52 protein-coding genes and 1 pseudogene (1 of these 53 cut by a window edge) are annotated in these 56,725 nt (G+C 70.3%); 20 read left to right on the top strand and 33 right to left on the bottom strand.

Annotated features, from left to right (window positions below):
• From GPA04_RS19400 to GPA04_RS19365, 8 genes are all read right to left on the bottom strand, one after another.
• A protein-coding gene (locus tag GPA04_RS19400) for an RtcB family protein (RefSeq protein ID WP_156225871.1) crosses the window boundary here: on the bottom strand, nt 1-800 show its 5' portion. It extends 373 nt beyond the left edge of the window; only the first 800 of its 1,173 coding nucleotides appear in the window; it begins with the start codon at nt 798-800; the stop codon falls past the left edge of the window.
• A 74-nt stretch (nt 801-874) separates the two neighbouring features.
• Complete coding sequence (gene lpdA / locus GPA04_RS19395; protein WP_156225870.1) at nt 875-2,269, bottom strand: dihydrolipoyl dehydrogenase; 1,395 nt, start codon at nt 2,267-2,269, stop codon at nt 875-877.
• 98 nt (nt 2,270-2,367) lie between these two features.
• A complete protein-coding gene (locus tag GPA04_RS19390; protein ID WP_156225869.1) occupies nt 2,368-2,724 on the bottom strand; it encodes a TFIIB-type zinc ribbon-containing protein in 357 nt (118 codons plus the stop codon).
• A 65-nt stretch (nt 2,725-2,789) separates the two neighbouring features.
• Entirely contained in the window at nt 2,790-3,272 is a 483-nt protein-coding gene (locus GPA04_RS19385) for a SufE family protein (RefSeq protein WP_156225868.1), read from the bottom strand.
• Nucleotides 3,273-3,291: 19 nt separating this feature from the next.
• Nucleotides 3,292-4,203 carry a sulfurtransferase gene (locus tag GPA04_RS19380; protein WP_156225867.1) on the bottom strand — a complete coding sequence of 304 codons (912 nt, stop codon included), beginning with the start codon at nt 4,201-4,203 and terminating at the stop codon, nt 3,292-3,294.
• A 95-nt stretch (nt 4,204-4,298) separates the two neighbouring features.
• A complete protein-coding gene (locus GPA04_RS19375; protein ID WP_156225866.1) occupies nt 4,299-5,069 on the bottom strand; it encodes an amino acid ABC transporter ATP-binding protein in 771 nt (256 codons plus the stop codon).
• Nucleotides 5,066-5,857 carry an amino acid ABC transporter permease gene (locus GPA04_RS19370; RefSeq protein WP_156225865.1) on the bottom strand — a complete coding sequence of 264 codons (792 nt, stop codon included), beginning with the start codon at nt 5,855-5,857 and terminating at the stop codon, nt 5,066-5,068. Before GPA04_RS19370 ends, GPA04_RS19375 begins: the two co-directional genes overlap by 4 nt.
• A 10-nt stretch (nt 5,858-5,867) precedes the next feature.
• On the bottom strand, nt 5,868-6,695 hold the full coding sequence (locus GPA04_RS19365) for an ABC transporter substrate-binding protein (RefSeq protein WP_156225864.1): 828 nt from the start codon (nt 6,693-6,695) through the stop codon (nt 5,868-5,870).
• Nucleotides 6,696-6,837: 142 nt separating this feature from the next.
• Here GPA04_RS19365 and GPA04_RS19360 point away from each other — a divergent pair, with 142 nt between their 5' ends.
• The 3 genes from GPA04_RS19360 (at nt 6,838) to GPA04_RS19350 (ending at nt 10,663) form a co-directional block, all read left to right on the top strand.
• Nucleotides 6,838-8,541, top strand: coding sequence for a cation:proton antiporter (locus GPA04_RS19360; protein WP_156225863.1), 1,704 nt, complete (start codon nt 6,838-6,840; stop codon nt 8,539-8,541).
• 55 nt (nt 8,542-8,596) lie between these two features.
• Complete coding sequence (locus tag GPA04_RS19355) at nt 8,597-9,601, top strand: LacI family DNA-binding transcriptional regulator (RefSeq protein ID WP_156225862.1); 1,005 nt, start codon at nt 8,597-8,599, stop codon at nt 9,599-9,601.
• A gap of 96 nt (nt 9,602-9,697) precedes the next feature.
• Nucleotides 9,698-10,663, top strand: coding sequence for an IS481 family transposase (locus tag GPA04_RS19350; protein WP_156225861.1), 966 nt, complete (start codon nt 9,698-9,700; stop codon nt 10,661-10,663).
• On the opposite strand, the gene GPA04_RS19345 is transcribed toward GPA04_RS19350, so the two are convergent.
• Genes GPA04_RS19345 through GPA04_RS19330 form a run of 4 tightly spaced genes read right to left on the bottom strand, consistent with a single transcriptional unit; the run spans nt 10,660 to nt 18,135 of the window.
• Complete coding sequence (locus GPA04_RS19345; RefSeq protein WP_156225860.1) at nt 10,660-14,727, bottom strand: glycoside hydrolase family 2 TIM barrel-domain containing protein; 4,068 nt, start codon at nt 14,725-14,727, stop codon at nt 10,660-10,662. The genes GPA04_RS19350 and GPA04_RS19345 overlap by 4 nt on opposite strands.
• Nucleotides 14,728-14,778: 51 nt before the next feature.
• A complete protein-coding gene (locus GPA04_RS19340) occupies nt 14,779-15,654 on the bottom strand; it encodes a carbohydrate ABC transporter permease (protein ID WP_241680929.1) in 876 nt (291 codons plus the stop codon).
• A complete protein-coding gene (locus GPA04_RS19335) occupies nt 15,651-16,610 on the bottom strand; it encodes a carbohydrate ABC transporter permease (protein WP_162458670.1) in 960 nt (319 codons plus the stop codon). Before GPA04_RS19335 ends, GPA04_RS19340 begins: the two co-directional genes overlap by 4 nt.
• A gap of 22 nt (nt 16,611-16,632) precedes the next feature.
• Entirely contained in the window at nt 16,633-18,135 is a 1,503-nt protein-coding gene (locus GPA04_RS19330; RefSeq protein ID WP_162458674.1) for an ABC transporter substrate-binding protein, read from the bottom strand.
• A 449-nt stretch (nt 18,136-18,584) separates the two neighbouring features.
• Between GPA04_RS19330 and GPA04_RS19325 the strand changes: the two genes are divergently transcribed.
• Nucleotides 18,585-20,390, top strand: a complete 1,806-nt coding sequence (locus GPA04_RS19325) for a glycoside hydrolase family 2 protein (RefSeq protein ID WP_156225857.1) — start codon at nt 18,585-18,587, stop codon at nt 20,388-20,390.
• A 116-nt stretch (nt 20,391-20,506) separates the two neighbouring features.
• On the opposite strand, the gene GPA04_RS19320 is transcribed toward GPA04_RS19325, so the two are convergent.
• The 8 genes from GPA04_RS19320 to GPA04_RS19285 form a co-directional block, all read right to left on the bottom strand.
• Nucleotides 20,507-20,830, bottom strand: a complete 324-nt coding sequence (locus GPA04_RS19320) for an L-rhamnose mutarotase (RefSeq protein WP_156225856.1) — start codon at nt 20,828-20,830, stop codon at nt 20,507-20,509.
• Nucleotides 20,827-21,585 (bottom strand): SDR family NAD(P)-dependent oxidoreductase, encoded by a 759-nt coding sequence (locus tag GPA04_RS19315; protein ID WP_156225855.1) that lies wholly within the window; start codon nt 21,583-21,585, stop codon nt 20,827-20,829. The genes GPA04_RS19320 and GPA04_RS19315 overlap by 4 nt, the downstream gene beginning before the upstream one ends.
• Entirely contained in the window at nt 21,582-22,922 is a 1,341-nt protein-coding gene (locus tag GPA04_RS19310) for an enolase C-terminal domain-like protein (RefSeq protein WP_241680928.1), read from the bottom strand. The genes GPA04_RS19315 and GPA04_RS19310 overlap by 4 nt, the downstream gene beginning before the upstream one ends.
• A gap of 10 nt (nt 22,923-22,932) precedes the next feature.
• Entirely contained in the window at nt 22,933-23,637 is a 705-nt protein-coding gene (locus GPA04_RS19305) for a GntR family transcriptional regulator (RefSeq protein WP_156225854.1), read from the bottom strand.
• Between the two features lie 73 nt (nt 23,638-23,710).
• Nucleotides 23,711-24,586, bottom strand: coding sequence for a carbohydrate ABC transporter permease (locus GPA04_RS19300; RefSeq protein WP_156225853.1), 876 nt, complete (start codon nt 24,584-24,586; stop codon nt 23,711-23,713).
• Nucleotides 24,587-24,644: 58 nt separating this feature from the next.
• Nucleotides 24,645-25,607 carry a carbohydrate ABC transporter permease gene (locus GPA04_RS19295; protein ID WP_156225852.1) on the bottom strand — a complete coding sequence of 321 codons (963 nt, stop codon included), beginning with the start codon at nt 25,605-25,607 and terminating at the stop codon, nt 24,645-24,647.
• Between the two features lie 79 nt (nt 25,608-25,686).
• A complete protein-coding gene (locus GPA04_RS19290; RefSeq protein WP_156225851.1) occupies nt 25,687-27,006 on the bottom strand; it encodes an ABC transporter substrate-binding protein in 1,320 nt (439 codons plus the stop codon).
• A gap of 89 nt (nt 27,007-27,095) precedes the next feature.
• Nucleotides 27,096-28,160: a LacI family DNA-binding transcriptional regulator gene (locus tag GPA04_RS19285; protein WP_156225850.1), complete on the bottom strand. Its 1,065-nt coding sequence runs from the start codon at nt 28,158-28,160 to the stop codon at nt 27,096-27,098.
• Between the two features lie 262 nt (nt 28,161-28,422).
• Here GPA04_RS19285 and GPA04_RS19280 point away from each other — a divergent pair, with 262 nt between their 5' ends.
• Nucleotides 28,423-28,893, top strand: coding sequence for a nucleotidyltransferase domain-containing protein (locus tag GPA04_RS19280; protein WP_156225849.1), 471 nt, complete (start codon nt 28,423-28,425; stop codon nt 28,891-28,893).
• A gap of 30 nt (nt 28,894-28,923) precedes the next feature.
• On the opposite strand, the gene GPA04_RS19275 is transcribed toward GPA04_RS19280, so the two are convergent.
• Nucleotides 28,924-29,607 (bottom strand): endonuclease III domain-containing protein, encoded by a 684-nt coding sequence (locus tag GPA04_RS19275; RefSeq protein WP_156225848.1) that lies wholly within the window; start codon nt 29,605-29,607, stop codon nt 28,924-28,926.
• Between the two features lie 48 nt (nt 29,608-29,655).
• Between GPA04_RS19275 and GPA04_RS19270 the strand changes: the two genes are divergently transcribed.
• The gene (locus tag GPA04_RS19270) at nt 29,656-30,435 is read left to right on the top strand and encodes an SDR family NAD(P)-dependent oxidoreductase (RefSeq protein ID WP_162458669.1); all 780 of its coding nucleotides are present in this window, start codon (nt 29,656-29,658) and stop codon (nt 30,433-30,435) included.
• A 24-nt stretch (nt 30,436-30,459) separates the two neighbouring features.
• Here GPA04_RS19270 and GPA04_RS19265 read toward each other — a convergent pair whose 3' ends face one another.
• Nucleotides 30,460-31,176 carry an alpha/beta hydrolase gene (locus GPA04_RS19265; RefSeq protein ID WP_162458668.1) on the bottom strand — a complete coding sequence of 239 codons (717 nt, stop codon included), beginning with the start codon at nt 31,174-31,176 and terminating at the stop codon, nt 30,460-30,462.
• 263 nt (nt 31,177-31,439) lie between these two features.
• On the opposite strand from GPA04_RS19265, the gene GPA04_RS19260 reads away from it, so the two are divergent.
• On the top strand, nt 31,440-32,588 hold the full coding sequence (locus tag GPA04_RS19260) for an FUSC family protein (RefSeq protein ID WP_156225845.1): 1,149 nt from the start codon (nt 31,440-31,442) through the stop codon (nt 32,586-32,588).
• A 46-nt stretch (nt 32,589-32,634) separates the two neighbouring features.
• Entirely contained in the window at nt 32,635-32,994 is a 360-nt protein-coding gene (locus tag GPA04_RS19255) for a VOC family protein (protein ID WP_156225844.1), read from the top strand.
• 8 nt (nt 32,995-33,002) lie between these two features.
• On the opposite strand, the gene GPA04_RS19250 is transcribed toward GPA04_RS19255, so the two are convergent.
• Nucleotides 33,003-33,356, bottom strand: coding sequence for a RidA family protein (locus tag GPA04_RS19250; RefSeq protein WP_156225962.1), 354 nt, complete (start codon nt 33,354-33,356; stop codon nt 33,003-33,005).
• Between the two features lie 145 nt (nt 33,357-33,501).
• Here GPA04_RS19250 and GPA04_RS19245 point away from each other — a divergent pair, with 145 nt between their 5' ends.
• Nucleotides 33,502-34,473 (top strand): helix-turn-helix transcriptional regulator, encoded by a 972-nt coding sequence (locus tag GPA04_RS19245; protein WP_156225843.1) that lies wholly within the window; start codon nt 33,502-33,504, stop codon nt 34,471-34,473.
• A gap of 1 nt (nt 34,474) precedes the next feature.
• Here the strand turns inward: GPA04_RS19245 and GPA04_RS19240 are convergent, their stop codons facing one another.
• Together GPA04_RS19240 and GPA04_RS19235 are read right to left on the bottom strand one after the other, a co-directional pair.
• Nucleotides 34,475-35,335, bottom strand: coding sequence for a class I SAM-dependent methyltransferase (locus GPA04_RS19240; RefSeq protein WP_156225842.1), 861 nt, complete (start codon nt 35,333-35,335; stop codon nt 34,475-34,477).
• The gene (locus GPA04_RS19235) at nt 35,332-35,628 is read right to left on the bottom strand and encodes a cupin domain-containing protein (protein WP_156225841.1); all 297 of its coding nucleotides are present in this window, start codon (nt 35,626-35,628) and stop codon (nt 35,332-35,334) included. The genes GPA04_RS19240 and GPA04_RS19235 overlap by 4 nt, the downstream gene beginning before the upstream one ends.
• 306 nt (nt 35,629-35,934) lie before the next feature.
• Here GPA04_RS19235 and GPA04_RS19230 point away from each other — a divergent pair, with 306 nt between their 5' ends.
• On the top strand, nt 35,935-36,561 hold the full coding sequence (locus GPA04_RS19230) for a hypothetical protein (protein WP_156225840.1): 627 nt from the start codon (nt 35,935-35,937) through the stop codon (nt 36,559-36,561).
• Nucleotides 36,562-36,865: 304 nt separating this feature from the next.
• On the opposite strand, the gene GPA04_RS19225 is transcribed toward GPA04_RS19230, so the two are convergent.
• The gene (locus GPA04_RS19225; RefSeq protein WP_241680940.1) at nt 36,866-37,999 is read right to left on the bottom strand and encodes a XylR family transcriptional regulator; all 1,134 of its coding nucleotides are present in this window, start codon (nt 37,997-37,999) and stop codon (nt 36,866-36,868) included.
• Nucleotides 38,000-38,124: 125 nt separating this feature from the next.
• On the opposite strand from GPA04_RS19225, the gene GPA04_RS19220 reads away from it, so the two are divergent.
• Genes GPA04_RS19220 through GPA04_RS19185 form a run of 8 tightly spaced genes read left to right on the top strand, consistent with a single transcriptional unit; the run spans nt 38,125 to nt 46,064 of the window.
• A complete protein-coding gene (locus tag GPA04_RS19220) occupies nt 38,125-39,237 on the top strand; it encodes a Gfo/Idh/MocA family protein (protein WP_156225838.1) in 1,113 nt (370 codons plus the stop codon).
• On the top strand, nt 39,234-40,055 hold the full coding sequence (locus tag GPA04_RS19215; protein WP_162458667.1) for a sugar phosphate isomerase/epimerase family protein: 822 nt from the start codon (nt 39,234-39,236) through the stop codon (nt 40,053-40,055). The genes GPA04_RS19220 and GPA04_RS19215 overlap by 4 nt, the downstream gene beginning before the upstream one ends.
• A gap of 8 nt (nt 40,056-40,063) precedes the next feature.
• Nucleotides 40,064-41,416, top strand: coding sequence for an ABC transporter substrate-binding protein (locus GPA04_RS19210; protein ID WP_156225836.1), 1,353 nt, complete (start codon nt 40,064-40,066; stop codon nt 41,414-41,416).
• 56 nt (nt 41,417-41,472) lie between these two features.
• Nucleotides 41,473-42,486 carry a carbohydrate ABC transporter permease gene (locus GPA04_RS19205; protein ID WP_156225835.1) on the top strand — a complete coding sequence of 338 codons (1,014 nt, stop codon included), beginning with the start codon at nt 41,473-41,475 and terminating at the stop codon, nt 42,484-42,486.
• Entirely contained in the window at nt 42,483-43,355 is an 873-nt protein-coding gene (locus tag GPA04_RS19200) for a carbohydrate ABC transporter permease (protein ID WP_241680927.1), read from the top strand. Before GPA04_RS19205 ends, GPA04_RS19200 begins: the two co-directional genes overlap by 4 nt.
• A complete protein-coding gene (locus GPA04_RS19195; protein ID WP_156225833.1) occupies nt 43,352-44,149 on the top strand; it encodes an SDR family NAD(P)-dependent oxidoreductase in 798 nt (265 codons plus the stop codon). The genes GPA04_RS19200 and GPA04_RS19195 overlap by 4 nt, the downstream gene beginning before the upstream one ends.
• Nucleotides 44,146-45,045 carry an NAD(P)-dependent oxidoreductase gene (locus GPA04_RS19190; RefSeq protein ID WP_156225832.1) on the top strand — a complete coding sequence of 300 codons (900 nt, stop codon included), beginning with the start codon at nt 44,146-44,148 and terminating at the stop codon, nt 45,043-45,045. Before GPA04_RS19195 ends, GPA04_RS19190 begins: the two co-directional genes overlap by 4 nt.
• Nucleotides 45,042-46,064 (top strand): Gfo/Idh/MocA family protein, encoded by a 1,023-nt coding sequence (locus tag GPA04_RS19185; RefSeq protein ID WP_156225831.1) that lies wholly within the window; start codon nt 45,042-45,044, stop codon nt 46,062-46,064. The genes GPA04_RS19190 and GPA04_RS19185 overlap by 4 nt, the downstream gene beginning before the upstream one ends.
• A 102-nt stretch (nt 46,065-46,166) precedes the next feature.
• Here the strand turns inward: GPA04_RS19185 and GPA04_RS19180 are convergent, their stop codons facing one another.
• Together GPA04_RS19180 and GPA04_RS19175 are read right to left on the bottom strand one after the other, a co-directional pair.
• A complete protein-coding gene (locus GPA04_RS19180; protein WP_206674285.1) occupies nt 46,167-46,619 on the bottom strand; it encodes a hypothetical protein in 453 nt (150 codons plus the stop codon).
• 93 nt (nt 46,620-46,712) lie between these two features.
• Nucleotides 46,713-49,169 (bottom strand): MMPL family transporter, encoded by a 2,457-nt coding sequence (locus GPA04_RS19175; RefSeq protein ID WP_156225830.1) that lies wholly within the window; start codon nt 49,167-49,169, stop codon nt 46,713-46,715.
• 112 nt (nt 49,170-49,281) lie between these two features.
• Here GPA04_RS19175 and GPA04_RS19170 point away from each other — a divergent pair, with 112 nt between their 5' ends.
• Nucleotides 49,282-49,845 carry a TetR/AcrR family transcriptional regulator gene (locus GPA04_RS19170; RefSeq protein WP_162458666.1) on the top strand — a complete coding sequence of 188 codons (564 nt, stop codon included), beginning with the start codon at nt 49,282-49,284 and terminating at the stop codon, nt 49,843-49,845.
• Between the two features lie 27 nt (nt 49,846-49,872).
• Here the strand turns inward: GPA04_RS19170 and GPA04_RS19165 are convergent.
• The 4 genes and pseudogenes from GPA04_RS19165 to GPA04_RS19150 form a co-directional block, all read right to left on the bottom strand.
• A pseudogene (locus tag GPA04_RS19165) lies at nt 49,873-50,535 on the bottom strand (NADPH-dependent F420 reductase); the annotation flags it as partial.
• 87 nt (nt 50,536-50,622) lie between these two features.
• Nucleotides 50,623-51,237 carry a hypothetical protein gene (locus tag GPA04_RS19160; RefSeq protein ID WP_156225827.1) on the bottom strand — a complete coding sequence of 205 codons (615 nt, stop codon included), beginning with the start codon at nt 51,235-51,237 and terminating at the stop codon, nt 50,623-50,625.
• 177 nt (nt 51,238-51,414) lie between these two features.
• Entirely contained in the window at nt 51,415-53,178 is a 1,764-nt protein-coding gene (locus GPA04_RS19155; protein WP_156225826.1) for a heparinase II/III domain-containing protein, read from the bottom strand.
• 13 nt (nt 53,179-53,191) lie between these two features.
• The gene (locus GPA04_RS19150; protein WP_156225825.1) at nt 53,192-54,934 is read right to left on the bottom strand and encodes an acyltransferase; all 1,743 of its coding nucleotides are present in this window, start codon (nt 54,932-54,934) and stop codon (nt 53,192-53,194) included.
• Between the two features lie 227 nt (nt 54,935-55,161).
• Between GPA04_RS19150 and GPA04_RS19145 the strand changes: the two genes are divergently transcribed.
• Nucleotides 55,162-56,172, top strand: a complete 1,011-nt coding sequence (locus GPA04_RS19145) for a hydroxyacid dehydrogenase (RefSeq protein WP_156225824.1) — start codon at nt 55,162-55,164, stop codon at nt 56,170-56,172.
• 38 nt (nt 56,173-56,210) lie between these two features.
• Here GPA04_RS19145 and GPA04_RS19140 read toward each other — a convergent pair.
• The coding region (locus GPA04_RS19140) for a GNAT family N-acetyltransferase (protein ID WP_156225823.1) at nt 56,211-56,725 on the bottom strand (515 nt) is incomplete at its 5' end.

The following is a 56,725-nucleotide window of genomic DNA, read 5'->3' as shown; positions in this document are numbered from 1 at the left end:
TGCTCGGTGTAGTTGTGGTGGCAGTTGATCCGCTCCGCCTCGGCCACCTGCTCGAGCCCCACCCACCTCCGCAGGTCCTCGGCGACCCGGTCCATCATCTCCTCGCGGTTGAGGAGCGCGAAGTGCTGCGCCCACCGCAGCTGCCGGATGTAGGTCGAGAACTCGTCGGTCCCCTCGACCAGGTAGGCGAGATCCCTGTCCGGCAGCGAGACACCCGACCGCTCGCACAGCTGCCGGGCGACCGTGATGTGGTGCTGGGCGATCTTGTTGCCCACACCCCGCGAACCGGAGTGCAGGAACAGCCAGACCCGATCCCGCTCGTCCAGGCCCACCTCGATGAAGTGGTTGCCCGAGCCGAGCGTCCCGAGCTGCAGCTCCCAGGTCCGCGCGTACGACGCCGGATGGAAGCCGGCCTCCTCAGCCGACGCCCGCAGCTCCTCGATCCGCCGCTGCGTGTGGTCTCGGGTGATCCGCCGGTTGTACGCCCCGGCCGACACCGGCACCGACCGCTCGATCTGCTGCCGCAGGGCGGCCCGGTCGTCGGGGAGGTCACCGACACCGAGCTCGGTCCGGACCGCGATCATGCCGCACCCGATGTCGACGCCGACGGCGGCCGGCATCACCGCACCCAGTGTCGGGATGACCGAACCCACCGTCGCGCCGAGACCGAGGTGCGCGTCCGGCATCAACGCCACGTGCGGGTGGATGAACGGCATCGTCGCAGTCCGCTCGGCCTGCTCCCGGGTGGCGGGCTCGAGCAGGCTCGCCCAGCTGAGGAGCTTGTCGTTGATCGTGTCCATGCGAGATCCTCCACCTCCACCGGAGACGACAGCGCCGCCCACCCGCCGAGGGTGGACGGCGCGATCGGGCAGGCTCAGAAGTTGATCATGTGGCCCGAGATGCCGTGGAAGGCCTCCTTGACCGCCTCGCCCAGGGTCGGGTGGGCGAAGATGACGCGGGAGACCTCATCAGCGGTCAGGTCCCAGGTCTGGGCGACGTTGATCGCCGGCAGCAGCTCGGTGACGTCGGGACCGATCATGTGGGCGCCGAGGATCTCGTTGTACTGGGCGTCGGCGACGATCTTGACGAACCCGACGCCATCGCCGAGACCCTGCGCCTTGCCGTTCGCGCTGAACGGGAAGCTCGCGACCTTGACCTCGTGGCCGGCGTCCTTGGCCTGCTGCTCGGTCAGACCCATCGAGCCGATCTGCGGGTGGCAGTAGGTGGCGCGCGGGATGAACCGGTAGTCGATCGCCATCGTCTCGGCGCCCGCGATCGTCTCCGCGGCCACGATGCCCTGCGCCTCGGCCACGTGGGCGAGCATGAGCTTCGCGGTGACGTCACCGATCGCGTACACGTGAGGGACGTTCGTGCGCATGAAGTCGTCGATCTCGATGGCGCCGCGCTCGGTGAGCTTGACGCCGACGGCATCCAGGCCGAAACCCTCGGTGCGCGGCGCGAACCCGATCGCCGAGAGCAGCCGGTCCGCCTCGAGCACCTGCTGGTTCTCGCCCGCGGTCACGGTCACCTTGACGCCCGACCCCGTGTCCTCGACCGTCTCGACCTTGGTGCCGGTGAGGACCTTCACACCGAGCTTCTTGTAGTGCTTGGCGAGCTCCTTGGACACGTCGGCGTCCTCGGTCGGCACCATCCGGTCGAGGAACTCGACGATCGTGACGTCCACACCGAAGTTGGCCATCACGTAGGCGAACTCGACGCCGATCGCGCCGGATCCGGCGATGATGATCGAGCCCGGCAGCTCCGGGTCGAGGATCTGCTCCTCGTAGGTGACCACGTTCTTGCTCACCTCGACGCCCGGGAGCATCCGCGTCACGGAGCCGGTCGCGATGATGAGGTCGTCGAAGGTCAGCTGGGTCGTGGCGCCGTCATCGGCGGCGACGTCCATCGAGGTCGCGCTGGTCAGCGTGCCCCAGCCGTCGATCTCGGTGATCTTGTTCTTCTTCATCAAGAAGTGGACGCCCTTGACGATGCCGGCCGAGACCTGGCGGCTGCGGGCGTGCGTGGGTGCGTAAGACATCGTGGCGTCGCCCTCGATGCCGTACTTCGCCTTGTCGTGGATCAGCGTGTGCGCCAGCTCGGCGTTCTTCAGCAGCGCCTTGCTGGGGATGCAACCGACGTTGAGGCAGACACCGCCCCAGTACTTCTTCTCGACCACAGCGACGGACTTGCCGAGCTGGGCTGCGCGGATGGCGGCGACGTAGCCACCGGGGCCCGCGCCGAGGACGACGACGTCATAGTGTTCGGTCACGTCTCCGAGCCTATCGCCGCAGCGTTGAGGTGACAGCGTGGCTTGGGACACATCGACGACGGCGCCGGGCCGGCGCCGTCCTCACCTCACCCGGCTCGTCAGTCGAACAGCTCGCTGAGCCAGTTCTCCCTGCGACGGCCACCGCGGCGCTGACCGTAGTAGCGCGAGTCGTCCGGCGAGGGCGCCGAGGGAGCCGAGAACGCCTCGTAGCGCCGGTCCCGGCCGTAGCCGGCGCGCGGGTCCTGGACGTACTGGACCGGCGCGGGCTGGTCCTGCGGCGGCGGTGTGCCGTACGCGGGCTGCGGACCGGGCGGCGGTTGCTGCAACGAGCGCTCGATGATCTTGTCGAGCTCACCGCGGTCGAGCCACACGCCCCGGCACTGCGGGCAGTAGTCGATCTCGATACCGCTCCGCTCGCTCATCACCAGGGTGGTGCCGTCGGTGGGGCACTGCATGGGTCATCGCCTCCTTGTCCGGTGCCGGTACAACGCGTCCGCCGCGGCGAGGGTTCCGCCGGGCGTCACGCCGCCCGGGTCTGCTCGCGCACCTGGCGCTTGATGCGGCCGAGCATGCCCGCCATGCCGCGCAGGCGGAGCGGGCTGACGGCGCGGTCGAGGCCGAGCCGGTGGGAGACGTCGTCCGGGACCGCGAGCACCTCGGCCGCGGTCAGCCCCGCCAGGCCGTCGGAGAGGATCGCTGCGAAGCCGCGCGTCGTGGGGGACTCGCGGGGAGCGGTGAGCAGCACGCGGACGGGAGAGTCAGGCCCGGGCGAGGCGCCGCCGTCGGCCGAGCCCTGCTCGCCGACCTCCACGGTGAGGAACACCGGTGACTGGCACTCGGGCACCGGCTCGAGCAGGTCGGGGTGGTCGGCGTACCTCTCCGGCAGCTCCGGCAGGCTCTCCGCGAACTCGAGCAGCAGCTGCAGCCGGTCGGGCTCGGTGAGTGCCTGGAAGTCGTCGACGATCGCGGCGAACGCGCTCGGCAGGTCGGCTCCGGAAGTCATGACGGGAAGCCTACGGCGGTCAGCGCTGCGACGCCGTCCCGGGCACGGTGCCGGGCTCGTTGCCGGTCGCGATCGGGACGCGCACGGCGTTGCCCCACTCGGTCCAGGAGCCGTCGTAGTTCTTGACGTCGCCGAACCCGAGCAGGTGCTGGAGCACGAACCACGTGTGCGAGGACCGCTCGCCGATGCGGCAGTAGGCGATGACCGGCTGGCTGGGGTACAGCCCCTTCTCCTCCTGGTAGATCGCCTCCAGCTCGGCGCGCGAGCGGAAGGTGCCGTCCTCGTTCGCGGCGCGTGCCCAGGGCACCGACTGCGCACCGGGGATGTGGCCGCCCCGCAGCGCCCCCTCCTCGGGGTAGTCCGGCATCGTGGTGCGCTCCCCCGAATACTCGGGGGCGGACCGCACGTCCACGAGCTGACCGCCGAGGAAGTCGAGGACCTCGTCCTTGAAGGCGCGGATCGCGGCGTCGTCCCGCTCCACCACGGGGTAGTCCGTGGGCACCGGCGTCGGGACCTCGGTGGTGATCTCACGGCCCTCGGCGATCCAGGCCGCCCGACCGCCGTCGAGCAGTCGCACGTCCTCGTGGCCGAAGAGGGTAAGCACCCAGAGCGCGTACGCGGCCCACCAGTTGTTCTTGTCGCCGTACAGCACCACGGTGCTCTCGCGCGCGACGCCGCGCGAGCCCAGCACGGTGGCGAGCGTCGCGCCGTCGACGTAGTCGCGGCTGACCGGGTCGTTGAGGTCGGTGTGCCAGTCCAGGTGGACGGCGCCGGGGATGTGCCCGGTGGAGTACAGCAGCACGTCCTCGTTGGACTCGACCACGACCAGGCCCGGGTCGCCGAGGTGCTCGGCCAGCCAGGTGGTGGAGACGAGGCGCTCCGGGTGGGCGTACTCGGCGAACTTGGCGGAGGAATCGACAGGAAGACCCATGCGCCCAGTCTGACACCGCCCACCACCACCGCCCGTTCGAGGTGATCGGGTACCACCTGCTGGTCCTCGATCACCTCCACCCGGGGTAGGTGTGGCTAGAGCACCTTCGACAGGAAGGCCTGGGTGCGGGGCTCCTGAGGGTTGGCGAGCACCTCGCGGGGGTCGCCCTCCTCGACGACGAGGCCGTCGTCCATGAAGATCAACCGGCTGCCGACCTCGCGCGCGAACCCCATCTCGTGGGTGACGACCATCATCGTCATGCCCTCGTGGGCGAGGGTGCGCATCACCTCGAGGACGTCGCCCACGAGCTCGGGGTCGAGCGCCGAGGTCGGCTCGTCGAACAGCATCATGTCGGGGTTCATCGACAGCGAGCGAGCGATCGCGACCCGCTGCTGCTGACCTCCGGACAGGTGCGCGGGGTAGGCGTCCTCGCGGTCGGCGAGACCGACCTTCACCAGGTTGTCGCGGGCCACCTGCTCCGCCTCGGCGCGGCTGCGACCGAGGACGCGCTGCTGCGCGAGGCACAGGTTGCCGAGCACGGTCATGTGCGGGAACAGGTTGAACTGCTGGAAGACCATGCCGATGCGGGTGCGCACCCGGTCGACGTCGACCTCGGGGTCGAGGATGTCGATGCCCTCGATGAGGATCTGCCCGCTCGTGGGCTCCTCGAGGAGGTTGACCGAGCGCAGCAGCGTGGACTTGCCCGAGCCCGACGGGCCGATCACGCACACCACCTCACCGGGGCGGACGGTCAGCGAGATGCCCTTGAGGACCTCGTGGTCGCCGAAGCTCTTGTGGAGGTCACGGATCTCGATCGCCGGCGCGTCCGGATGGACGCGCTCGCGCGGTGTCTCGTCGGTGCTCATCGGGACCTCGCCAGTCGTCGTTCCAGGTAGGCGGCGAACCGTGTCAGCGGGATCGTCACCACCAGGTACAGCATCGCCGCCATCAGCAGCACGGTGCTGTTCCCCGTCCGCGACGCCTCGTCGCGCGCGAAGACGGTCAGCTCCTTGAGGAACGGGGTGGTCCCGACGATGAACAGCAGCGAGGTGTCCTTCAGCAGCAGCACGAACTCGTTGGTCATCGGTGGGATCGTGATGCGGAAGCCTTGCGGCAGCACCACGAACATCATGGTGCGGAACGAGGACATCCCCAGCGAGCGGGAGGCCTCGGTCTGACCCTTGGGCACCGCCTGGATGCCGGCACGGATCACCTCGGCCATGTAGGCGCCCGCCACCAGGATGAGTCCGAGCAGCCCGGAGCCCACCGGTCGGAACGGCACCTGAATGCCCAGCGCGATCGGGAGCATGTAGCCGATCGCGAAGATCGTCAGCAGCGCGGGTACGCCACGAAACAGCTCGATGTACCCGGTCGCGAACCACCGGTAGGGGCCGATGCTCGAGAGCTTCATCAGGGCCAGCAGGATGCCGAGGAACAACCCCCCGGCGAACGCGATGAGCGTGAACAGCAGCGTGTTGCGCAGCGCGATCGTGACGATCTCGGGGAACTGATCGGCCGCGATGTCCCAGCGCAGGAACTGGCTCTCGACGCGCTGCCAGTCCGTCGTCAGCAGCGCGACCGCGATGACCGCGACGAACAGCGCGTACAGCGCGAGCCGCACCACGCGACGGCGGGTGCTGCGACGCATCGCCATGAGATGCCGCTCAGCCCTCGGTGGAGAAGTAGGAGTCGTACAGCTCCTGGTAGCTGCCGTCGTCGCGCATCGTCTGCAGGGACTCGTTCACAGCGGCGAGCAGGTTCGGGTTGCTGTCCTTGCCGAACGCGAACCCGTAGCTCTCCTCGGTGTCGTACTCCTCGACGATCACGTACGCCGGGTCGTCCTGGGCGTGGGTGACGTTGACGGGCAGGTCCTGCAGGATCGCGACGACCTGGCCCGCCTGCAGCGCCGGCCACATCTCGGCGTCGCCCGGGAAGCTGATGAGCTCGGCCTCCGGCGCGTTCTCCTGCGCGTAGGCCTCACCGGTGGTCGTGGCCTGCACGGCGACCGGCTGACCCGCGAGGTCGTCGATCCCCTGGATCCCGGAGTCGGCGGCGACCAGCAGCGACTGCAGCGAGTCGTAGTAGGGGTCGGAGAAGTCGAGGTTCGCCTGCCGCTCCTCGGTGATCGTGATCGCCGAGGCCCCCATGTCGCACTGCCCGGAGGCGTACGCGGTGCCGGACTGGATGCCGTCGAAGGAGACGTCCTGCACGGACAGCTCCAAGCCCAGGTCCTCGGCGATGGCCTGCGCGAGGTCGATGTCGAACCCGCTGTACCCGCTGGGCGCGGAGCTGTCCTCGATCTCGAACGGCGGGTACGGGACCTCCGAGCACACGGTCAGGGTGCCTGCCGTGACGAGCTCAAGCTCGTCGGTCGCGGCTCCCTCGTCACCGGTGCCGCCCTCGCCCCCCTCGGACCCGCCGCAGGCGGTGACAGCGAGCGATGCGGTGGCCGCGATGACGGCGACCTGGATGAAGCGACCGGTACGGGACATGGATTCCTCCTCGACGCAGCAGACGGAAGTATCCCGTCCGCGTTGGGGCGATCGTAGGGCACCGCGTGTTACCTCGAGATTGCCCCGCCAGGCCGAGACCGGGTTGTGACCCAAGCCAAGCGGTCGGGCGTAGGTTTTCGTCGTGGAGCCGCTCACCCTCGCGATCGGAGCCCTCGCCGCGATCGTCGTCGCCTCCGTCTTCTCGCGCCGCACCGGCATCGCGACCCCGCTGGTGCTGCTCGTCATCGGCATCGTCGTCGGGTTGATCCCGGTCGTGCCCGACATCGAGCTGGAGCCCGACTGGATCCTCGTGGGCGTTCTGCCGCCGCTGCTCTACGCCTCCGCCGTCCGGGTCCCGGTGATCGACCTGCGCCGCAACGTCGCGATGATCGGGTGGCTGTCGGTGCTGCTGGTGATCGCCTCCGCCCTGGCCATCGGCGGCCTGGTCCACTGGCTGGTCCCGGAGATCCCGTTCGCCGCCGGGGTGGCGCTCGGCGCCGTGATCAGCCCCACCGACGCCGTGGCCGCGACCTCGATCGGCAAGCGGCTCGGCCTGCCGCCGCGGCTGATGACCGTGCTCGAGGGCGAGAGCCTTCTCAACGACGCCTCCGCGCTCGTGCTGCTGCGCACCGCCGTCGTGGCCGTGACGGCGGCGTCCTTCAGCCTGGGCGACGCAGTCTGGGAGTTCGCCACGGCGGTGGCGATCGCCGTCGCCGTCGGTCTCGTCGTCGGGTACGCGAGCGTGTGGCTCCGTTCGCGCTTGCAGGACCCTGTGCTGACGACGGCGGTCAGCTTCGTGGTTCCCTTCCTCGCCTTCCTGCCCGCCGAGGAGGCGGAGGCCTCCGGCGTGGTGGCCGTGGTCGTGGCGGGCCTGGTCACCGGGCACCTGGGTGCGAGGAAGTTCACGGCGCGCGAGCGCACGACCGAGCACACCAACTGGAACACGCTGCAGTTCCTCATCGAGAACGGTGTGTTCCTCCTGATGGGGCTCGAGCTGCACGTGCTGCTCCTCGACCTCGAGTCCTCGGGCGCCGACGCCGGCACGGTGATCCTTCTCGCCGTGGTGGCGCTGCTGACCCTGCTGGTGCTGCGCACGGCCTTCGTCGCCGTGCAGGTGCTGGCCGAGCGACGCCGCCGGCCACAGCTCGCCGAGCGGCGCGAGCAGATCGACGACCTCGCCGAACGCATCGAGAGCTTCCCCACCCAGGACGAGCGTGGCGAGCGCCGGGTCTCGATGTTCCGCCGCAGGGTCGCCCGCGGCCAGGCGGACCTCGACTTCTACGCCCGCGAGCCGATCACCGCCCGGGGCGGCGTGGTGATCTCGTGGGCCGGGATGCGCGGTGTGGTCACGCTGGCGGCGGCGCTGAGCATCAGCGCCGAGGTGCCGCAGCGCACGCTGCTGGTGTGCGTCGCGTTCACGGTGGCCGTGGTCTCGCTGCTGCTCTACGGCGGCACCCTGCCCTGGGTGATCCGCGCGCTGCGCGTGCGCGGCTCCGACCCCGGCGCGGCGCGCACCGAGCTCGAGTCCCTCATGACCGATCTGAGCGAGGCGGCGGTCGCCTCGGTCGGTGGCCCCGACCAGCTGGTGCTCGACGGCAAGACGCTCGACCCCGAGCTGCTCAGCGAGGTCACCACCCGCTTCCGAAAGCTGCGTGAGGGACGCCTCGGCACGGGCGGCTCGCGCGACCTCACCCGACGCCAGCAGCTGCAGCTCGTCCGACGGGCCTACGTCGACGCCATGCGCGAGGCCCTGCACGAGGAGCGCGCCATCGGCGCCTACACCACGGCCGCGCTCACCGAGGCCGAGCGGCTGCTGGACTCCGAGGAGCTCAGGCTGGAGCGCTGATCGAGTTCGTGCGGCGGTACTGTGACCGGGATCCGGTGACCGAAGGGAAGCGTCTGTGGCCGTCACCATTCGCGATGTCGCGAAGCTGGCGGGTGTCTCCTTCAAGACGGTCTCCAACGTCGTCAACGACTTCCCTCATGTGGCACCAGCCACCCGGGAGCGGGTTCTCGCCGCCATCGACGAGCTCGGGTACCGCCCCAACCAGGCTGCGCGTCACCTGCGGCACGGCACGTCAGGCTTTCTCGGTCTGGTGCTGCCCGACGTCGTCAACCCCTACTTCTCGACCCTGGCCTCGCTCGTGGGGCAGAGCGCGAAGAAGCGTGGCTGGGCGGTGGTCATCGAGGAGACCGGCGGTGAGACCGAGCGGGAGCAGGAGGCGGTCGACGAGCTGAGCTCGCGCCTGGTCGACGGCGTCATCCTCTCCCCGATCTCCACGCCGAGCGAGGCGATCGAGGCGCGTCTCGGGTCCACCCCGATCGTGCTGCTGGGAGAGCGCGCCGAAGATGTCGCGACCGATCACGTCGGGATCGACAACGCCCGCGCGGGCCGGCTGCTGACCGAGCACCTGATCGCCGCCGGCGCCCGACGCATCGCCGCGATCGGCTATCGCGACGACGGAGTCGGCACCGGTGGGCAGCGCTGGGTCGGGCACGTGCAGGCCCTGCAGGCTGCCGGACTCCCCGTGCGGCCCGGCCTCGCCGTGCAGGTGCCCGCGTACGACCGGCCGCAGGGGGCACGGGCGATGCGGGAGCTGCTGGACCGGGACCCTGACATCGACGGTGTGATCGGCATGAACGACCTCCTCGCGCTCGGCGCGCTCCGTGCGCTGCACGACCACGGAGCAGCCGTCCCGGAGCAGGTGATGGTCGCCGGCTTCGACGACTCCGAGGACGGGCGGTTCGCCCACCCGAGGCTGACGTCGGTCTCCCCCGATCTCACGTTGCTCGCGCACGAGTCGGTGACCACGCTGCTGCGGCGCATCAAGGAGCCGACGGCTGAGCCGCGTCACGTCAGGATTCCCTTCACCATCGCCGCTCGCGAGAGCACGGCGCGGCGCTAGGTGTTTTTCCCGACACCTTGTGAACGGCTGAGGTGAGCGAAAACCTCCGGGAACGATGTGGGTAACCACACTCACGTTCGTTCCACGGAGGTCTTCGTGACTCACGCTAACGCGCCTTTCACCCCCGAGGGCCGGGCTCGCCTGGCCCGCTTGATCGTCGAGGAGGGTTGGAGCGTGCGCCGGGCTGCGGAACGGTTCCAGTGCTCACCGGCGACGGCTTCGAAGTGGGCTCGTCGTTATCGAGCAGGGCTGCCGCTGACGGATCGGCCCTGCCGGCCCCGGACCTCGCCTGCGCGTTCCTCGCAGCATCTGGATCGGCGGATCATCGCGTTGCGGTTCACCAGGCGGTGGGGACCGCACCGCATCGGTTACCACCTGCACGTGCCGCGCTCCACGGTCGGGCGGGTGCTGGCCCGCTACCGGATGCCGCTGCTGCACCACCTCGACCAGGCCACCGGTCTGCCGGTCCGCAAGGCCAAGGCAGTGCGCTACCAGAAGGCCGTGCCCGGTGAGCTGGTGCATGTCGACATCAAGAAGCTGGGCCGGATCCCCGATGGAGGCGGGCACCGCAAGCTCGGACGCACCCTCGGCAACCGCAACAACAAGAAGCGCGGACTGGGCTACGCGTTCCTGCACCACGCCGTCGATGACGCCACCCGACTGGCCTACTCCGAACAGCTGGGCGATGAGCGCAAGGAGACCGCTGCCGGATTCTGGATCCGAGCCCGCGCTTTCTTTGCCGAACACGGCATCACCATCACCGCGGTGATGACCGACAACGGCTCCTGCTACCGCTCAGGCACCTTCGCCCAAGCCTTGGGCGAGGAGGTCAAGCATTACCGCATCCGGCCCTACCGCCCGCAGACCAACGGCAAGGTCGAGCGGTTCAACCGAACCCTGGCATCGGAGTGGGCCTACGCCGCCACCTACGCCTCCGACGCAGCCCGAGCCGCCACCTACCAAGACTGGCTCCATCACTACAATCACCACCGCCCCCACATCGGCATCGAAGGCTCAACCCCCGCCGACCGCGTTCACAACCTCACGGGGAAGAACGGCTAGTCGTCCACGCTCCGGCCCTCGAGGTGGCCGATGCTCTGCACCCCGCCGCTGCGGAGGCCGACGGCGTAGTGCCAGCCGTCGAGCGCGCCCGGTGCCGTGAGGTCGATGCGCCCCTGCGTGGTGGCCGTGAACACGCGCGACCATCCGAGGCCGCGATCGACCCAGACCGCGATGGCGTTCCCGTCGAGCGCGAGCGCCCACCGGTCACCGGGCTGCAGCCGTCCGTTGCCGCAGCAGGCGTTGGTGAGCTGGCCGTCGATCATCAGGTCGACCCCGTGCTGGCCACCGATGCCGGTCCAGGCCATCACGTAGTTCTCCTCGTCCTTCACGAGGCCGACGAACTGCGAGTCCGGCGTGATGCCGTTCTCGCCGAACCTCCCGTGCTCGACGACGACGACCGCCTGGTCGCTGAGCGGACCGGACCCGTGCGCGACCAGACCGAAGTACGGGCTGGGCGCCTGCGCCTGCAGCGACCCGCCCCCGAGCGTGAGCTGCGGCAGCACCCGGTTGTCCAGGGGCTGGTGCAGCGAGTACTCGGCGATGCTGTCCTCGGAGAAGTCGTCCGCGACCCCGATCGCGGGGTAGGCGGCGGGGTCGAACGCCACGATCGAGGCGCTGCTCGCCTGGATCGCGTGCCCGGCCCAGCTCGCCGTCGCGGTGAAGGTCGCCGACTCCCCGGGGGACACCTCGCCCTGCGCCGCGACCGTGAACGCGACGTGCCTCGCCTCGCCGGGTGCCAGCGACGCGACGGTCGCCGACTCGGCTGCGGACGCCGTCCACCCTGCGGCCGGGGCCAGCCCGAGCTCGACGCCCTCGACGACCTCGGCGGTGTCGTTCACGACCGAGACCAGAACGGTGCCGGTGCCCGTGGCCGGCGAGATCGATGCCGCCGACTGGTACACCGAGACGCGGTGGTCTACCGCCGCGAAGGCGGGCCGCTCGTCGTCCACCGTGACGGTGCCGCCCACCAGCGTCGGAGCGAGGCCGTGCCGCCCGGAGCGCACGCCGAACACCGAGAGGCCGCCGCCGTCGCTGGCCAGGCGGAGCGTCGCGGTCTCACCCTCGCCGAGGGTGGCTGCGTCGATCGGCACGGCGATGCGGAAGCCGTACCGGTTCCCGAAGTCCGGCCCCAGCGAGCCGCGGGTGCGCCCCGCGAGCGCGAGCGGACCGTGAGGGTCGTCGGAGAGGAGGACGGCCGGCAGCTCGTGACCGTTGACGGTGACCGTCAGCTCGGCTGGATACCGCCGCGCGCTCGTGACGTGGTTGCGGTCGTAGACGCCCGCCGTCTGTGCCGAGGCGACCTCGAGCAGCAGGGTCGCCTCGGTCGCCTCGCCGCTGCGGATCACCTCGGGCACCGGCACCTCGTACTCGAAGTAGCCGCGGCCGTAGCCGCTCACCCAGTCCGCGGTCCCGTGGGAGGCGACCCCTCCGGTCCACTCGTGCGCGACGACGTCGGAGGGCGAGAAGCCCGTCTCGCCCTCGCGGGGTGGGGTGTCGTACGTGAGGTACTGCTCGGCGACGGTCTCGCCGTCGACCTCGAGCCAGAACCAGATGAACCCGTTCCGCACCCGCTCAGGTGCGGTGAGCGAGATCGTGCCCGCGTCCGAGACCGTGTACCGATCCGGGGCGATCGGCTGCGAGCCGCTGTCTGCCTCGGCGACCCACTCGCCGTCGTCGTCGTAACCACCGATCCGCCACCGCAGCTGCGCGTGAGCGAGGTCGAGGTCGCTGAAGTGACTGACCCGCACGGGCACATCGATCCGCTCGCCGCGCTCCAGGGTGTGCGCCGAGGGTGCCATGAGGGAGAGGGCGTCGTCACCCTGGAACATCTCGATCGTCCGCAGCGTCCCGGTGTGGTCCATGAACTCGGGCGAGTTCGGCTGCCTGTCGTACCGGAACGGGCTGTGGATCTCCTGCTCGGTCTCGGCGATCTGCACCCCGACATACCCGCTCAACGCCGGGTAGGCGCGGAACAGGCCCACCTCGTGCATGAACTGGCCGCCCTTGGTGGAGAACTCGGAGTTCAGCCAGGGCTGGCCCTCCTGCACGCCGTCGTTGAAGTTCCACGTGGAGCCGGGATGGATCTGCGGCTCGATGCTGTCGAGGAGCTGCTTCCACGCCCCGTAGCTGTCGAGGTAGAAGTGGAAGTCGTTCAGGTCGGTCGATCCCTGCAGGTGACCGTTCTGACAGCACGGTGAGTTGTCGACCACCAGACGTGACGGATCCAGCTCGCGCGTCAGGTCGACCATGCGCCGGACGTAGTCGAAGGCCGCGGGCGGGATCGGGTCCTGGAAGGGACGATCGGTCAGCCCCCACGACTCGTTGAACACCGTCCAGATCACGATCGACGGGTGGTTGTGGTCGCGCTGCAGCGAGCGGACCAGAAGATCCTCGAAGAGCTGCTCGGCCTGCGGGTCGCCCTGTGAGCCCCAGCCCGCGTTCGGCATGTCGTACCAGACCAGCATGCCCAGCTTGTCTGCCCAGTGGTAGTAGGCGGGCTCGTTGACCTTGAGGTGGTGACGCACCACGTTGAAGCCCAGGTCGCGAGCGTTGCGCAGGTCCAGCAGCATCGAGCCACGCCCCGGGTCGTCGACGGTGCCGGTGCGCAGATCCGGTCCGGCCGTCTCACCGGTGTAGGTGTACAGACCCCACGGGTTGTATCCCTGGTCGAGCACGCCACGCACGTAGAGCGGGCGGTTGTTCAGATGGATGTACTGGTACTCGCCGTCATGTCCGGGTGCCCAGTCGCGCTCGATCGAGCGCATCCCGAAGTAGGTCCGGACGCCGTCCTGGTTCAGCAGCTCGACGTCGGCCGTGTACAGAGCCGGGTCGTCGGGCTCCCACAGGTGCGGGTTCTCGATCGGGACCCGCACGCTGCCCTGCCCGTCCGACAGCGGGACCTTGACCCGTGCGTGCACCGTTGCGCCGTCCGGGCCGGTGATGGTCACCATGGCCGGCGGGCGGCCGCGCACCCCCTCGGCCGTCACGTCGATGGTCACGAAGGCCTCGGACGGCGTGCGGGAGTCCCCCTCGAAGGTCAGCTCCGGGGTGATGTGGGTCTGCGTCAGCCGCGCCCCACGCTGCGGCTCGATCCACACCGACTGCCAGATGCCGCCGACGTCGCTGAACCAGCCCTCGGCACCCGTGCCCGGCGCCTCGCCGGTCTGCTTGCCCTGCGGGTAGGGCGTGCTCGCACCGGTCGGCGGCGCCACCACCCGGATCGTCACGGTATGGGTCGATCCGGGCCGCAACCGTCCGAGATCCGCGGAGATCTCCGTGTAGCCGTCTCCCGAGTACGGCAGCACGGGCTCGCCGTCGAGCCAGACGGCGGCACCGTAGTCCGCGGCCCCGATCCGGAGGCGGACATCGTCGGAACGGGGGAAGTCCTCCGGCACCGTGAACGAGCGCTGGTACCAGACCGTGCCGCGGTAGTCGGCATGCGCACTGCGGAAGATCTCGTTGGTCGCGAGCTCCTCCTCGCCCCAGGCCGCGAGCGACGAGTACGAGAACGGCACCCGGATCGCCCGGTCGAGCTCGTGGCCGGGGTCGAACCACTGCTGGCCCTCTCCCACGTCGTCGGGGTCGAAGGCGAACGACCAGGTCCCGTTCAACGACAGCCACGCGTCGTCGGTGAAGGGACGCCGATCGGCATCCGGGCGCGGATACTCCGCGCGCGGGGGCGTGGTCTCACGGTGAAGCTCGAGCTCCACCGACTCCGACAGGGCGGTGGACGTGAAGGCGTAGCCCTCCTTCGCCGCCACCACCAAGGCGCTGGTGGCCGGCACGTCGACCAGCACGAAGCTGCCGTCCGCACCCGAGAGGGCGGCGGCATCGGAGCGCGAGGCGTGCACGGCGGCTCCCTCGATCGCCTCCCCGCTCTCGGCGTCGATCACGTGACCACGGACCGTCAGCGTCTGCTGCACAGCGCTCTCCTCCTGCTCCGGCCCGGTCGGCTCCCCCGGGCTCCTGACCGCACCGGCAACCGCCATCGGCAGCATCAGTGCGAATGCGGTGACGAATGTCGCGCCGGCCTTGGCACGAGACGCCCACGAGTTCTCGGACATGGTTCTCCTCACGTCATGCGGCCGCTGCCGCCTGGGTTCGCTCGTGCGGGATCACTGCTTGACGGCGCCGGCGATGCTGTCGACGAACTTGCGCTGCAGTGCGATGAAGACGGCCATGACCGGGACGAGCGCGATCATCGCGGCCGCCGCCAGACCGGACCAGTCGGTGCTGTACTCGCCCACGAAAGCCGTCATCCCGACGGCGAGCGTGCGCATGCCCGGTTCGCTGAGCGTGAAGACCAGCGGGAGCAGGTAGGTGTTCCAGGCGAACAGGAACGTCAAGATCACCACGGTGGCGGTGATCGGCCCGGACAACGGCAGCATGATCCGGAAGAAGATCCGGAACGGACCTGCGCCGTCGAGCCGGGCGCACTCCTCGAGCTCCTTGGGGAGCCCGCTGAAGTAGCCCGCATACAGCAGCGTCGCCGAGACGTGTCCGCCGGCACCCAGCCCGAGGATCACGCCGACGTAGGTGTTGAGCAGGCCCAGCTGGTCGGTCAGCTGCACGACCGGGATGATCGTGTATCCCTCAGGCAGGAAGAACGTCACGACGAAGATGCCGATGAGGAGCTTCTTGCCGATGAAGCGGTGACGCCCGAGCACGTACCCCGCGAGCGCGCTGCGCACGACGATCAGCAGCACGGTGCCCCCGGTAATGAGGACCGTGTTGAGGAAGTACCGATCGAAGCCGACCACTGTCCAGGCCCGGACGTAGTTCTCCCAGATCGGTTCGTCGGGGATCAGACCGAGACCCGAGCCGAAGATCTCCGGCTGCGTCTTGAGCGAGGCGGACAGCAACCAGACGAAGGGGTAGATCCACATCAGGGCGAGGAGCAGCAGGCCGACGAAGATCATGAGGTTGCCCGGCCGGGCGACGAGCATGCTCCATCGGCTCCGGGTGGCTGCGGGGACGCGGCGTCGTCTCATCTCATCGCTCCCGTCGCCCTGCGCGCCCATCGAACGCCGAGCGCCTGGGCGACCGCGATGCCCATCGTGATCAGCCCGAACAGCACCGCCGCAGCCGAGGCGTAACCCAGCTGTGGCACGGTCGCGCCGAACGCGGTGCGGAAGATGAAGATCTCGATGACCTCGGACGAGAACGCCGGACCGCCCGCGGTGAGCGTGTACAGCAGGTCGAAGACGTTGAGGGCACCCACGGTGTCGATGAGGGTGATGATCACCAGGAACGGGATGAGCAGTGGCAGCGTGATGTGGACGAACTCCCTGCCGGGCCCGGCGCCGTCGATCATCGCCGCCTCGTGGACCTCCTGCGGGATCGTCTGGAGCGCGGCGAGCCAGTAGATCATCGTGATACCCAGCCACTTCCACACCCACACCGCCGCCCCGCTGAACAGGGAGGTGCCCGTGTCGGCCACGAAGTTGACGGGCGAGTCGAGCAGACCCGACTCCACCAGCGCGAGACTGATCGGACCACCGGCGTCGAGCAGCAACGTGAAGGCGACGCCGATGATCGCCCCGGTGGTGACCACCGGCAGGAAGTACAGCGTCCGGAGGAACCCCTTGAACGGGGTGTTCCGGCGGTTCAGCAGCAGCGCGAGCACCAACGCGAGCCCGACCCGTAGCGGCACCGCGCACACCAGGAACACCAGCGAGTTCCGGAACGAGTTCCAGAACAGGTCGTCCGCGACCAGGCGCTCGAAGTTCTCGATGCCCACGAACGTGCCCTGATCGGCGAACCCGGGCCAGTCCAGCAGCGCGAACCACCACGACGCCACCAACGGGTACACGGTGTAGGCGCCGTACCCGAGGACCGTCGGCAGCAGGAAGAGGTAGATCCACCAGTCCTTGCGCAGCCGCCGCAGCACTCCGGGTGGGCGGCGGGCCGGGGCCGGCCCCGCGACCCTGTCCACGGACGTCGTCATCGTGACCTCTCTCGGCAGGACCTCAGCGCGCGTCATACGCCTCGATCGTGTAGTCGGACTCGGGCTCCCAGTTCGGGAAGACCCAGGCGTCGAGGTCGATGTCCACGCCGTCGGCCTGCACGGCCGCCAGCGCGCGCTCGCGCTCGACGCTGACCGCCTCGCGGTAGGTCCGCAGCTCGGCCGCGATATCGATGTCCGCACCGCTCAGTGCGGACTGGACGAGGATGCCGATCGTTGGCTGCACCGGCCGCATCTCGGCCGTGACGCGCCAGGCGTCCGGGTGACCGATCTCGGGCGACGGCGCGATGCGCACGTCCTCCGCGAAGCGCGCCACGCAGTCCCGGTAGGCCGGGTGCACGTCGGCGGTCTCCACGGCCTCGAGCAGCGCTGGCGGCTGGTCCATGGCGCTCGCGAGCGCAGCCTGGAAGTCCTGGCCCGTCATCTGCAGCAGCAGGTCGGCGGCCACCTCGGGATGCTCGGAGTCGACGGAGACCCAGAACACCCCACCCGACGGCGCGGACCGCACCGACGTGCGCTCCTCGTTCGGACGCGGGATGGACCAGCAGCCGAGCCCGCGCTCGACCACCTCCGGCGACTCGGTCACCAGGTCGCCGATGAACCACGGTCCCCACGGGAAGATCGCGCCCTCGCCGGCCGCCCACCGTGCGAGCGCGTCGCGCGGGATCATCGCCGGCGACGCCGGGTGCACCAGACCGTCCCGCTGCAACGACAGCAGGAACTCGACCGCGTCGACGAACGGCTGCGAGTCGTGCACGTACTCGCCCGTGGTCCAGTCGATCGGACCGGGGGCGCCGGCGGTCATGGCGAGCTGTGTGACGATCGCTGACAGGTAGTCGGGATTCTGCGCCGGCAGGAAGATCCCGGAGGCGTCCGTGCCCTCGGTGACCGCGCGCGCGACTGCCCGGAGGTCGTCCCAGGTGGTCGGCTCGTCGTCCGGATCGAGCCCGGCTTCCTCGAGGAGGGCGGAGTTGTACCAGGGGATGGTGGCGTGCTGGCGCGGGGAGAACAGCGGGAACGAGTACACCGAGCCGTCGAACCGATGGACCCCGTCGAAGAGCAGGTCCGCGATCGGGCTGCTGTCGAAGTCCGCGTGATCGCCCACAGGCTGGAACCAGCCCTCGCTGACCAGAGCCGCTGGTGCGGCGTCGAGGCCGGCGAGCGAGTGCACGTCAGGCAGCTGGTTGCTGCGCCGGGCGACCTGCAGCGCCTGTCCGAGGTCGGCTGCCGCCAGCTCGCGCCTCTCGACCGTCACCCCTGGATTGGCGCTGGTGTACGGGGTGAAGAGCTCGTCCTCGAGCATCTGGGTCAGCGGCCTGAACTGGTCCCACCACTGCAGGGCTCCTCCAGCCTCGCCGCTGTCGGTGCCCTGCTGGGCGCTCTGGCCGCCCCCGATACAGCTCGCCAGGACTGCGGCGAGGGCGCCGGCACCACCTGCGCCGAGAAACTGGCGACGGTTGACCGGCATGCGCCGGCGCGGAGCGCGGCTCGGGTGCTGCGTGCTCATGGAAACTCCTTCGTCTCGGTGAGTCCCCGCGCATGCGGAGGAAGCGATCGGCAGGCCACCGCACGGCGTTCCCGTGGGGATCGCCACGACAGCGCTGCCGGTAGCCGGGCCACGATGACCAGTCGTCATGCGGCCGTTCGATCGCCGAGTATTCACAGCGTTTACAACGTTGTCAAGAGCGACGGCCTAGCGACTTGACAACGTTGTAACGTTCGACCGTAAAGTGGTGAGCGGAGCGCCCGCCACCGCGCCGTCGAACCTGCGAGCCGCAGGTGCCCTTCGGCCCGCATCCTCATCGACACCGACCACCGTGTCCTCGATCGACACGATGCGTAGGCTTGACCCCGACGTGCTCGAGATCACGCTTCCGGCTGCGTCGTGAGGGTGCTGCGGATGGCCGGCGCCCCGTCGGCAGACGGCCACCACACGACCACAACAGAGAGAGCCCGATGACGATGACCCCGGCAAGCGCCCAGGACGGCACCTACCCCCGGCCCCAGCTCGTCAGGCCCGCACACGCGGCGCTCGACCGGCGGGTCGGGTTCGCCTACGACGACGACAACCGCGGCCTGGCCGAGCGCTGGCACACCCGCGCCGAGGTCTTCGACCGGGAGATCCAGCTGCCGTTCGCGCCGGAGTCGGATGCCTCAGGTATCGGTGACACCGACTTCCACCCGATCGTCTGGTACCGCATCCCACTGACGGCGGCCGACCTGGAGCGTGCGGGGTGGCACACCCAGGGCGACCGGCTGATCCTCCACCTCGGCGCCGTCGACCACTCGGCGGACGTCTGGGTCGACGGCGTGCACGTCACCCACCACGAGGGCGGCCAGACCGCCTTCAGCGTCGACATCACGGACGCGCTCGACGGCGACGGCGACCACGTGGTCACCGTCCGCGCCGAGGACGACCCGCTGGACGCGACGCTCCCCCGCGGCAAACAGGACTGGCACCGCGAGCCGCACGCCATCTGGTACCACCGGACCACCGGGATCTGGCGGACGGTCTGGCTCGAGGCCGTGCCCGCGTTGCACGTCCGCTCGCTCGCGTGGACGCCGGACGTCCCGGGTGCCGGCGTCCGGCTGGAGGTCGAGCTGAGCCGGCGTCCCAGCACGCCCGTCGGGGTGGACGTGACGCTGAGCCACGAGGGCGCCGCGCTCGCGCACGTGCGCGTCGAGGCGTCCGAGCAGACGGTCGTCGTCGACCTCACGCTCGCCGGTCAGCGCAACGGGCAGCACTACGAGCACCTGCTGTGGTCACCCGCGCACCCCCGCCTCATCGATGCCACGGTGACCATCGAGGGTGAGGTGAGCGACGCCGTCGGGAGCTATCTCGGGCTCCGGTCGGTCGGCACCGAGCACGGCCGGTTCCTGCTGAACGACCGCCCGTGCTACCTGCGGTCGGTGCTGCAGCAGGGGTACTGGCCGACGTCGCACTTCACGGCGCCCTCGCTCGACGCGCTGCGCGCCGAGGCGGAGCTGATCCGCGACCTCGGCTTCAACGCGCTGCGGATCCACCAGAAGGTCGAGGACCCGCGGTTCCTGTTCTGGTGCGACAAGCTCGGCCTGCTGGTGTGGGGCGAGACCGCCGGGGCGTACGAGTTCAACGACATCGCGGTGCAGCGGCTCACGACCGAGTGGCTCGCGATCGTGCGGCAGTACCGCTCGCACCCGAGCATCGTCACGTGGGTGCCCTTCAACGAGTCGTGGGGCATCCAGCATGGTGCGCACGACCCGCGGCAACGCGCCTACGCGACGGCCCTCGTGAACCTCACGCGCGCGCTGGACCCCAGCCGGCCCGTCATCTCCAACGACGGCTGGGAGCACACCGACTCGGACATGTGGACCATCCACGACTACGAGGGGCAGCGCGAGGTGCTGGCCGAGCGGTACGGCTCCCGCGCCTCGCTCGAAGCGATGGTGCGCGGGATCGGGCCGGCAGGACGGCGCATCTCGCTCACCGAGGTCGGCGAGGTGACCGCACCGATCATGCTCACCGAGTTCGGTGGTGTCTCGTTCGTGACCGGCGAGGTCCCCGAGGACAGCTGGGGCTACACGAGCGCCTCCGACGCGGCCGACTACGAGGAGCGGCTCCGGGCGATCCTCGAACCGGTGCACGCCGCCACCGAGCTGTCCGGGTTCTGCTACACGCAGATCACCGACACCCACCAGGAGACCAACGGCCTCTGCGACGCCCAGCGCCGCCCCAAGCTGCCGATCGAGACGCTCGCGGCGATCATCCGCGGCACGGACTGACCCCACACCCCGCTTTCAACACGATTCCGTCCACCGCCAGGTTTCAACACCTTTTCGTGCACGAACGGAATCGTGTTGAAAGCGGAGGGTGAACGGAATCGTGTTGAAAGCGGGGTTCAGGCGAGGTGGAAGACCTCGGGGATCGGGTGCCACCACTCGCCCTCGGCAGCCTCGGGGACCGGCTGCTGCATCGGGTCTGTGACGGTCCACCAGCGCTGCGACTCGGGGTCCGCGGCGATCGCGGCCATGTCGGCCTCGTAGTCGTCACCGACGTACTCGAAGTAGCTGAACAGCAGGTCACCGTGGCGGAAGATGCTGTAGTTCGTCACGTGCTGGCGCCGGAGCCGTTCGAGCACCGCGGGCCAGACGGCGGCGTGGACCTCCTCGTAGGCCTCGACGTGCTCGGGCCGGACGCGGATGACCTGCGCGACGCGCCTCATGACCCGACCGGGCGGACGCGCAGCCCCTGCATGCCGCCGTCGATCGCGATCGTGGTCCCCACCACGGCCCGCGACCGCGGCGAGACGAGGTTGGCCACCGCGTAGGCGACCTCGTCGGCCTCGACGAGCCGGCCCGTCGGCTGCCGTGCCGCCAGCGCGGCACGCTCGGCCTCGGGGTCGTCGGCCTTCGCGAGCAGGCGACCCACCCAGGGCGTGCTGACCGTGCCGGGATTGACGCAGTTGACGCGGATCCCCTCACGCACGTGGTCGGCGGCCATCGCCTGCGTGAGCGAGAGCACCGCACCCTTGCTGGCCGAGTAGAGCGCACGCTGCGGGAGCCCCGCGGTCGCGGCGATCGAGCAGGTGTTGGTGATGCTGGCGTTGTCGGAGCTCCGCAGGAACGGCAGCGCGGCGCGTGCCACCCGGACCATCCCGACGACGTTGAGGTCGAGCACGCGGTGCCACTCGTCGTCGTCGTTGTCCTCGATGGTCCCCTGCGCACCGATGCCGGCGTTGTTGACGACGGCGTCGAGCCCGCCGAGGAGCTCGGCGGCCGAGCGCACCGCGGCGTCGACGCTCGCGGAGTCGGTCACGTCGCACCGCACCCCCAGCAGCGGCTCCGCCACCTCCGGGTTGATGTCGAGGCAGACGACCCTGGCACCGCGGCTCGCGAGCTCGTTCGCGGTCGCCAGTCCGATACCGCTCGCCCCACCCGTGACGATCGCGCGGACCCCAGCCAGCTCGGGTGTGCTCATCGGTGCTCGTTCTCCCTCAGGTCGGTGCTGCTGTCGGTGGTGCCCTCGGCCCACACGATGCCGTGCGGGTAGGTGTGATCGGAAATCGATGCCGGCAGCATCTCGGCGCCGCCACCCGGGCGGGTGGGTGCGACGTAGGCACCATCGGCGATGCGCACGGGCTCGGTGAAGTGCTCGTGCAGGTGGTCGACGTACTCGAGGTAGCGGTCCTCGGTCGTGCCCGCGAACGCCACGAAGTCGACCATCGCCAGGTGCTGCACCATCTCGCACAGCCCCACACCACCGGCGTGCGGGCAGACCGGGATGCCGTAGCGGGCCGCGAGCAGCAGCACCGCCAGCAGCTCGTTGATCCCACCCATGCGGGTGGCGTCGATCTGGAACACGTCCACGGCGCCGGCCGCCATCAGCTGCTTGGCGACCACCCGGTTCTGGCAGTGCTCACCGGTGGCGACCCGGATGCCGTGGTGGCCCAGGCCGGCGCGGATCGCGGCATGGCCGAGCACGTCGTCGGGCGAGGTGGGCTCCTCGATCCAGTACGGGCTGAACGGCGCGAGCGCCGTCATCCACTCGATCGCGTCGGCGACGTCCCAGCGCTGGTTCGCGTCGACCGAGACCCGCACCCCCGGCCCGACGGCGCCGCGAGCCAGGCGCAGCCTGCGCACGTCGTCGTCGAGGTCGTTGCCGACCTTGAGCTTGATCATGCCGAAGCCCTGCTCGACCGCCTCGTGGGAGAGCCGGACCAGCTTCTCGTCCGAGTACCCGAGCCAGCCGGGTGTGGTCGTGTAGGCCGGGAAGCCGTGCGCGCGCAGGTGCTCGATGCGCTCGGCCTTGCCCTCGGCGCGCTCGGTGAGCAGCGTGAGCGCCTGCTCGGGGGTGATCGCGTCGGTGAGGTAGCGGAAGTCGACGGTCGAGACCAGCTCCTCCGGGGTCAGCTCGGCGAGCAGCAGCCACAGCGGCTTGCCGGCCTGCCGCGCGAGCAGGTCCCAGGCGGCGTCGACGACGCCGCCGATCGCCATGTGCATGACGCCCTTCTCCGGGCCGAGCCACCGCAGCTGGGAGTCACCGATCAGGGTGCGGGAGAGCTCGTTCACGTCGTCGAGATCCTCGATGCGGCGTCCCACGACGTGGGTGCGGAGCGCCTCCAGCGCCGCCACCACGACGTCGTTGCCGCGGCCGATGGTGAAGACCAGGGAGGCGCCGTGGTGCTCGCCGTCGGTCTCGAGCGTGACATAGGCCGCCGAGTAGTCGGGGTCGGTGTTCATCGCGTCGGAGCCGTCGAGATGGCGCGAGGTCGGGAACCGGACGTCGGCCGAGGTCAGGTCGATGATCGTGGGCACAGGGGTCCTCTCAGGTCGACGCCGGGGTGGCGCGGACGATGCGGTCGTGGGCGGCCCGGAGGTGGGCTGCCATGGCGGAACGGGCGGCGCGGGCGTCGCCGGCCTCGACGGCGTCGACGATGACGCGGTGCTCGGCGATCGCTCGGGTGGTCATGCTGGTGCTGAAGGCGTAGCGGAACTGGTGCAGGTGCGCACGGGTGCGCTCGAAGGCGGCGAGCGCCACGTCGTTGCCCGCCAGCCGCAGCAGCATGGTGTGGAAGCGCCGGTCGTGCTCGGCGAGCGCGGCGTAGTGCGCGTAGTCGGAGCCCTGGGTCGCGGTGACCGTGGCGGCCGGCGCGGACTCGAGCTCGGCGCGCAGCGCCGCGATGTCCTCGGCGCCGCGCTTGCGGGTCGCCTGCGCCGCCGCCCACGGCTCCACCAGACGACGGAACTCGAAGACCTGAGCCAGCTCACCCGCGGTGAGCACCGCCGTCGTGCGATAGCCGCGCAGCGGCTCCTTGACGACGAGACCGTCGGACTCCAGGCGCGCCAGCGCCTCCCGGACGGGCGTGGGCGAGACGGCGAGGTCGCGCGCGAGGGCCTCGATGTTGAGGCGGGCGTCGGGCGCGATCGTGTGATCCATGATCAGCGCGGTGAGCGAGGCGTACACCTCGTCGGCCAGCGCGCGGCGCGGTGCCAGCTGGGCGATCCCGAGCCCGCTCGAACCTGGCGTCATCACCGACCTCCTCCCGCCGTCGGACAGACCCTATAGGATCTTTGATCTGCCCGACGGCGGAGGGATGCGGACGTTACTTCCCGGCGAGCGAGCCGCCGATGCCGCCGACGCTGAAGTACTTGTTCAGCACGCCGAACACGATGACCGGCGGCAGCATCATCACGACGGCGACCGCCATGACGAGTCCCCAGTTCGTGGAGTTCTGCTGGAAGAACGTCTGCACGCCGACGGGCAGCGTGTAGTTGTAGTCCGACCGCAGGAACACGGTGGCGATCAGGTAGTCGTTCCACGCCAGCAGGAACGCGAAGATCGCCGTGGACAGCACCCCCGGCAGCGAGTTGCGCAGCACGATCCGCACGAACCCGCCGAAGACGCTGACGCCGTCCATCCAGGCGGCTTCCTCCAGACTGATCGGGATCGAGTCGTAGTAGGCCGCCATCATCCAGATCGCCACCGACATGGTGGAGCCGACGTAGACGATGGTGACGCCGGTCAGGCTGTCCACGAGGTTGAGCCGGGCGAACAGGATGAACAGCGGGATCACGGCCGTGACGATCGGCAACGACTGGATGACGAACAGCAGCAGCGAGTAGCCACCCACGAGCTTGCTGCGGCCACGGGAGAGCACGTACCCGGCCGGCGCCGCCACGGCGACGGCGATCGCCACCGTGATCAGCGTGACCGTCATGCTGTTCTGGAGCCAGAGGAGCACGTTGGTGCCGGAGAACACGTTCGTGAAGTTCTCGAGCGTGAACGGAGCGGTGACCGTGCTGCCCAGCGCGGGCTGCGTGGACAGGTAGAGCACGGCGGCGATCGGCACGATCGTGATCGCGGTGACCACGAGCAGCACGGCGAACCGCCACCACCGGCCCTTCAGCTCCGCCTCGGTGGCGATCGGCCGACGCGACGTGGCACGCGGCGACGTGGCCGGCACCGTTGCGGCGCTCATGCGAGGTCCCCGCACGGCAGGGCCGCGGAGCGCGAGCGATCGGAACGCTGTGGGGTGATCACTCGATCTCCACCTTTCGTACGCGTCGGTACAGGACGACGGAGATCACCACGAGCACGATCGTCATGAGGAACGCGATGGCGACACCAGGTCCGGTCTCGAAGTCGAGGAACACGGTGCGGTAGGCCTGCACCACCAGGGTCTGGGTGGAGTCGACCGGTCCGCCGCCGGTCAGCAGGAACACGGTCGGGAAGTCGTTGACGCAGAAGATCGTCATCAGGATCCAGCTGATGTACGTCGACTTCGCCGTGAGCGGCAGGGTCATGGTGCGGAGCAGCTGGGCACCGCTGGCACCGTCGACCCGTGCCGCTTCGTAGACGTTGTTGTCGACCGAGGCCAGCGCCGCGCCCATCATCATCATCATGAAGGGGAAGCTGATCCAGACCTTGAAGACGCACACGGTGATCTGGGCCAGCAGCGGGTTCGCCAGGAACAGCACCCGGCCGAACCCGAGCGCCTCGGCCAGGATCGGCAGCGGGCTCTGCGGGGTGGCCACGAGCCAGTTCCACGAGGTGGCGGAGACCACCACGGGGACCACCCACGGGAGCAGCAGCAGCACCTTGAAGACGTTGCCCGCAGGGATCCGCCGGCGCAGCAGCAGGGCCAGCGACATCCCCATCGCCCAGCTGCCGAACACACCGACCAGCGTGAACACCAGCGTGAACCTCGCGGCCTGCCAGAACACCGGGTCGGACAGCACCGACTCGTAGTTGGCGAAGCCCACGAAGTCGCCGACCGAGATCAGGTCGCCGTCACGGATCGACTGCACACCGGCGTAGAGCACCGGGTAGGCGTTCAGCAGCAGCACCAGGATGATCGAGGGAAGCACCAGCGCGAGCATGGTGAGGGTGCGTGGGGTCAGGACGCGACGAGGACGTGCGTCCGGTGGTCGCCCGGTGCCGGCGACGCCGACCCCGTCGCGTGCGCGGCGCAGCGACCGCGTGAGAGAACTGGTTGACATGCCACTCCTTCGGGAACAGGTTCGACGGGTGCGAGCGTGCGCCGCGCCGGTGCGTGTGCCCCGGCGCGGCTCGGCTCGGTCAGCCCTCGAGGGCCTGCTGCAGGGTCGTCAACGCCTCTTCAGCCGTGGCTGCGCCGGACAGGACGGTCTGCGTGAAGGTGCTCATCGCAGGCGTGCCGTCCACGTCGGTGACCCCGAGGAACAGGGCGTCCGAACCGGGTGCGGCCCAGGTCTTCGAGATCGGCTGCCACTCCTCGATGATCTTCACCGCGTTCGGGTCGGCCTGGAACTCCGGCGTCTCGGCGATCGACTTCAGGGGCGGCAGCCCGATGCCGGTGCGCTCGGTCCAGAGCCGCGCCATGTTCTGGTAGTAGTACGTCAGGAACGCCTCGGAGCCCTCCTGGCTCGGGGTGTTCGTGTACATCATGATGTTGTTCGGGAAGTGCAGCGCACCCTGGTCGCCGTGCGGACCGGTGAGCGGGCTGTTGACCACGAGCTCGGCCGCCACGTCGCCGCCCACGTTCGAGGCGAGGCCCGCACCGTCCCAGCCCATGCCGAACCGGCGGTCTCCCCACTGGGTCTGCACGTTGTCGCTGGTGTAGGTGACCGACCCCGGGTCCACGTAGCCCTTGGCGACCATCTCCAGGACGAACTCCATGGCCTCGATGTTGCGGTCGGTCACGCAGTCCGGCTCGTGGTCGGCGTTGAACAGGCCGCCGCCGTTGTTGATCATGAAGCTCGTCATGATGTGGCTGCCGGTGAAGCTGCCGGAGCCGGCCCCGACGCCGAACGCGTAGACGTCGATCGCCTTGAGAGCCTCGGCCGCGGCCATGTAGCTCGGCCAGTCGGTGGGCGGCTCGACGCCGGCCTGCTCGAGGAGCGTGGTGTTGTACCACATCACCCGCATGTCGAGGTTGTAGGGGACAGCCGCGTAGCCGCCCTCGACCTTCATCGTGTCGATGAGGCCGGGCAGGAAGTCGTCGTAGAGTCCGTTCTCCTTCCAGCTCTCGAGGAGGTTGTCGGCGTAGGCGATCTTGCCCTGGGACTCGAAGAGGAAGGCCTGCGTGCCACCTCCGGAGCTGACGGCTGGGCCGGTGTTGGAGGCGACGGCGGAGGAGAACGTCTGGGTGAAGTTCGCCCACTGGATCTCCTGGTAGACGGCCGAGGGCAGGCCGTCGGCCGGCTCGTAGGCCTCGGTGATCTCCTTGTCGAGCGGGTTGAAGGCCGTGCCACCCCAGGGCATGTTCCAGAACTTCAGGGTGTCGGCGCCGCCACCACCGCCACCACCACCGGAGCCACCTCCGGAACAGGCAGCCAGGGCCGAGGCTGCGGCGACACCGCCGGCGGCGGTGAGGAATCCGCGGCGGGTCAGTGCCGCCGTCGAAGCACGCTGTGACATGTCGAGTCCTTTCCTACGGCGGCGTCTTCGCCGACCGCTGGTTCATCGTTGAACGTGGGACACCCTCCGGGGCGGAGGGTGGGTCGTGCCTAGCTGCGCTCCCCCTTCCTGATCCGGTCTGGCGCACCGATGCTCGACGGCACCGCGGTGCTCCCTCGAACCATCAGGCTGGTGGCGAGCTCCTCGCGCGGTGTGAGGCCGTCGCCGACAGAGGCGTCGTCCCCGCCGCGCACCCGCAGCAGCATCCGCAGCGCGGCCGCGCCCATCTCGACGACGGGCTGGCGGATGGTGGTCAGCTGCGGGGACGTCCAGCGCGCCTCGGGCGCGTCGTCGTAACCGATCACGGAGAGCGCGTCCGGCACCCGGATGCCCAGCCGGCGGGCGGCCTCCAGGGCGCCGAGGGCCATGTTGTCCGAGCACGCGAAGACGGCGGTCGGTCGGTCCGGACGGTCGAGCAGCTCGAGTGCCGCAGGAAGCGCTCCGGGGTAGGCCCAGTCCCCGTGCACCACGTCGGCCTCCCGCACCTGCAGCCCGTGCTCGCGCAGCACGGAGCTGAAGCCGTCCACGCGCGCCTGGCCGTAGAGGTGGTTGGGCGTGCCGACGATCAGGCCCAGGTGTCGGTGGCCGAGGTCGATCAGGTGCTGGGCGGCCGCGCGGCCGCCGGCCCAGTTGCTGGCGCCCACGCTCGGGATGCCCTGGGGCGGCTCGGACCGTGGGTCGAGGATGACGACGGGTATCCGTGCCACGTCGAGCGCCGCGTACTGCTCCGGGCTCGGCTCCACCAGGGCGATCACCGCGCCGCTGGAGCGGCGCGACACGAGACGAGCGCACCAGTCTCGCTCGGCGGCCGGCCGGGCCACGGTGACGACGACGTCGAGACCGACGAGGTTGGCGGCGAGCTCGACACCGGACAGTGCACGGTTCGCCCAGGTGCCCTCGACCCCGCTGATCACCAGATCCACGAGAGCGCTCTCATCGTCGACGTGCGCAGCTCCGTGCGCTCGCCTGCTGCGGTAGCCGGTCTCGGCGACGGCGGCGAGCACCCGGGCGCGGGTGGCGGCCGAGACGTCGGTACGGCCGTTGATGACCTTCGAGGCGGTCGGCACCGTCACGCCGGCGCGCTTGGCGACCTGAGCAAGAGTGACGGTGGACACGTTGCGGAGGCTAACAGTTGCGCAACCTCTTGCCTAGGTTCGTCACACAATCGTGAGAATTGGTCCGTTTGCCCGCGAGAGCGCGGCTGACGCCGTCGATGCGAATCGACGAAGTTGCGCAACTTCTGGGCGAGCACGACGCCGACGCGCCGGACAGGCGCGGCGCAGAGCTGCGGCCCAGCGGGTCCGACGCGCGTGCCCGCACCCACGTCACCCGTGGCCAACGCTGGTCAGAACACGCCATGGCCCAGACACTGCAGGGATGGACGACGATGCGGTGCTTGCCGTGCTCGACTCGCTAGCAGCTGCCGGGTGCCGGGCCTGGGTGGCGGGCGGCTGGGGCGTCGACGCCCTGATCGGCCGTCAGACCCGACGTCACCGCGACCTCGACCTGGCGATCGATGCACGCGCGGAGGACGCGGCGCTGCACGCGCTGGCTGAGCACGGCTACGCGGTCGAGACCGATTGGCGCCCGGTGCGCGTCGAGCTGGCCGCGCCCGGTGACCGCTGGGTCGACCTCCACCCGGTGCTGCTCGACGATTACGGGAACGGGACCCAGCAGGATCTCGACGGTGGCGTCTTCGTCTATCCGGCCGACTGCTTCGTCACCGGCACGATCGGGGGGCGGACAGTCAGCTGCCTGTCGGTCGAGCAGCAGCTGATCTTCCACAGCGGCTACCAGCCCCGCGACGTCGACCTCGCCGACATCGCGCTGCTGCGTGCTCTGGCGTGAGGCGTCGACCGCCGCTGCGCCCGTGCGTGCTCAGGCCGGCGGCAGCACCGGCTTCTTGGGCTTGGCGCGCGCCTTGATCTCGGCGTCCTGCTGTGCCTTCGTGGCGGCGAACGAGCAGATGGGGCAGGTGGCGAAGACGTGCCGCTGCGCGGGGCAGTACTCGCGACCGAAGTAGATGATCTGGAGGTGACGGCGGTTCCAGGTCTCGATCGGGAAGGCCTTCTTGAGGTCCGCCTCGACCTTCTCCACCGTGGTGGCGCGGGACAGCCCCCACCGGCGGGCGAGCCGGAAGATGTGGGTGTCCACCGGGAAGGCCGGTACGTCGAAGGCCTGCGCCATCACCACGCTCGCGGTCTTGTGACCGACACCCGCCAGCCCCTCCAGGAAGGCCCAGTCGGGGCGCAGCTCACCACCGGCCTCCACGATCTGGCCGGCGGCGGTCCAGACGTTCTTCGCCTTCGTGGGGGCCAGCCCCACCTCGCGGATCAGCTGCAGGATCCGCTCCGGCCCGAGCGCGTACATGTCCGCCGGGGTGGCCGCCTCCGCGAACAGTGCGGGCGTGATCTCGTTGACCTTCTTGTCCGTGGTCTGCGCCGACAGCGCCACCGCGACCAGCAACGTGTACGGGTTCACATGATCCAGGGGGATCGGAGGCTCCGGGTACAGGCCCTCGAGAACCTCGCCGATACGTTCAACCTTCTCCGCGCGTCGCACGGCGACACGTTATCTGCCCGCGCCGACACCCCGGGCAGACTGAGCCCCATGACGTCCTCCGCCAGCCTGACCGGTCGTGTCGCCCTCGTCACCGGAGCCAGCCGCGGCATTGGCGCCGCGATCGCACGCGCGCTCGATGCCGCCGGGGCGCGCGTGCTGCTCGCCGCCCGGGACGCCGAGATGCTGGCCTCCGTCGCTGCCGAGCTCAGCCACGACCCGGCGACCCTTCCGGTCGATCTCGCCGAGGCCGGCGCGGCCTCCGATCTTGCTCGGCGCGCTCTGGAAGCCAGCGGCGGCCGGCTCGACGTCCTCGTCAACAACGCCGCCTACGCGCGACGTGTCACGCTCGCCGACACCGACGCCGACCTCATCGACCAGGTGCTCGCCGTCGACGTCCGCGCACCGCTGCTGCTCGTGCGCGGCGTCGAGGAGGCGCTGGCCGCCTCCGGGCACGGGAGCGTCGTCAACATCACCTCGGTGTCAGGGCTCGTCGGCACTCCCCGCCGTGCGATCTACGGTGCGAGCAAGGCGGCCCTCGACTCGATCACCCGCAGCCTGGCGCTCGACCTCGGCCCCCGCGGGATCCGCGTCAACGCGGTCGCCCCGGGCGTCGTCGACACCGACCTGTGGGCCAAGAACAAGCTCGTTCCCGAAGCGGTGAGGTCGACGACGGCGATCACGCCCCTGCGCCGCTGGGCGCAGCCCCCCGACGTCGCCGACGTCGTCGCCTGGCTCGCCGGCGACGCCTCCCGCTTCGTCACGGCCGAGACGATCGCCGCCGACGGCGGCATGACCCGCACCACCGACCTCTACGGCGGCGACGTCTAGCAGCGTTCGCCGCTCACGACCTGATCAGGACCTGCCCGCCAGCTCGGCCACGAGCTGGGCCAGGCGGGCCTGGCCGGCCTCCGTGCCCAGGTACTCGCAGTGCTGGTGACCGTCGAGCACCACGGTCCGGACGCCGTCGTCGGCCCCGTACGTACGAAGGGTGGCGAGCATCAGGTCGGTCTGCTCGCGCCGGCCGGGGATGTCGTCGCCGGCGAGGAGCACCAGCGTCGGCGCAGCCGCGGTGCCGGGGCCGATGTGGAACAGCGGCGCGGCCTCGTCCACCACCACGCGCCGGGTGTCCAGGCCTCGCTCCCGCAGGACGTTCAGGTGCGTGGTCGGCTGGCCGGCGTCGAAGACCCAGCCGACGACGGCGTCGCTCGCGATCCCCTGTGCGCTCAGCCAGCGCGGGTCGAACCTCAGCATCATGGCGAGGTAGGCGCCCGCGGAGCTGCCGCCCACGAGGATCGGACGGCCTGGAAAGTGCTCGAGCACCCACGCGACGCACAGCGCGGCGTCCTCGACGAACTCCGGGTAACGAGCGCCGGGGTAGAGCCGATAGTTCGCCGAGATCACGCCCACGCCCGCGCCGACCAGGTGCTCGAACAGGCCCGGGTTGTCGCCGCGCTCGCCGATCTCCAGACCCCCGCCGTGGAAGTAGACCAGCACAGCGGCGTCCGGGCTCTCCGGGAGGTGGACGTCCGCGCGGTGCTCGGGCAGCGGGCCGTAGTCGATCGTGCGCACCAGCCCATCCTGCCCTGACCCGGCCGCTGGACGGTGGGAGACTCCAGCGACTCCGTAGACCCGCACCGGGCGCCGAGTGCGGCAGTCGGCGGCGACTGCGGCAGGTGCACCTGCCGCACTCGGTAGAAGCTGCCGCACTCGGCGGGTGGGTGGGAGCCCGGGCGGGTGGGAGCCGGGCGGGCGGGGGAGCCGGGCGGCGGCGCGGAAGCGGGATCCCCCGCGGCGGCCGGCGGGCAGCTGCGCGCGGGGTGCAGGATGGGCCCATGCGGGAGCCGGCACCCCCACCGTTCTCTGTCAGAGCGCTCGCGCTGCGGGCCTTCGACCTGAGCGAGCGAACGGCGCGCGCGGGCGGCCGTTCGGCGGTGGAGCGGTTGGATCGCTGGCGGCGGCGGGCCTTCCTCATCGGGCAGTGCGCGGTCACGGCGGGGGCGGCCTGGTGGGTGGCGCACTCGCTCGTGGGCCACCCGGCGCCGTTCTTCGCGGCGGTCGCGGCGATCATCACGTTGGGTCTGTCCTACGGTCAGCGGCTCAGTCGCGCCGTGCAGATCGCGATCGGCGTCTCGGTCGGGGTGCTCGTGGGCGAGGTTTTCCTGCACTTCTTCGGTACCGGCGTGTGGCAGGTGGTCGTGGTCTGCGCGGTCGCGATGTCGGTCGCGACGTTGCTCGGCGCCGGCAGCCTGCTGGTCACGCAGGCGGCAGTGCAGGCCGTCATCGTCACCGCGCTGCCGATGACCGCCGCGACCTCCCCGTTCGGCCGCTGGGTCGACGCCCTGATCGGGTGCACGGTCGCGCTCCTGGTCGCCACGGTGGCGCCCGGCTCCCCGGTGCGCCAACCACTGATCCTCGCGGCGAGCGCACTGAAGGAAGCAGCGGGGACGCTGCGCGCGGCGGCCCGCGCGCTGCGCGACCACGACCCCGAGGCCGCCGACGCAGTGCTCGACCGCGCCCGGGCGAGCGAGGCAAGCCTGCGCGAGCTCGACGACGCCGCCGCGGAAGGGATCGCCGTCGTGCGGGCCTCGCCGTTTCGCCGACGGCAGCGCGCGCAGGTCCAGGCCTACGCCGACCTCGCCGAACCGCTCGACCGCATGGTCCGCAACCTCCGCGTGCTCGCCCGCCGGACCGCCACCGTGACCTGGCGGGGCAACGAGGTCCCCGCCGGCTACCTCGCGCTCATGGACGACGTCGCCGAGGTCATCGAGCTCATGGCCGGCGAGATGTTCGCCGGGCGACTCCCGACGGCGGCACGCCCCCGTCTCGAGAAGCTCGGCCTCTCGAGCTCTCACCTGGGAATGGCGTCATCGCTCTCCGCCGTCGTCATCCTCGCGCAGCAGCGCTCGATGATCGCCGACCTCCTGCGGCTGATCGGTGTCGACCCCGCCACCGCCCGCTCCGCGATCCCTGACATCGCCTGAGCTCCCGGAAGCCGATCGTCCGCACCGCGTCCTAACCTCCTGCGTCATGGAGATCACCAGCATGGTTCCGGTCCTCGATGCCGCCAACATCGACGAGGTCAGCACGTTCTGGGCAGGTCTGCTCGGCGGCAGGGTTAAGTCGAGCGACGACTGGCACACGGTCCTCGTCGACGACGAGCCCCGCCTCGACGTCCAGCTCGCGCCCGATCACGTCCGGCCCGAGTGGCCCGGTGGCCAGCCCCAGCAGATCCACCTCGACATCTCGGTCGCCGACATCGAGGCCGCGCACGCGCACGCGGTCGGGCTGGGCGCGGTCCCGCTGACCGAGCCCGACCGGACCGCCGCCTCGGGCTTCCAGGTGTACGCCGACCCCGCCGGTCACCCGTTCTGCCTCTGCTGGGGCTGACCGGGCCGCTACCCGACGGCGATCCCCTCGAGCTCGACCATCAGGCTGGAGATCGCCAGCCGGGTGACACCGAGCATCGTGGTGGTCGGCGCGACAGCGGCTGCCTGCAGCCGCGAGGCGAGCACGCCGTAGTGCGGGAGCAGGGCGTCGACGTCCGTCGTGCAGACGTTCAGCCTGACGAGGTGGGCCAGCGACATCCCGGCGTCGGCGAGCACCGCCTCCACGTTGTCGAGGCTGAGCGCGAGCTGGGCCGCCATGTCGCCATCGTGCTGGGGCGCGCCGTGAGCGTCCCTCGCGGTCTGGCCCGAGATGAACAGCGTGCGCGTCTGCCCGCTGACCACTTCGCCCTGGTTGAACCCCATCTCCAGCGACCACGTCACCGGGTTCACTGCCGTTCGAGCTGTCGCCACCTGATCCTCCTGCTCCTGAGGCGGGAATCTCCCGCGTCTCACGAGGCTCGCAACCAATCACGACATCCTGTGTCATGTATCGGCGTAGGTTTCTGGCATGCGTGCCGACCGTCTGGTCTCGCTGGTGCTGCTGCTGCGCCAGCGAGGTCGCCTGTCTGCCGCTGAGCTGGCCCGCGAGCTCGAGGTCTCGACCCGCACCGTGCTGCGGGACATCGAGGCGCTGTCCTCCGCGGGCGTGCCCGTCTACGCCGAGCGAGGCCGCCACGGTGGCTTCGCGCTGCTGCCCGGATTCCGCACCGAGCTCACCGGCCTCAATCACGACGAGGCGGTGGCGCTGCTCACCGCCGGGTCGACGCGAGGTGACCAGATCGGTCTCGGCTCGGCACTCGCCTCGGCGATCCGCAAGGTGGTGGATGCGCTGCCCGCCGACCATCGCACGGCCGCGAGCGAGGCGTCCCGACGCATCCTGGTGGACCCCGCGGCCGATCTGCTCTCCCGGCGTCAGAGCACGGAGGAGGTCCCGTCGGCCGTGATGGCACAGGTGCGTCGCGCCGTCCTGGCCGGGCATCGACTACGGATCCGTTACGCCGCCGTCGGTCGCGATCCCGCGTGGCGCACGGTGGACCCGATCGGCCTGGTCACCGTCCGGGAGAAGGGCTACCTGCTCGCCACGCTCGACGGTGCGGACCGCACCTACCGACTGTCCCGGATCGCGGCTGCTGAGGAGCTCCACGAAGCGGCGCAGCGACCCGAGCGCGTGGATCTCGACGAGCTCTGGCAGCGACGCAGCGAGCGCTTCCGAGCCGGCGGAGACCAGCTCACGGTCAGGCTCCGGCTGGAGCCCGGCCGCCGGGACGAGCTGGCGGAGACCGCCCTCGCCGTCCACAGCGAGGAAGCCGGCGCCGACGGCTGGCTGCGCATGGAGGCGACCTTCCAGGATCTTCGCCACGCCGTCTGGGCGCTGTGGCAGCTCGGCACCGACGCCGAGGCGCTCTCTCCGCCGCCGTTGCGCACCGCGCTGCACGAGCGGGCCGTCACGCTGGCCGCCGGTTACGCACGCCCCTGCTGAGTCAGGCAGGCTTGCGCGCCACCACGGTGAAGGTCGCCGGGGACCGGTCGCGCTCACCCTCCGGCCACGCCCAGTCCCCATCTCCGACCTCGACCATCCGCGAGCTGAACTTCCACGGCAACCGCCAGTCCTCGTCGAGCCGGAGCAGCGCCAGACCCGCCCCGATCAGCGCGTTGACGACCTCGGAGAGGGGGTGAGGCCACTCGTAGGTGCGCGTCGCCGTCAGCTTCTCGTCACCGGCGTAGGTGTACTCGCCCTCCCACTGCTGCGCCAGCCCGTTCGCGAAGTACCGGTCCCGCTGCACCAGCTCGTTCGCGTCGGGGTCGATCGTCAGCATCACCGGGTGCGTGTCGCGGATGTAGAACGTGCCGCCCGGCCGCAGCAGTCCCGCGATCTGCGCCGCCCAGCGGTCGAGGTCCTCCAACCAGCAGATCGTGCCGATGCTGGTGTAGACGAGGTCGAACTCGCCCTCGACGGCGTCCCTCGCCTCGAGCACGTCCGTCTCGACCCAGGTCGCTTTCACGCCGAGCTCATCGGCGAGCTGCTCCGCGCTCGCCAGCGCGGCGGGCGAGAAGTCGACCCCGGTCACGCGCGCACCTGCGCGCGCGAGCGAGACCGTGTCGGTCCCGATGTGGCACTGGAGGTGACACACCTCCAGGCCCGAGACCCCGCCGTCGGGCAGGAACGCGGCGAGCGCAGCGAGATCGGTCCGCACCACCGAGCTCAGGTAGCCGGGGTCCTCGCGGAACCGGTCGAGCGCGTAGCCACGCTCGTGGATGGGGACGCGCTCCTCCCAGTTCACGAGATTGGTCTGCCGGCCTGACTCCCAGCTGATCGGGACGTCGGCGCCGTCCGCCGTCACGCCAACCACTCCGTGACGAACCGCTCGTTCGCGTGGATGTGGACCGCCCGGTAGGTCTCGGGCCCGACCACCCGGAAGGCGTGCGGCACGTCGGGCGGCGCCACCAGGATGTCCCCGGCCGCGCCGTCACGCTCCTCGTCCCCGAGCGTGAACCTCGCGCGCCCACCCAGGATCACGAACGTCTCGGCGTACGGGTGCGTGTGCAGCCGTGGACCCGCACCTTCCACGTCGATCGACACCCGCAAGATCGAGACGGGTGAGCCGATCGTCCATCCTTCGACGTCCTCACTCATGCGTCCATCTTGCGACGTGGCGCACGAGATTTTCTCCAGGAGCCACCGGGAAGGAATATCCCGGGTGCGGTGCGCCTTGTACCGAACGTGCCGGCCCGGTGCATGTCCCCCGGGCTTCACCCTCAGCCGCCGCGAGCGGCCACGCGCCGAGAGGCGACTGCTGGGCCGGTACGCATGACGGCGGCCCTCCCCTCGCGGGACGGGCCGCCGTGGTGCGTCAGGACGTAGTGCGCGACCTCCTGATCGCCCCTCTTCCGCTCGCCCGCCGCCGGTGCTCTACTGGGCCATCCGAGCGCGGGAGGCAGCATGAGCGGTGGTCGGTTCAACGCTCCGCCCGGCTGGCCGGCTGCGCCGCCCGACTGGCGCCCTGCCGAGGGTTGGCAGGCACCTCCGGAGTGGCCGCCGGCTCCCCCGGGCTGGCAGTTCTGGATCCCCGAGCCCGAGCCCGCCGCCGCAGCCGCTCCCGAGCGCCGCCGCTCCCGGTACCGAACACGTTGGCTGTACCTGTACCGCGCAGCGATCGCCTGCTACCTGGTGTTCCTCGCGCTCGCCCTGACGGGCGAGGGGGTCACGCCCTCGAACGTCGCCGGGCTCGTGCTCGGACTCGTGTCCGCGGCAGGCGGGCTGACGATGGCGGAGGTGCTGCACCGCCGCGGGTGCGACGACGTGACCTTCGACAGCGCCACGCAGGGCCTGCGGGTCGTCGCGGTGGCGTGGGCGGCCCTGGTGATCATCATGATCGTGACCGTGATGATCGGGACCGGTCTCGGCACGCGCACCAGCGCCGGCGCCGGCGCAAACGGGCTCGTGGAAGGACTCTTCGACTCCGCTGCGGGCACGCTCTTCGGACTGGCGGCGCTGCTCCTGGTCGCCGGCGACGGGTACACGAAGTTCCGGCAGGCGCTCCTCGAGCTCCGCTCCGGGACCTCCTAGATCGTCGACGACCACCCCGGCTGCGCACCCGTCCACGCCGAGCGCGGACGGCACGGCAACGTCACGCTGCTGGGTGGCGCTGGGAATAACGCGACGCCTGGTCTCCTTGTACCGAACGTGCCGGCCCGGTGCATGTCCCCCGGGCTTCACCCTCAGCCGCCGCGAGCGGCCACGCGCCGAGAGGCGACTGCTGGGCCGGTACGCACGACGGCGGCCCTCCCCTCGCGGGACGGGCCGCCGTGGTGCGTCACGGTGTGTGATCACCCATCCGCGTCCTGACGGGTTGCGAGCCCTTGGACTGCGGTCATCCGCGCCCCGGCACGACGGTGCCCCGGACGTCCCGGCGATACTGCCCCGGGGACTTTCCCGTCGCACGTTTGAACGCGACGCTCATGTACTCGCTGTGCTTGAAGTCCAGCCGCTCAGCCAGCTGCGGCAGCGTCAGATCGGTCGTGGACAACAGGTCCGCCACGCGCTCCATCCGGACCCGCGTGATCTCCGCGTGCACGGTACGGCCCAAGACCCGGACGAACCTGAGGTCGAGCGCCCGGCGAGAGGAGCCCACATGCCGCAGCACCTCGGAGACCGCGACCTCGCCATGGGCTCGATCACGCACGAAACGCAGCGCAGCCGCCACCTGTGGATCGTCCACCGCCAGGATCTCCGACGAGTGTCTGGCCACGACACGCACCGGCGGGATGAGGCGGAGGCCCGGCTCGAGATGCTCACCAGCCAACATCCTGTCGAGCATCTCGGCCGCGAGATACCCCGTTCGCGTGGTGTCCGGCTCGATGCTCGACAGCGGCGGCGATGTCAGCGTCCCGATCAGCTCGTCGTTGTCCACCCCGAGGACCGCCACAGCGTCAGGAACGGGGATGCCGGCGATCGTGCAGGCTTCGAGGATCTCCTGCCCGGCGATGTCGTAGCAGGCCAACACGCCGACCGGCTTCGGCAACGCCTCCAGCCACCGCGCCAGCCGATGTCGGTCCCGTGACCGCATCCCCGAGCGTTGTATCGCGAAGACCTGGGGTTGCCCGCCCCGCCGGGTGACGTGATGCACGAAGCGCTCGCCCCGCGTACGCGACCACTCGAACCGCTCATCACCGCAGAAGGCGAACTGCCGCAGACCCCGGTCGGCGAAGTGCTCCACGGCGACACGCGCGATCGCGTCGTCATCGGTCTCGGCGCCCGGCAGCTCAGGCACCAGTCGCGCCGCCGACAGGTCGACGGTGGGCAGGCCGAGCCGACGCACGAGCGCCGCGGTCTCCGACGTCTCCACCCGCGCGATCAGCCCATGCCCCTGCCACCCGTCCAACCAGGAGAAGTCGGTCTCGTGGCGACTGTGCTCGGCGAGGTAGAGGGCCCAGCCAGGGTGCGCACGCACGTACGCCCGTATTCCGCCCAACAAGCCTCGGGCGTAAGCGTTCGACGTCTCCACCAGCAACGCGACGTGCCGCGTCGGCCGGGTCGTCGTCATGCCAATAACCTTATGACTCCTGCTGGATTACGCATGGTGACTCCGCTCTCGTCTTCCTAGATTCGTTGGCGACGAGGAGGTCATCGATGACACAGAAGGTCCGGGTAGGGATCGTCGGACTCGGCTTCGGCGCCGAGTTCATTCCCATCTATCAGGCGCACCCTGACGCCGAGATGTTGGCGGTCTGCCAGAGGACGCCGGCAGCGCTGGCGGAGACAGCCGACCAGTTCGGGGTCCCGCGGCGCTACACCGACATGGCAGACATGCTTCGCGATCCTGACATCGACGCCGTGCACATCAACACGCCGATCCCGGACCATGCGGCTCAATCGATCGCCGCGCTGGAGGCGGGCAAGCACGTGGCCTGCACCGTGCCGATGGCGACCACGCTCCAGGAGATCCAGGCGGTCGTCGATGCCGCCAAGGCATCCGGGCGGAACTACATGATGATGGAGACCGTCGTCTACTCGCGCGAGTTCCTCCACGTGCGCTCACTCGTCGAAGACGGAACGATCGGTCGGATCCAGTTCCTCCGAGGAGCGCACCACCAGGAGATGGCCGGCTGGCCGGGGTACTGGGAGGGCCTGCCGCCGATGCACTATGCCACCCACGCCGTCAGCCCGGTGCTCTCGCTGGCAGGTGCGCTCGCCGACAGCGTCGTCTGCATCGGCTCGGGCCGGATCTCCGACGAGCTGACGGCACGGTACGGCTCGCCCTTCGCCGTCGAGACCGCACTGATCAGCACCCGCGACGGCGTCGTCGGTGCCGAGGTCGCGCGGTCGCTCTTCGAGACCGCGCGCGAGTATGTCGAGAGCTTCACCGTCTTCGGCGAGCACGCCACCTTCGAGTGGGAGCAGACGCACGGCGCCGGACACATCCTTCACGTCGGCGAGAAGCCCGAGAAGCTGGAGGTCCGTGACTTCGCTCACCTGCTCCCCGCCGAGATCGCGCCGTTCACCACACATGGGGTCTACGGCGACGACAACGAGCACCTGTCCTTCGTGCAGGGTGCCGGTCATGGCGGATCGCACCCCCACCTCGCCCACGAGTTCATCCGGAGCATCGTCGAGGAGCGCCCCGCAGCGATCGACGCCGAGACCGCCGCCAACTGGACCGCGGTGGGCATCTGTGCGCACGAGTCGGCGATGGCCGGCGGCGACCGGGTGCGCATCCCCGACTTCGCGAGGGCAGTCCTGTGAGCGCCGGCGCACGCCTGTCGGTCGCCACCATCTGCTTCGACGGGTTCGGCGACGAGGACTTCGTTCCGACATTCGAGCTCGCGCCGCAGCTCGGAGTCGCGGACCTGGAGATCAATGCGTGGTACGGGCGGAACCTCACCCCATCAGGCCTCGACGGTCTCGCCGGGCGCTGCCGTCACGCCGGCCTACGGCCGGCCACCTTGCAGGTGTCACCGTTCGCCCCTGGTCCCGACGCCGCAGACCTCACCCGTGAGGTGAGCCGCTGGCTCTGGCTGGTGGAGGCGGCACACCGCCTGGACGTCGGCGTCATCAAGGCCACGGGGTCGGCGCGCGACACACGAGGAGGACTGTCCTCACTCGTCGACCTGCTTCGCACGATCGCACCTGTCGCCGAGCAGCACGGTCTCACCCTGGTCCTCGAGAACCACGTGGGAAACGTCATCGAGCACCCGGACGACTACCGCGAGATCTTCGCAGCCGTTCCCTCGAGTGCCCTCAAGGTCTGTCTCGACACCGGTCACTTCGTCGCCTCCGGTCACGACCCAGCGACCGTCGCCGCCGAGCTCGGCGAGCGCGTGACACACATCGACCTCAAGGACTGCGCCGGTCCTGGCCCTGGCCAGTTCGTCCGGTTCGGCGAGGGCGTCGTCGACTTCGACGCCGTCCTCGCCCAGGCGATCACACCCGGATGGTCGGGATTCGTCGTCGTCGAGCTTCCCCTCGTCGACAGGGCGACCGTGATCGCTGACCTCCAGGCGGGAGTCCAGATCGCGTCCCGCCACCTCCCACCGCACAACAACCCGCAACCCGTCACGTAAGGAGCATCATGTCCCACGCAGGCAACGAAGCCATGCGCACCTCACACCTCCGTCGCAGGCTCGCCGTTCCGGCTGCAGCACTGGCCCTCGGTCTGGTCGCGGCCGCGTGCTCCTCGGGCTCCTCGGACTCCGACGGGGTATCGGGCGGCGACGAGCTGCCCGCCGAGGGGCCGTTGACCATGGCTTGGTACGGCTCGGACGCACGGAACGCGGCCGTCCAGGCCGTGGTCGACGTCTTCGGCGAGGAGAACCCCGACCTCGTCATCGAGACGCAGCCCACCACGTTCGACGGCCACTGGGACCGGCTCTCGGTCCAGGCCTCGGCCAACAACCTTCCGTGCATCCCGGCCATGCAGTCCCGCTACCAGACCCGCTACGAGGATCGCGGATCGCTGCTGCCGCTCGAGGATCTCATCGAGGACGGCACCATCGATGTCTCCGGCATCCCGGCGGAGGTCGTCGAGAGCAACCGCAACGCGGACGGTCACATCTACTCCATCCCGTACGGCATCTGGTACGAGGGCGCCGTGCTCAACGTTCCCGCTCTCGAGGACGCCGGTGTCCCGGTCCCGGAGCCCGACAACGACTGGGCCGGCTATGTGGACTGGGCAGCGGAGGTCCAGCCACAGCTGGGCGAGGCGTACGCGCTCGCCTCCCAGGGAGGGAGCATCACCCAGTTCCAGATGTGGGCGCTGAGCAAGGGCGAGGACCTGTTCGCCGACACCGAGGCAGGGTTCTCGAAGGAGACCCTCGTGGAGTGGTACGACATGTGGCTCGGTGCCATCGAGGCCGGCGCGACGCCCTCGGCCGATGTGGCGTCCGAGTACGCGGGCGTGCCGACCAACCAAGGGATGATGGCTGTGGGGCTCACCCTCGTGAGTGCCACCGGCGACAACAACGCGTCGGACATGCAGCTCACGCTCGACCAGAACGGACTCGGCGCGGTCTCGATGGCGCCCGCGCCCACGGGTGGACAGCCGCAGGTCGTCGGCGCCAACTCATGGGCGATCTCTGAGAACTGCACCAACGTGGCGGCCGCGGTCGACTTCATCAACTACTTCATCAACTCGTCCGACGGCGCCTTCACCCTCGAGACCCAGACCGGTCTGCCGCCGGTCACGAGCATCGCCGACGAGATGCTTGCCTCCGACGAGGTCGCACCGTCGATCAAGGAGCGCATCGACCTCTACAACGAGATCCTCGCCGGCGGTGGAACGGTGGACATCTGGCCTGACGGGACACAGCAGCTGGTGGCGCAGTTCACCACTCGCTGGGAAGAGGTCGCGTTCGGGCAGTCGACGCCCGACGCTGCCGCCGATGCCTTCATCGCCCAGCTGGAGACCGCGCTCTCCGGATTCTGATCCAGCTCGTGGCGGGCGCGTCTACCGACGCGCCCGCCACCGAAGGAAGGGTTCACATGGCTGTGACCGCCAGCAGCACCCGGGATGACGCAGGCCTCGGGCCGTCGTCGCGACAGGGCAGGCGTTCCGGACCACCACCAGGGCCGGCTGACCGGCCACCAGGCAACGGCGGTTGGAACGAGTCCGCTCGCAGCACGCTCGCCGGATACCTGTTCCTGTCGCCGTGGTTGGTGGGTTTCTTCGGGGTGACGGCGTTGCCGATGCTTGCGTCGCTGGTGCTCTCGTTCACGAACTTCTCCGGCTCGTTCAGCCGGATGGAGTGGGTGGGGGTCGAGAACTACCGCATCATGTTCACCGTGGACCCCGCCTACTGGGGTTCGGTCCGGGTGACGCTCCTCTACGTGCTCATCTCCGTGCCGGTGATGCTGGTGTTCGCGCTCGCCGTCGCGACGCTGCTGAACAAGGGCATCCGGGCTCTGGGGCTGTACCGGACGATCTTCTACATCCCGTCGCTGCTCGGTGGCAGCGTGGCCATCGCCGTGCTCTGGCGTTTCGTCTGGGGCGAGTCCGGCCTCATCAACGGCGTGCTGTCGGTCTTCGGTATCGACGGCCGCAGCTGGATCGGCAATCCTGACACGGCGCTGATCACGATCATGGTGCTCAACGTCTGGACCTTCGGGTCTCCGATGATCATCTTTCTCGCCGGACTTCGGCAGGTACCGACCGAGCTCTACGAAGCGGCAGCCCTGGACGGCGCCGGGCGCCGGGCCCGCTACTGGTACATCACGTTGCCATCGATCTCGCCGGTCGTGCTGTTCAACGGCATCCTGGCCACGATCGGTGGCTTCCAGGCCTTCACGCAGGTCTACGTGGTCAGCGGCGGGACAGGCGGTCCCGCAGGCTCGACCTTGTTCTACACGCTGCTGCTCTACCAACGCGCCTTCACCGAGCTGCGCTTCGGATATGCCTCCGCGATGGCATGGGTGCTCCTCGTCGTCATCGCGGCGGTCACCGCGGCCGTGTTCGCCAGCGGCCGGTTCTGGGTCCACTACGGAGATGGGGAGAAGTGAGCACCGTCGTCGCACGTCGCCGCCCGCGCCGGCCCGTAGGCCATGCGGCCCAACGCACCCTGATCCACGTCGGACTGGTCTCGGCCGCCTTCGTGATGTCGTATCCGCTGCTGTGGATGGGAGCGTCGGCCTTTCGGCCCTCTGAGGAAGTCCTGATCGAGGACAGCCTGTGGGTCTCCAACCCGACCCTCGAGAACTTCATCAACGGCTGGACCAGCGTTGCGCAGACGAGCTTCGGGACGTTCTTCGCGAACTCCCTGATCATCTCCGTCCTGGCAGTGATGGGGAACGTCATCTCCTGCTCGCTCGCCGCCTATGCGTTCGCTCGCCTGCCGTTCCGCGGCCGGAGGGTGTGGTTCGCGCTCATGATCGGCACGATCATGTTGCCGTACCACGTGCTGCTGATACCGCAGTACCTGCTCTTCAACTCGCTGGGCTGGGTCGATACCTTCTTGCCGTTGGTCGTGCCCCGGTTCCTGGCGACGGAGGCGTTCTTCGTCTTCCTGCTCGTGCAGTTCTTCCGCCTGATCCCGAAGGACCTCGCGGAGGCAGCACGGATCGACGGCTGCGGGCATGCCCGGATCTTCGCCCAGATCATGGTGCCCCTTGCCGTGCCCGCGATGGCCACGACGGCCGCGTTCTCGTTCATCTGGTCGTGGAACGACTTCCTCAACCCGTTGATCTACCTCACGAGCCAGGCGACCTACACGGTGCCGATCGGTCTGGCACTCTTCGTCGATGCTTCCGGAACCTCCAACTACGGCGGCCTCTTCGCGATGTCGTTGCTCTCCCTGCTTCCGGTCATCGGCTTCTTCCTCGCGTTCCAGCGACTGCTGCTGGACGGCATCTCGACGACAGGAATCAAGTGACATCACCAGATATCGTCCGCCGCTTCACCGACCGTCTGGTGGTGGTGACCGGCGCCGCCTCAGGTATCGGCCGCGCGACAGCCGCCCGGCTCGGATCCGAGGGCGCACGCCTTGTCCTGCTCGACCGCGATGTGCCGGGAGCGGAGGCGACCGCTTCAGCTGTCCGTGACGCCGGCGGCCAGGCCACGGCGCACATGCTCGATCTCTCCTCCGAGACCTCGATCACCGAGGCAGCGACTGAGATCAAGGCGGCCCACCCGCGCATCCAGGGGTTGGTGGGCTGCGCAGGCCTGGTCCACGTGGACGGATCACAGGAGAACCCCTTCCTGGAGCGAGGCTTGGCGGGCTGGGACCTGTTGTTCGCCGTCAATGTCCGAGGCATGGCGCAACTGGTCCACGAGCTGGTTCCGGCGTTGACGTCCGGGCGCGGCACCGTCGTCACGGTCTCCTCGGAGGCGGCCTACCGCTCCCGTGCCGGACGGTGGATCTATGACGCCACGAAGGCAGCGCTCGTCTCGGTGACGCGTTCGATGGCCGCGGCGCTCGCGCCGGAAGGTGTGCGCGTGGTCGGAGTTGCGCCCGGGGGCACGATCACCGAGATGCACCTGCAGGACCACGACGACCCCGAAGCTGCGCGTGCGCGGATGCGGACGGCGACAGGATCCAACCTGCTCGGCCGCCTGGCCGAGCCTGAGGAGATCGCCGCAGCGATCGCCTTCCTCGCCAGCGACGAGGCGAGCTTCATGACCGGAACGACGATCGCCGTCGACGGCGGCGGGGCGGGTAGCAGATGAGCGCGGGATACGGCCTCATCGGCCTGGGCAACGTCGGTAGTGGCCTCGTGGCACCGGCACGGGCCGCCGGTCTCCCCGTCCACGCCTACGACCTCGATCCTGAGGCACGACGCCGCGCCGGGGAAGCGGGGGCCACGGTGCACGAGCAGGTCGAGTCGCTGGTCGACGCCGTCGACGTGCTCGTGCTGTCGTTGCCGAACGCCGACGTCGTCGACGCCGTGCTCCTCGAGGGTGGCGTCCTGAACAGGCTGGCGGCCGGCTCGGTGTGCGTCGACATGAGCACCAACCTCCCGGCCCGCACGCTCGCGCTCACCGCGAAGGGTCACGATCGCGGCGTGGCCATGGTCGATGCCCCGGTCAGCTACGGCCCCGAGGGTCTGGTCTCGTTCGTGGGTGGCGACCCGGAGGACGTGGCCAGGGTCTGCCCCTGGTTGGACGCCGTCACCGTGCGCGCCTTCCACATGGGTCCGCACGGCCACGGCCAGTACGTCAAGCTTGTCCAGAACATGCTGAACGGCGTGATCATGGGCGTCATCGGCGAGGCCCTCGGTTTCGCCGAGCATGCAGGCGTCGACCTCGCCCTCCTCCCCGAGGCGCTCAGCTGGACGGGGTCGAGGTCGGGCATGCTTGAGCGGGTGCTGCCAGCCATGGCCGAGCGGCGTTACGGCGCCTCCGGCACCATGGCGCTGCACTCCAAGGACATGGGCTACGTGCTGCAGACCGCCGCGGAGATCGGGGCACGTGCTCCCTTCACGGCAGCGCTCCGGGGCGTCTTCGAGGACGTGCTGGCTGCCGGCAACCCACGTTGGACGCAGACCGCGCTGGTCGAGTGGTATCTCAGCGACGGCGTCGCCGCTCCGCAGCGCACCGAGATCGACGACGAGGTGACGACATGACGGGACGACCGATCGGTGTCGGTGTCATCGGGCTCGGGAACAGCGGCTGGTACTACCACGCCGAGGGCACGCTCGAGCGCTCCTCCGACTACGACATCGTTGCCGTGAGCGCCCGCCGGCGGGAGCGGACTGCCGCCGGCGCCCAGCGCTTCGCTGCGCGTGGGCACGACGACTGGCGCGATCTCGTGAAGGACGAGAGTGTGGACGTCGTCGTCGTGGCCACCCCGCACGATCAGCACGCCCCGATGACCCTGGCGGCGCTCGCGGCAGGCAAGCACGTCGTGGTGGAGAAGCCGATGGCATCGACGCCGGCGGAGACCGAGGCGATGCTCGCCGCTGCGGACGAGCACCAGCGGATCCTCACGGTCTTTCAGAACCGCCGATGGGAACCGTCCTTTCAGATCATCCGGACCCTCCTGGCGGATGGTGCCATCGGGGACGTGTGGCGCAGCGAGGAGCGGCGGATGCACCGCGGGAAGTACACGGTTGCGGGCGTCGATCGGGCGCACGCGGGGACCGAGCCGGCGGCGTGGGCACACTCGATGGAGGGGGGCGGCGGTGTCGTCAACCTGATCGCACCGCACCTCGTCGACCACCAGCTGCTGCTGCACGGCGGCCTGCCACGTGCCGTCACGGCCACCATGCACCGTTATCCCCAGGACGACGTCGAGCACCACGGCGACCTCCGACTCGACTACGGCGACGGTGTCGCTGCTCGCATCGAGGTGTTCCGTGAGTGCGACGTGAACCTGCCGAAGTGGAGTGTCTTCGGCAGCAGCGGCACGATCGTGGCCGACGACTTCGACGAGCTGCGGCTGATCCGGCCCGGGCGTGACGACGAGGTGTTCGGAGGTCTGGCGCCGCTGCAGGCCTGCGGCGAGTTCTACGAGCAGCTCGCGCGCGCTGTGCGCGACGAGGGCCCCGTTCCCGTCGACCCGCGTCAGGCCGCTGACGTGGTGCGCGTCCTCGATGCCGCTCACAGGTCGGCCGCCTCAGGAGGCGCACTGGTCGCTCCCTGAGCGGAGTCGTGGGACGCCGGGTCGGGCGCCATCGACCAGAGGGCTCTCGGCCGGTACGCACGACGGCGGCCCTCCCCTCGCGGGACGGGCCGCCGTGGTGCGTCAGCGCGTTGCCCGGTCCGTGCCCCGCCGGCGAGCTCTGAGCGAGGCGATCAGCAGCAGCACGGCCGGCGCGAGGAGCAGCACGAAGCCGCTCGGTCCGACGATCCAGATGCAGAGCGCCGCCCAGAGACCGATCGCGATCGGGACGTGCAGCGCCGCGGGCGCACCGCGGCGCCCCGTGCCGATGATCGACAGTCCGAGCAACGCGCCGGCGACCACGAAGCTGCCGGGCAGTGCCCAGAACTGCGCCACCGCCTCGACGGGCAGCTGCTCGTCGCGGAACGGCCCCGCGAGCCAGGCCGCCCACCAGGGCTGCGCGATGAAGACGAGCGTGTGCAGGACGGCGATCGCGACCAGCGCCGCGCCGCCCACCACGGTGAGGCGGTCGGCTGGGCGCGCTGCGCCGTCGGGAGGGTTCGGGACCGGATGACGTGTGACCTGTTCGGAAACCATGACAACCACCGTGGCGGGCGCGCGCCAGCGAGCCATCCCTCCGCGGCGTGAACCTGGTCCCTCGTCCGAGGGGTGCGCCTGCGCCGGAGGGTCTCAGGCCTTGGCGAGGGCCCCGTCGTCGTCGGAGGCCGCCACGTCCCCGCCGTCGTCGTCGCCGTGCGGGACCGGGTGGTCGCGCTCGAGAGCGGCACCCTCGACGTCGACGTTCGGGAGGACCTTGTCGAGCCAGCGCGGCAGCCACCACACCTTGTCCCCGATCAGGTGCATCGCCGCGGAGACGAGCAGCAGGCGCACCACGAAGGCGTCGAACAGCACGCCGACCGCGAGCCCGAAGCCGAGCGGCCGGATCATCGTCAGGTGCGAGAAGGTGAAGCCTCCGAACACCGCGATCATGATCGACGCCGCCGCGATCACCACGGCGCGGCTCTGGTGGCGCCCCGCCGTGACGGCCTCGCGCGCGGGCTTGCCGTGCGCGTACGCCTCCCGCATCGCCGAGGCGAGGAACAGCTGGTAGTCCATCGCGAGCCCGAACAGCACGCCGGTGATCAGCAGCGGCGCAAAGCTCAGCAGCGGACCGGGCACGTTGACGCCGAACACCGAGCCGAGCCAGCCCCACTGGAAGACCGCCGTGGTGGCGCCGAGCGCCGCCAGCAACGAGAGCACGAAGCCCAGGGTCGCGAGCAGCGGCAGCACCAGCGAGCGGAACACGATCACAAGGATCACCAACGACAGCCCGACGACCACCAGCAGGTACAGCGGCAGCGTGTCGGCCAGCCGTTCCGAGACGTCGATGTTGCCCGAGGCGAACCCGGCCACGCCGAGGCTCGCTCCGCCGTCGAGAACCTCCAGGCCGCGCAGGGTGTGCACGAGCTCCTCGGTGGACTCGCTGGAGGGCCCGTCGACGCCGATCACCTGGAAGGCGAGGAAGTCGGCGTCCTCGGAGATCCCGACCGGCGCGACGGCCACGACGCCCTCGGTGCCCATGATCGCCTGGGCGATCGCCACCTGCGTGGGGAGCTGGTCGAGCTCCGTCATCGGCTCCTCGAGCGCGGCGGTGACCAGCAGCGGCCCGTTCTGGCCGGCACCGAACTGCTCCTCGGTGATCGAGTACGCCTGGTACTGGGTGCTGTCGGCGCTCTCGGTGGAGCCGTCGGGCAGACCGAGACGCATGTCGAGAGCCGGGAGAGCGACCGCTCCCAGAACGGCCACCCCGCCCACGATCGCGAGGACGGCGTGCGAGGTCTTCATCGGACCCGGCGCGGGCTTGTTCACCGGCGCGGCACCGCGCTCGGAACGCCGCAGCACCCGCTGGCCCATGAGGCCGAGGAGCGCAGGCGTGAACGTGACCGCGACGAGCACGGCGATCAGCACGCACACGGCGGCCACCGTGCCCATCAGGCCCAGGAAGCCGATCCCGGAGACGTTGAGGGCGAGCAGCGCCACCAGCACCGTGGCGCCGGCGAACACCACGGCGTTGCCCGCGGTGCCGTTGGCCAGGCCGATCGACTCGCGCACGTCCATGCCGGCGCGTACCTGGGTGCGGTGCCGGTTGAGGATGAACAGCGAGTAGTCGATCCCGACCGCGAGGCCCAGCATCAGGCCCAGCACCGGCGTCACCGAGGACATCTCGACGGCGTCCGAGAACGCCATCGCTCCCGCCACGCCGACGCCCACACCCACGAGGGAGGACAGCACCGGCGTGATCGCCGGGAACGCGGCGCGGAACATCAGCAGCAGCACCAGCGCCGCCACGAGCAGGCCGACGATCTCGCCCGGCCCGACGATCCCCTCGACCGACGTCGCGATCTGGCTGGAGAAGTCGACGCTCACGCCCGCGGGGCTGGCGTCGGTCAGGGTCGCGATGACCTCGTCCTTGACCTCCTGCGCCACGCCGATCGCGTCGCCCTCGAACATGACGACACCCATCGCGGTGCTGCCGTCGTCGGAGACGGTCTGGATCTCGGCCGCGAACGAGATCAGCTGCTGCCCGAGCTCGAGCTGCTCCTTCTCGATGCCCAGACCGGCGAGCTGACCCTGGAGCTCCTCGAGCTGCGCGGTCATCTCGGCGATCTGGGTCTCCGGCGCGCCGGTGGCCTGCGCCTGCTCGAGCCCGGTCTGCAGCCCTGCCAGGCTCTCGGTCAGCGCTGCGGTGTTCTCGCCGTTGGTCTCGAGCTGAGCCTGCAGCCCGGCGACCTGCTCCTGGACCTGGGCGACCGTCGCGTAGGGGTCGACCGTGCCCTCGACGCCCTCGATCGCAGCGACCTCGGCGAGCGCGTCGGCGATGCCCTGCTGCTGGTCGGCGTCGATGGCCGAGCCGTCCTCGGTGTGGAAGACCACGCTCGCCGTCGAGCCGCTCGTCCCCAGCTCCTCGGCCAGCACGCCCGTTACCCGGTCGGTCTCGGTCCCGGGGATCGAGAACGAGCTGACGAGGGTGCCCCCGAAGGCGAGGAATGCGCCGGCGGCCAGCCCGAGCACCACCACCCAGGAGACGATGGCGAGCCAGGCACGGCGCGCCGCGCCCACACCGATGCGGTAGAGCAGGTTGGCCACGAGGAACCTTTCGGGCAGCGTTCGGTCAGACGTCCTCGGTCAGTAGACCACGCGTGTCGTTTATCCGACAAGTGTTGGCTGCGTCACGTCCGATGTGGCACGATCCATGGCCATGGACCCACGCATCGCGAGGACGCGGAGCAGCCTGCGCGAGGCACTGTTCGCGCTCACGCGCGAACGGGCACTGGACGAGATCTCGATCTCGGACATCGCCGAGCGCGCGGGCATCAACCGCAGCACCTACTACCAGCACTACTCGGACAAGGACACGCTGCTCGCCGACGCGCTCGACGCGGTGATCGACGACGCCATCGGCCCCGAGCCGCCGCTCACCGAGCAGCAGGGCGCCAGGATCCTCGACCAGTACCTGCACCACGTGGAGGCGAACGCCGCGCTCTACCGCAAGCTGCTCGGTGAGGGCGGCTCGGCCACGATCCAGGTCCGCATGAGCCGGCGGCTCCAGCTGATCCTGGTGCAGGCGTTCGAGCGCGGCAGCCCGCACGGCCTGGTGGACGTGCCCACGGAGGTGGCGGCCGCCGCGATCGCAGGATCGGCGCTCGCCACCATCCGCGCCTGGCTGGACATCTCACCGCTGCCGACGGCGCAGGTCGCCTCGGGCTGGATCTGGACCGTGATCATGGCGCACGGCGCCATCCCGGAGGACGGCGAGGGCTGAGGCCGTCGCCGTGGCGGCGAGGTGGCGTCAGGGCAGCCGGTTCGCCTTCGCGAGGTTGTCGACCAGCTCCGGGGCCGTCTGGCGAGCGACGTACGCGGGGCGGTCGCGCTCCACGCGCCAGGACTCGCTCAGCGGGCCGACGTTCACGGTGTCGAAGCCGAGCTGGTCGTAGAGGTCCGTGACGAGCTCGACGGCCTCGGGGTGGTCGCTGGACGTGGCGAGCGCGCGTCGGCCAGGGGTTCCGGCCGGCGTGCCGTCGGTGGTGATCTCGGACGCCAGGATGTGGTTGAAGGCCTTGGCGACCTTCGACGTCGGCAGGTGCTCCTGGAGCATGCCCGACGTCGTAGTCTCGCCCCGATCGAGCGCCTCGATGCGGCCGTCACGCTCGAAGTAGTAGTTGTTGGTGTCGAGCACGACCTTGCCCGCAAGGGGCTCGACCGGGATCTGCTCGAGGGCGTGCAGCGGCACGGTCACCACCGCGACCTCGGCGGCGGCCGCGGCCTCCGTGGCTGTCGCGGCCCGTGCCCTCGGCCCGAGGTCGGCGACCAGCTCGGTCAGCGTCTCCGGCCCCCGTGAGTTGGCGATCACGACGTCGTGGCCTGCCGCGATCACCGCCCGCGCCACCTGGCTGCCGATGTGTCCTGCACCGATGAACCCGAATGTGGTCATGGACGGCTCAACGGTCCCGCTGTGCCGGTATTCCCCTCTGGGCTGCCTGCTGAACCACCGACGCGTTCCTCACCGGGGCCTCAACCGGTGCTGTCGATCACGGGCCGACTACCGGTGCCACCCGGCCCGGAACACGGGCGCGTCACCGGCCACGGCGGCACGGGCCCAGTCCGCGACGGCGGCGCCCGCCTGCTCCGGGGTCACGTCGGAGGCGTCGACCACGGTCATGGCCCACCGATCGGCGACGTCGGCACCGACCCACCGGCCCCACTGCATCGACGGCCAGGCATCGTTCGTGACGGCCTCCGGGACGTAGTCGGGGTCGGTGGCGTGATGCCGCAGCCAGGCGGCGAAGCCGTGGTGCAGATGGCGAATCGCTGGCGGGTCGTCCTGAGCGTCGAGCCGGGCGTCCAGGACGTCCTCACGGACGTCGAGGAGACAGACGGCGACGTCGATCCGGTCCGCCGACGGGGCGGCGAGCGCCTCCCCGGCCGGGATCGGGTCGCCCGCGAGCAGCAGGTGGCGCCCCTGGGCCTCCAGGGCGATGGCGTCCTGCGTGATGCGTTCGACGGACTCCTGCCTCCACGCGATGGTCGGGACCGCAGGGATCGGTCCGTAGTGCCACAGCTCGACGGCGTGGAACCGGTCCCCGAGGAGCGGTGCGGCGTGGAAGCGGGCGGTGGTCTTACCGGTGCCCGAGGCACCGGAGACGACGAGCAACATGGGATCTCCTTCGACGGGTGCAGCGACAGACCGCGACACCACGGCGCGGTGTCACGGGAGCCGGACGGCTCGGCGTGCCCGGGGCCTTCGGCCTCGGCGGGTACGCGGTGTCGTCAGTGCAGCGGGAAGAAGGCTGTGAACATCACGCCTCGGACCGTAGCCGCGGCCGGCGCGCCGTCACACCGAATATGTCGAGACCCTCACCGTGTGCTCGATCTCCGTGGCTGCGGGGAGCCCGATGTCGACGTGGTGCACCGCGATGGGGAAGCTGCCGCGACCGACCGGGAAGGCGCCGGTCGTGACCGACGCCTCGGGGTCGTACCGGAGCTCGGCCCGCGCAGCGCCGGCCACGATGTGTACGACGCCGTTCTCGATGTTCGGGGCCACGAGCGTGATGAACCGCTGCGTCATCGCGATCGGCTCGGTCGCCGTCAGGGCGTCGGTCACGGTGACCTCCTCGCCACGTCGCTCGACGCGGCGGACCAGGCGGGTCAGGGCAGGGTGCGGATAGGCCGCGGTGAGATCGACCGTGACGCGCTCCCCCTCGCCGTCGAGCTCCGCTCCGAGCACCTCCGCCGCGGCCGAGGGCCCTTCGGCCTGCCGGACGCCGTCGAGCAGCGGGACGCTGTGCCCGTGCGAACCGGCCGCGGGGTTGTCGTAGCGGCGGGGACCGAAGTACTCGCGGTCGTAGACGCCGCGGCCGGCGTCGGCCACCAGCAGCTGGCCGGCGCGCGCGACGACGAACGAGCCGAGGTCGTTGTGGTTGTGCGGCTCGCCGTTGTGCCCGGCCCGTGCGGCGAACCCGATCGGGCTGTGCGCACCCTCGGGGACCACGAGCCACTGCGCGTCGGGATACCAGCGGGGCGCCTGGTCGGTGCCGGTCGGCGTGACGCGACTGGTCACCTGCGGGTGCCAGCACAGCGACCGGACGGCGAGAGCCCACCGGCCGCACTCGTCGACGACCTCGGTGTCGGTCAGGTCCGCCGTCGGCAGGCCGACGTCCCCGTAGCGCTGGTCGGCACCGGCGAGGAGGCCGGCGTCCGCGGTGCCCTCGAGCCAGGTGTCGGCGAACGTGACCAGGGTGCGTCCCGACAGGAAAGCACGCAGCGGCCAGCGCGCGGCCTCCGCGGCGCGGCCGGGTTCGCCGTTCGGGTCGGGGCCGAACACCGCGTCGAGCGCCTCGACCGCCACCAGGTAGTAGCCGAAGCCGTACCGCCAGTAGCCGTAGCCCTCGACGCAGACGCCGTCGTCGCCGTACCCGTCGAGCGAGCGGCGCAACGTGGCGCGGAGCCTGGGCAGCTGCGCGCGCACGCGGTCCTCGGGGCACACCTGGATCGCCGCGAGCGCGACCGACCCGGCGCACACCGATGCCCAGTTGCTCGGGGAGTCCTCCCACCAGGACGAGTGCCGCTCGTACGGCTCGATCACGCGAGCGATGACCTCCTCGCGCACACGGCGCAGGAGGTCGTGCGGCAGCCGGTCCGCGAGCAGTGCGGTGATCTCCGCGAGCGCCGAGCCCGTCTCCGCCGCGAACAGGTCGATGGTCTCGCGAGGATCGAGCCCGTCGCGCGCGACGTGGGCCGGCAGCGCCCAGTACGGCTCGTCGCAGATGGCGGCGACGAGGTCGGCGAGCAGCTCGGTGCCGCTGTCCGGGTCAATGAGCGCTGCGACCGCGAGCGCGGTCAGCGCCCGCCGCCGCTGGAAGTACCGCGACTCGAACGCGCCCCGGTCGCCCGTGCGCTCGAACTCGCCGTACAGGTCGTCGGGAAGCTCGGCGATCGGCCGGGTGCGAGCCTGCTCGACCAGTTCCCCGATCTGGCCGAGCTGCTCGCGCAGCCCGGGCGCGCAGGCGATCCGCTGCCAGGTCTCGCGCTCGACGGCGGAGCCCAGGGCCGCTCGTGCGTCGATGGGCCTGGTCGCATGGTCCTCGCGGGCACCCATACGCTCTCCGATCTCAGCCGAGGAGCCGGTCCGCGGGCTCGGGGCGGTGGATGCCGCCGGGGCGGTAGCCGAGGACCGTGGACATCCCGAGCAGATCGGCCAGCAGCCAGACGATCGCGAGCCACATCTCGGTGCCCTGCAGCGCGGGCGTCTCGGCGACCGGGTCGCGGCCGGTACCCGAGGGAACGGCGAAGCTGAAGCCCTCACCCGGGCGCCAGTGTGCGATGGCGTTGCGCAGCAGCCGGGTCGCGAGGGCCTGGATCTCGGCGCGGCGGTAGTCGAGGTCGCGACCGGCGAGCCAGAGCGGGTGCGCGACGTCGAGGACATTGCACGCGTTCTGCCGGTCGGGCGCGAAGAACCGGGCGTCCTGGGCGTGGCGGAGCACGGTGTCGATGACACGCTCGCGGTACGGCAGCGGCACCCCGAACTGGGCGTAGCTGCCGCGCGAGGCGCGGTAGAAGCCGTTGACGATCTCGAGGTCGCCGCTGTCCGGCGCGGGCTTGCCCCACATCCCCGTCGTCGGGTCGACGTTCGTGCTGAGCCACCCGAACAGCGCAGCGGCCGTGGCCGCGTGGCCCGGCGTGCCATGCCGGCGGTTCCACAGCAGCGCGGTGCCGTACATGTCGACGCCGTGGCCGCCGCTCCACGCCCGCCCGTCCCAGGGCAGCGCATCGAGCTCGGCAAGGACGCCGTCGGCACCGAGGTTCTCGACGGCGGTGATCGGGTGGGCGAAGCGCTCACCCAGCAGGTCGAGCGCGTAGCCCACGCAGAGCACGTGATAGTTGGCCTGGCCGTCCCGGACGCCGAGGACCGGCTCCTGGAGCTGTCCGCGCTCGTCGAAGGACGCGATCATCCCGGACCCGGGGTGCTGCAGCGACAGCAGCCGGCGGACATGCTCGTCCTTGGACAGCTGCGAGGGCACGTCACCGGTCAGGTAAGCGGCGATCTCGATCGCGTCGCAGTGCGCCCGCACGGTCGGGGCGCCAGCGGGGGCCGCGAGGTAGCGGCCGTCGGCGATCGAGGGCTCCCACGACCGCGCGAGGACGGACTCGGCGTCGGCGCGCGCGGTCCGCATGAAGGCGCGCAGCTCGTCGGTGAGCGTGGCGTCAGCGCCGACGCCGGCGGTCGGAACCTGCGGCTCCGGCGCCAGCGCGGGCACCCGCCACTTCTTGACCTGCGCGGGGTTGCCGGCCACGATCGCCCCGGCCGGGACGTCCTTGGTGACCACGGACCCGGCGGCGACGACGGCCCGGTCACCGATCGTGACGCCGTCGAGAACCACCACGTGGGAGCCGATCCAGACGTCGTCGCCGATCGTGATGCCGCGCTGCGACATCGGCTGCCGGAACACCGGGACGTCGGGGTCGGTCATCGTGTGGTTGAACGCCAGCAGCGACGTGTGCGCACCGATGCGGACCGCGTGCCCGAGCGTGACGTCACCGCGCACCACCGCGGAGGTGTTGATCGTGCAGTGCTCGCCCGTGACGAGGGAGCCGGTCACGTACGCGTGCCCGGCGATGTAGGAGCGCGTCCCGAGCACCAGGCGCTCCACCTGCACCGCCGCGAGCGGCGAGATGAAGCACTGCTCGCCGAGCTCGACGTCCGCGACGCCGCTGCCGACGAACCGCCGCTGCAGCTCGAGCTGGGCTTCCTGCTCGGCCTCGGTCGCCTCGCCCCAGAAGGACCAGGGCGAGTAGTCGAAGTGGTTCCGGTCGAAGGGGTTTGCCGCGGTGGCGGCGTCCTGCGTGAGCGTCATCGTGGATCCTCGTCGAGGCGGTCGAGCATGTCGGTCTCGTCGTCAGCCATCAGAACACTACGGCCTGGGCACTCCCCGGTCGGCGGCCAGAGCTACCGACATCAGGGGGGCCTGGGTCGGATCAACGCGAGGCGACCCGCGTGATCAGCGCACCGGGCCGCCGTCGTGAACTCGATACGGTCCGTACGTACGGCCGCACCTCCCCGCCGGTCCGATCAGGAGAGACGATGAGTTCTGCGCCACGCCCGCTCGCGATCTGCACCTTCGGGGAGGGCGTCGCCGACGCCGTGCTCAGTCCGGCCGACCGCGCCCGGCTGGCGAGGTTGCTCGAGATCGAGGGCTTCTACACCGAGGACGCCGAGGCGCTCGGCTCACCGCGGCTCGACGAGATCGAGGTCCTGGTCACCGGCTGGGGCGGCCTGTCGCTGCCGCCCGCGGTGCTGGAGCAGATGCCCTCGCTGAAGCTCGTGCTGTACGCGGCGGGCTCGGTGCGGCACCTGGTGTCCGACCAGCTCTGGGCGCGCGGCATCCGGATCGTCTCGGCGGCCGACGCCAACAACGAGCCGGTCGCCGACTACACCTACGCCGCGATCATCCTCGCGCTCAAGGGCGAGCACCAGAACGAGGCGCGCTACCGCCGTGAGCGCGGCTACGTCGCAGCCCATGACGAGCTCGGCATCTACGGCCGCACGGTCGGGCTGGTCGGCTTCGGGTCGATCGCACGGAAGGTCGCCTCCCGGCTGCAGGCTCTGGAGGCCAGGACGCTCGTGTACGACCCCTACCTGAGCGAGACCGACGCGCTGCAGCACGGCGTCGAACGGGTCGAGACGCTGGCCGACCTGTTCGAGAGCAGCCGCGTGGTCAGCGTCCACGCCCCGTGGATCCCCGGAGTCAACGACGCCATGATCGGCCGGGCCGAGCTCGAGTCGTTGCCGCACGGTGCCGTGCTCCTCAACACCGCCCGCGGGGCGCTGGTGGACGAGGAGGCGCTGGTCGCGGTGCTGCGTGCGCGCCCGGACCTGCTGGCGAACCTCGACGTCACCTGGCCGGAGCCACCGGCGGACGACTCCCCGCTGTGGGAGCAGCCGAACGTCAAGCTGACCGGCCACATTGCCGGCAGCATCGGCACCGAGCGCACGCAGCTGGGCCGGCTCGTGATCGACGAGCTCGAGCGCTGGCTCGCCGGTCAGCCGTTGCAGCACGAGGTCACCGAGGACGTCGCGAGGACCCGGGCGTGACGCGCGTGGTCGGTTCTTGAGACCTTGCCGCGGCCGCGTCAGCGGAGCGAGGCGTGCATGAGGAGGCCGGTACCGCCGGTGAACTCGACACCGGCGAGCGTCTCGGCGCGCCGTACCTCCTCGAACGACCAGCGGCGGTGCAGGTCGATCGAGGCACGGTTGGTCGGGTTGACCACGTAGTAGGCGTCGTCGGCACGTTCGGCGATCCAGCGCATCCGCGCATCGGTGAGGGCGATCGCGGCGCCGCGGCGCCGCCAGGCCGGGTGCACGGTGACGCCACCGAGGTAGTGACCGGCGGGTGCTGAGTCCTGTGGTTCGGTGTGGTGGTACGACTGGGCCCAGCCGACCACGTCGCCGCTGCCAGGCTCCGCGGCCACCAGGAGACAGCGGTCGGGGGCGTCGATGGCTCGCTGCCAGCCCTCAGGGTGAGCGGAGCGCCCGGCAGCCTCCTGGATACGGCCGATCGCATCGAGATCGGCCGAGGTGGCGGCGCGGACCGTGAGCGCGGGCACGGCAGGGCCGACGACAGAGTCCGCCGCCGCGCGGCCGGTCG

It is taken from the genome of Pseudactinotalea suaedae (genome assembly GCF_009733815.1).
Lineage (GTDB): Bacteria > Actinomycetota > Actinomycetes > Actinomycetales > Beutenbergiaceae > Pseudactinotalea > Pseudactinotalea suaedae.
The sequence above is the reverse complement of the archived record's forward strand: the minus strand, read 5'-3'. Positions and strand labels throughout refer to the sequence as shown.

Coding starts and splice junctions, on each gene's coding strand:
- GPA04_RS19385 (WP_156225868.1), bottom strand. CDS start 3,272: ATGACTTCCGGAGCCGACCTGCCGAGCGCGTTCGCCGCGATCGTCGAC.
- GPA04_RS19185 (WP_156225831.1), top strand. CDS start 45,042: ATGACGGGACGACCGATCGGTGTCGGTGTCATCGGGCTCGGGAACAGC.
- GPA04_RS19375 (WP_156225866.1), bottom strand. CDS start 5,069: ATGAGCACCGACGAGACACCGCGCGAGCGCGTCCATCCGGACGCGCCG.
- GPA04_RS19380 (WP_156225867.1), bottom strand. CDS start 4,203: ATGGGTCTTCCTGTCGATTCCTCCGCCAAGTTCGCCGAGTACGCCCAC.
- GPA04_RS19290 (WP_156225851.1), bottom strand. CDS start 27,006: ATGTCACAGCGTGCTTCGACGGCGGCACTGACCCGCCGCGGATTCCTC.
- GPA04_RS19210 (WP_156225836.1), top strand. CDS start 40,064: ATGTCCCACGCAGGCAACGAAGCCATGCGCACCTCACACCTCCGTCGC.
- GPA04_RS19280 (WP_156225849.1), top strand. CDS start 28,423: ATGGACGACGATGCGGTGCTTGCCGTGCTCGACTCGCTAGCAGCTGCC.
- GPA04_RS19390 (WP_156225869.1), bottom strand. CDS start 2,724: ATGCAGTGCCCCACCGACGGCACCACCCTGGTGATGAGCGAGCGGAGC.
- GPA04_RS19235 (WP_156225841.1), bottom strand. CDS start 35,628: ATGAGTGAGGACGTCGAAGGATGGACGATCGGCTCACCCGTCTCGATC.
- GPA04_RS19340 (WP_241680929.1), bottom strand. CDS start 15,654: ATGAGACGACGCCGCGTCCCCGCAGCCACCCGGAGCCGATGGAGCATG.
- GPA04_RS19150 (WP_156225825.1), bottom strand. CDS start 54,934: ATGACGCTCACGCAGGACGCCGCCACCGCGGCAAACCCCTTCGACCGG.
- GPA04_RS19220 (WP_156225838.1), top strand. CDS start 38,125: ATGACACAGAAGGTCCGGGTAGGGATCGTCGGACTCGGCTTCGGCGCC.
- GPA04_RS19250 (WP_156225962.1), bottom strand. CDS start 33,356: ATGGGGTTCAACCAGGGCGAAGTGGTCAGCGGGCAGACGCGCACGCTG.
- GPA04_RS19155 (WP_156225826.1), bottom strand. CDS start 53,178: ATGGGTGCCCGCGAGGACCATGCGACCAGGCCCATCGACGCACGAGCG.
- GPA04_RS19335 (WP_162458670.1), bottom strand. CDS start 16,610: ATGACGACGTCCGTGGACAGGGTCGCGGGGCCGGCCCCGGCCCGCCGC.
- GPA04_RS19160 (WP_156225827.1), bottom strand. CDS start 51,237: ATGTTGCTCGTCGTCTCCGGTGCCTCGGGCACCGGTAAGACCACCGCC.
- GPA04_RS19345 (WP_156225860.1), bottom strand. CDS start 14,727: ATGTCCGAGAACTCGTGGGCGTCTCGTGCCAAGGCCGGCGCGACATTC.
- GPA04_RS19255 (WP_156225844.1), top strand. CDS start 32,635: ATGGAGATCACCAGCATGGTTCCGGTCCTCGATGCCGCCAACATCGAC.
- GPA04_RS19230 (WP_156225840.1), top strand. CDS start 35,935: ATGAGCGGTGGTCGGTTCAACGCTCCGCCCGGCTGGCCGGCTGCGCCG.
- GPA04_RS19260 (WP_156225845.1), top strand. CDS start 31,440: ATGCGGGAGCCGGCACCCCCACCGTTCTCTGTCAGAGCGCTCGCGCTG.
- GPA04_RS19295 (WP_156225852.1), bottom strand. CDS start 25,607: ATGTCAACCAGTTCTCTCACGCGGTCGCTGCGCCGCGCACGCGACGGG.
- GPA04_RS19180 (WP_206674285.1), bottom strand. CDS start 46,619: ATGGTTTCCGAACAGGTCACACGTCATCCGGTCCCGAACCCTCCCGAC.
- GPA04_RS19325 (WP_156225857.1), top strand. CDS start 18,585: ATGACGATGACCCCGGCAAGCGCCCAGGACGGCACCTACCCCCGGCCC.
- GPA04_RS19270 (WP_162458669.1), top strand. CDS start 29,656: ATGACGTCCTCCGCCAGCCTGACCGGTCGTGTCGCCCTCGTCACCGGA.
- GPA04_RS19190 (WP_156225832.1), top strand. CDS start 44,146: ATGAGCGCGGGATACGGCCTCATCGGCCTGGGCAACGTCGGTAGTGGC.
- GPA04_RS19315 (WP_156225855.1), bottom strand. CDS start 21,585: ATGAGCACACCCGAGCTGGCTGGGGTCCGCGCGATCGTCACGGGTGGG.
- GPA04_RS19300 (WP_156225853.1), bottom strand. CDS start 24,586: ATGAGCGCCGCAACGGTGCCGGCCACGTCGCCGCGTGCCACGTCGCGT.
- GPA04_RS19145 (WP_156225824.1), top strand. CDS start 55,162: ATGAGTTCTGCGCCACGCCCGCTCGCGATCTGCACCTTCGGGGAGGGC.
- GPA04_RS19365 (WP_156225864.1), bottom strand. CDS start 6,695: ATGTCCCGTACCGGTCGCTTCATCCAGGTCGCCGTCATCGCGGCCACC.
- GPA04_RS19170 (WP_162458666.1), top strand. CDS start 49,282: ATGGACCCACGCATCGCGAGGACGCGGAGCAGCCTGCGCGAGGCACTG.
- GPA04_RS19320 (WP_156225856.1), bottom strand. CDS start 20,830: ATGAGGCGCGTCGCGCAGGTCATCCGCGTCCGGCCCGAGCACGTCGAG.
- GPA04_RS19205 (WP_156225835.1), top strand. CDS start 41,473: ATGGCTGTGACCGCCAGCAGCACCCGGGATGACGCAGGCCTCGGGCCG.
- GPA04_RS19245 (WP_156225843.1), top strand. CDS start 33,502: ATGCGTGCCGACCGTCTGGTCTCGCTGGTGCTGCTGCTGCGCCAGCGA.
- GPA04_RS19305 (WP_156225854.1), bottom strand. CDS start 23,637: ATGACGCCAGGTTCGAGCGGGCTCGGGATCGCCCAGCTGGCACCGCGC.
- GPA04_RS19370 (WP_156225865.1), bottom strand. CDS start 5,857: ATGGCGATGCGTCGCAGCACCCGCCGTCGCGTGGTGCGGCTCGCGCTG.
- GPA04_RS19330 (WP_162458674.1), bottom strand. CDS start 18,135: ATGAGCACGCAGCACCCGAGCCGCGCTCCGCGCCGGCGCATGCCGGTC.